Annotated in this window: 51 protein-coding genes (2 of these 51 running past the window's edge); 12 read left to right on the top strand and 39 right to left on the bottom strand. The window is 70.9% G+C overall.

What is annotated here, in order from left to right:
• The 4 genes in view from ABZT12_RS12490 to ABZT12_RS12475 are tightly spaced (at most 3 nt apart) and all read right to left on the bottom strand, a layout consistent with a single transcriptional unit that may run on beyond the window.
• A protein-coding gene (locus ABZT12_RS12490; RefSeq protein WP_356381679.1) for a LacI family DNA-binding transcriptional regulator crosses the window boundary here: on the bottom strand, positions 1-325 show its 5' end (the start). The gene continues 704 nt to the left of window position 1, outside the view; 325 of the gene's 1029 nt are visible here — the first part of the coding sequence; it begins with the start codon at positions 323-325; its stop codon lies off the left edge, out of view.
• Positions 326-328: 3 nt separating this feature from the next.
• A complete protein-coding gene (locus ABZT12_RS12485; protein WP_356381677.1) occupies positions 329-1207 on the bottom strand; it encodes a carbohydrate ABC transporter permease in 879 nt (292 codons plus the stop codon).
• Positions 1204-2208: a sugar ABC transporter permease gene (locus ABZT12_RS12480; protein WP_356381674.1), complete on the bottom strand. Its 1005-nt coding sequence runs from the start codon at positions 2206-2208 to the stop codon at positions 1204-1206. Before ABZT12_RS12480 ends, ABZT12_RS12485 begins: the two co-directional genes overlap by 4 nt.
• Positions 2205-3536, bottom strand: coding sequence for an extracellular solute-binding protein (locus ABZT12_RS12475; RefSeq protein ID WP_356381671.1), 1332 nt, complete (start codon positions 3534-3536; stop codon positions 2205-2207). The genes ABZT12_RS12480 and ABZT12_RS12475 overlap by 4 nt, the downstream gene beginning before the upstream one ends.
• Positions 3537-3806: 270 nt before the next feature.
• On the opposite strand from ABZT12_RS12475, the gene ABZT12_RS12470 reads away from it, so the two are divergent.
• The gene (locus ABZT12_RS12470; RefSeq protein WP_356381668.1) at positions 3807-5825 is read left to right on the top strand and encodes a beta-galactosidase; all 2019 of its coding nucleotides are present in this window, start codon (positions 3807-3809) and stop codon (positions 5823-5825) included.
• Between the two features lie 71 nt (positions 5826-5896).
• Positions 5897-7057 (top strand): arabinogalactan endo-1,4-beta-galactosidase, encoded by a 1161-nt coding sequence (locus ABZT12_RS12465; RefSeq protein ID WP_356381664.1) that lies wholly within the window; start codon positions 5897-5899, stop codon positions 7055-7057.
• A gap of 264 nt (positions 7058-7321) precedes the next feature.
• Here the strand turns inward: ABZT12_RS12465 and ABZT12_RS12460 are convergent, their stop codons facing one another.
• Both ABZT12_RS12460 and ABZT12_RS12455 read right to left on the bottom strand, forming a co-directional pair.
• Positions 7322-8524, bottom strand: a complete 1203-nt coding sequence (locus ABZT12_RS12460) for an FAD-dependent oxidoreductase (RefSeq protein WP_356381661.1) — start codon at positions 8522-8524, stop codon at positions 7322-7324.
• 28 nt (positions 8525-8552) lie between these two features.
• On the bottom strand, positions 8553-9797 hold the full coding sequence (locus ABZT12_RS12455) for an ATP-grasp domain-containing protein (RefSeq protein WP_356381658.1): 1245 nt from the start codon (positions 9795-9797) through the stop codon (positions 8553-8555).
• Positions 9798-10032: 235 nt separating this feature from the next.
• Between ABZT12_RS12455 and fahA the strand changes: the two genes are divergently transcribed.
• Positions 10033-11268 carry a fumarylacetoacetase gene (gene fahA / locus ABZT12_RS12450; protein WP_356381655.1) on the top strand — a complete coding sequence of 412 codons (1236 nt, stop codon included), beginning with the start codon at positions 10033-10035 and terminating at the stop codon, positions 11266-11268.
• Between the two features lie 408 nt (positions 11269-11676).
• Positions 11677-12615, top strand: a complete 939-nt coding sequence (locus ABZT12_RS12445) for a M56 family metallopeptidase (RefSeq protein WP_356381652.1) — start codon at positions 11677-11679, stop codon at positions 12613-12615.
• Between the two features lie 6 nt (positions 12616-12621).
• Here the strand turns inward: ABZT12_RS12445 and recQ are convergent, their stop codons facing one another.
• From recQ to ABZT12_RS12370, 15 genes are all read right to left on the bottom strand, one after another.
• Complete coding sequence (recQ, locus tag ABZT12_RS12440) at positions 12622-14745, bottom strand: DNA helicase RecQ (protein WP_356381649.1); 2124 nt, start codon at positions 14743-14745, stop codon at positions 12622-12624.
• Between the two features lie 199 nt (positions 14746-14944).
• Entirely contained in the window at positions 14945-16603 is a 1659-nt protein-coding gene (gene nuoN, locus ABZT12_RS12435; protein ID WP_356381646.1) for an NADH-quinone oxidoreductase subunit NuoN, read from the bottom strand.
• A complete protein-coding gene (locus tag ABZT12_RS12430) occupies positions 16600-18171 on the bottom strand; it encodes an NADH-quinone oxidoreductase subunit M (protein WP_356381643.1) in 1572 nt (523 codons plus the stop codon). The genes nuoN and ABZT12_RS12430 overlap by 4 nt, the downstream gene beginning before the upstream one ends.
• Before the next feature lie 5 nt (positions 18172-18176).
• On the bottom strand, positions 18177-20072 hold the full coding sequence (gene nuoL / locus ABZT12_RS12425) for an NADH-quinone oxidoreductase subunit L (protein WP_356381640.1): 1896 nt from the start codon (positions 20070-20072) through the stop codon (positions 18177-18179).
• A 14-nt stretch (positions 20073-20086) separates the two neighbouring features.
• Positions 20087-20386, bottom strand: a complete 300-nt coding sequence (gene nuoK / locus ABZT12_RS12420) for an NADH-quinone oxidoreductase subunit NuoK (RefSeq protein WP_018568277.1) — start codon at positions 20384-20386, stop codon at positions 20087-20089.
• A complete protein-coding gene (locus tag ABZT12_RS12415) occupies positions 20383-21225 on the bottom strand; it encodes an NADH-quinone oxidoreductase subunit J (RefSeq protein ID WP_356381636.1) in 843 nt (280 codons plus the stop codon). Before ABZT12_RS12415 ends, nuoK begins: the two co-directional genes overlap by 4 nt.
• A complete protein-coding gene (gene nuoI, locus ABZT12_RS12410; RefSeq protein WP_356381633.1) occupies positions 21222-21872 on the bottom strand; it encodes an NADH-quinone oxidoreductase subunit NuoI in 651 nt (216 codons plus the stop codon). The genes ABZT12_RS12415 and nuoI overlap by 4 nt, the downstream gene beginning before the upstream one ends.
• Complete coding sequence (nuoH, locus tag ABZT12_RS12405) at positions 21865-23235, bottom strand: NADH-quinone oxidoreductase subunit NuoH (protein ID WP_356381630.1); 1371 nt, start codon at positions 23233-23235, stop codon at positions 21865-21867. The genes nuoI and nuoH overlap by 8 nt, the downstream gene beginning before the upstream one ends.
• A complete protein-coding gene (locus ABZT12_RS12400; protein ID WP_356381627.1) occupies positions 23232-25760 on the bottom strand; it encodes an NADH-quinone oxidoreductase subunit G in 2529 nt (842 codons plus the stop codon). Before ABZT12_RS12400 ends, nuoH begins: the two co-directional genes overlap by 4 nt.
• Positions 25757-27106, bottom strand: a complete 1350-nt coding sequence (gene nuoF / locus ABZT12_RS12395) for an NADH-quinone oxidoreductase subunit NuoF (RefSeq protein ID WP_356381624.1) — start codon at positions 27104-27106, stop codon at positions 25757-25759. Before nuoF ends, ABZT12_RS12400 begins: the two co-directional genes overlap by 4 nt.
• Positions 27103-27960: an NADH-quinone oxidoreductase subunit NuoE gene (nuoE, locus tag ABZT12_RS12390; RefSeq protein ID WP_356381621.1), complete on the bottom strand. Its 858-nt coding sequence runs from the start codon at positions 27958-27960 to the stop codon at positions 27103-27105. The genes nuoF and nuoE overlap by 4 nt, the downstream gene beginning before the upstream one ends.
• Complete coding sequence (locus ABZT12_RS12385) at positions 27957-29294, bottom strand: NADH-quinone oxidoreductase subunit D (RefSeq protein ID WP_356381618.1); 1338 nt, start codon at positions 29292-29294, stop codon at positions 27957-27959. Before ABZT12_RS12385 ends, nuoE begins: the two co-directional genes overlap by 4 nt.
• Positions 29291-30034, bottom strand: coding sequence for an NADH-quinone oxidoreductase subunit C (locus ABZT12_RS12380; RefSeq protein ID WP_356381615.1), 744 nt, complete (start codon positions 30032-30034; stop codon positions 29291-29293). Before ABZT12_RS12380 ends, ABZT12_RS12385 begins: the two co-directional genes overlap by 4 nt.
• Positions 30031-30585: an NADH-quinone oxidoreductase subunit B gene (locus ABZT12_RS12375; RefSeq protein ID WP_023547484.1), complete on the bottom strand. Its 555-nt coding sequence runs from the start codon at positions 30583-30585 to the stop codon at positions 30031-30033. The genes ABZT12_RS12380 and ABZT12_RS12375 overlap by 4 nt, the downstream gene beginning before the upstream one ends.
• Positions 30586-30598: 13 nt before the next feature.
• A complete protein-coding gene (locus ABZT12_RS12370; RefSeq protein WP_007383963.1) occupies positions 30599-30958 on the bottom strand; it encodes an NADH-quinone oxidoreductase subunit A in 360 nt (119 codons plus the stop codon).
• A 742-nt stretch (positions 30959-31700) separates the two neighbouring features.
• On the opposite strand from ABZT12_RS12370, the gene ABZT12_RS12365 reads away from it, so the two are divergent.
• Positions 31701-32507 (top strand): C40 family peptidase, encoded by an 807-nt coding sequence (locus tag ABZT12_RS12365; protein WP_356381612.1) that lies wholly within the window; start codon positions 31701-31703, stop codon positions 32505-32507.
• Between the two features lie 229 nt (positions 32508-32736).
• Positions 32737-33423, top strand: coding sequence for a peptide deformylase (gene def, locus ABZT12_RS12360; RefSeq protein ID WP_356381608.1), 687 nt, complete (start codon positions 32737-32739; stop codon positions 33421-33423).
• A gap of 85 nt (positions 33424-33508) precedes the next feature.
• On the opposite strand, the gene ABZT12_RS12355 is transcribed toward def, so the two are convergent.
• Entirely contained in the window at positions 33509-34792 is a 1284-nt protein-coding gene (locus ABZT12_RS12355) for a geranylgeranyl reductase family protein (RefSeq protein ID WP_356381605.1), read from the bottom strand.
• A 98-nt stretch (positions 34793-34890) separates the two neighbouring features.
• Here ABZT12_RS12355 and ABZT12_RS12350 point away from each other — a divergent pair, with 98 nt between their 5' ends.
• Together ABZT12_RS12350 and ABZT12_RS12345 are read left to right on the top strand one after the other, a co-directional pair.
• Complete coding sequence (locus ABZT12_RS12350; protein WP_356381602.1) at positions 34891-35397, top strand: GNAT family N-acetyltransferase; 507 nt, start codon at positions 34891-34893, stop codon at positions 35395-35397.
• Positions 35398-35481: 84 nt separating this feature from the next.
• Entirely contained in the window at positions 35482-35829 is a 348-nt protein-coding gene (locus ABZT12_RS12345; RefSeq protein ID WP_356381599.1) for a PASTA domain-containing protein, read from the top strand.
• Positions 35830-35896: 67 nt separating this feature from the next.
• Here ABZT12_RS12345 and ABZT12_RS12340 read toward each other — a convergent pair whose 3' ends face one another.
• From ABZT12_RS12340 to ABZT12_RS12325, 4 genes are all read right to left on the bottom strand, one after another.
• Entirely contained in the window at positions 35897-36592 is a 696-nt protein-coding gene (locus ABZT12_RS12340) for a demethylmenaquinone methyltransferase (RefSeq protein ID WP_356381596.1), read from the bottom strand.
• Positions 36593-36653: 61 nt separating this feature from the next.
• Entirely contained in the window at positions 36654-38000 is a 1347-nt protein-coding gene (locus tag ABZT12_RS12335; RefSeq protein ID WP_356381594.1) for an acyltransferase, read from the bottom strand.
• Positions 37997-40324 (bottom strand): bifunctional polysaccharide deacetylase/glycosyltransferase family 2 protein, encoded by a 2328-nt coding sequence (locus ABZT12_RS12330; RefSeq protein WP_356381592.1) that lies wholly within the window; start codon positions 40322-40324, stop codon positions 37997-37999. The genes ABZT12_RS12335 and ABZT12_RS12330 overlap by 4 nt, the downstream gene beginning before the upstream one ends.
• Before the next feature lie 19 nt (positions 40325-40343).
• Positions 40344-40727, bottom strand: coding sequence for a hypothetical protein (locus tag ABZT12_RS12325; protein WP_356381589.1), 384 nt, complete (start codon positions 40725-40727; stop codon positions 40344-40346).
• A gap of 317 nt (positions 40728-41044) precedes the next feature.
• On the opposite strand from ABZT12_RS12325, the gene ABZT12_RS12320 reads away from it, so the two are divergent.
• Complete coding sequence (locus ABZT12_RS12320) at positions 41045-42070, top strand: chitinase (protein ID WP_356381586.1); 1026 nt, start codon at positions 41045-41047, stop codon at positions 42068-42070.
• 5 nt (positions 42071-42075) lie between these two features.
• Here ABZT12_RS12320 and ABZT12_RS12315 read toward each other — a convergent pair whose 3' ends face one another.
• From ABZT12_RS12315 to ABZT12_RS12295, 5 genes are all read right to left on the bottom strand, one after another.
• Positions 42076-42522, bottom strand: coding sequence for a hypothetical protein (locus ABZT12_RS12315; RefSeq protein ID WP_356381583.1), 447 nt, complete (start codon positions 42520-42522; stop codon positions 42076-42078).
• 17 nt (positions 42523-42539) lie between these two features.
• Positions 42540-43739: a cyclic dehypoxanthinyl futalosine synthase gene (gene mqnC, locus ABZT12_RS12310; RefSeq protein WP_356381580.1), complete on the bottom strand. Its 1200-nt coding sequence runs from the start codon at positions 43737-43739 to the stop codon at positions 42540-42542.
• 114 nt (positions 43740-43853) lie between these two features.
• The gene (locus tag ABZT12_RS12305; protein WP_356381577.1) at positions 43854-44651 is read right to left on the bottom strand and encodes an A24 family peptidase; all 798 of its coding nucleotides are present in this window, start codon (positions 44649-44651) and stop codon (positions 43854-43856) included.
• Between the two features lie 7 nt (positions 44652-44658).
• Positions 44659-46377 carry a serine/threonine-protein kinase gene (locus ABZT12_RS12300; RefSeq protein ID WP_356381574.1) on the bottom strand — a complete coding sequence of 573 codons (1719 nt, stop codon included), beginning with the start codon at positions 46375-46377 and terminating at the stop codon, positions 44659-44661.
• 58 nt (positions 46378-46435) lie between these two features.
• Positions 46436-47284, bottom strand: coding sequence for a menaquinone biosynthesis protein (locus ABZT12_RS12295; RefSeq protein WP_356381571.1), 849 nt, complete (start codon positions 47282-47284; stop codon positions 46436-46438).
• Positions 47285-47619: 335 nt separating this feature from the next.
• Here ABZT12_RS12295 and ABZT12_RS12290 point away from each other — a divergent pair, with 335 nt between their 5' ends.
• A complete protein-coding gene (locus tag ABZT12_RS12290; protein WP_046908818.1) occupies positions 47620-47823 on the top strand; it encodes a cold-shock protein in 204 nt (67 codons plus the stop codon).
• Positions 47824-47926: 103 nt separating this feature from the next.
• Here the strand turns inward: ABZT12_RS12290 and ABZT12_RS12285 are convergent, their stop codons facing one another.
• From ABZT12_RS12285 to ABZT12_RS12265, 5 genes are all read right to left on the bottom strand, one after another.
• Complete coding sequence (locus tag ABZT12_RS12285; protein ID WP_356381567.1) at positions 47927-48448, bottom strand: hypothetical protein; 522 nt, start codon at positions 48446-48448, stop codon at positions 47927-47929.
• Entirely contained in the window at positions 48426-49715 is a 1290-nt protein-coding gene (locus tag ABZT12_RS12280) for a WXG100 family type VII secretion target (RefSeq protein WP_356381564.1), read from the bottom strand. The genes ABZT12_RS12285 and ABZT12_RS12280 overlap by 23 nt, the downstream gene beginning before the upstream one ends.
• A 7-nt stretch (positions 49716-49722) precedes the next feature.
• Entirely contained in the window at positions 49723-50019 is a 297-nt protein-coding gene (locus ABZT12_RS12275; RefSeq protein ID WP_356381561.1) for a DUF6317 family protein, read from the bottom strand.
• Entirely contained in the window at positions 50019-50513 is a 495-nt protein-coding gene (locus ABZT12_RS12270; protein ID WP_356381558.1) for an SAV_915 family protein, read from the bottom strand. Before ABZT12_RS12270 ends, ABZT12_RS12275 begins: the two co-directional genes overlap by 1 nt.
• A 173-nt stretch (positions 50514-50686) precedes the next feature.
• The gene (locus tag ABZT12_RS12265; protein WP_356381555.1) at positions 50687-52696 is read right to left on the bottom strand and encodes an AMP-dependent synthetase/ligase; all 2010 of its coding nucleotides are present in this window, start codon (positions 52694-52696) and stop codon (positions 50687-50689) included.
• A gap of 375 nt (positions 52697-53071) precedes the next feature.
• Between ABZT12_RS12265 and ABZT12_RS12260 the strand changes: the two genes are divergently transcribed.
• Positions 53072-54010, top strand: coding sequence for a MaoC/PaaZ C-terminal domain-containing protein (locus ABZT12_RS12260; RefSeq protein WP_356381551.1), 939 nt, complete (start codon positions 53072-53074; stop codon positions 54008-54010).
• A gap of 207 nt (positions 54011-54217) precedes the next feature.
• Positions 54218-55510: a DUF6716 putative glycosyltransferase gene (locus tag ABZT12_RS12255; protein ID WP_356381548.1), complete on the top strand. Its 1293-nt coding sequence runs from the start codon at positions 54218-54220 to the stop codon at positions 55508-55510.
• Positions 55511-55623: 113 nt separating this feature from the next.
• On the opposite strand, the gene ABZT12_RS12250 is transcribed toward ABZT12_RS12255, so the two are convergent.
• The 3 genes from ABZT12_RS12250 to ABZT12_RS12240 form a co-directional block, all read right to left on the bottom strand.
• Positions 55624-56283, bottom strand: a complete 660-nt coding sequence (locus ABZT12_RS12250) for a TetR/AcrR family transcriptional regulator (protein WP_356381545.1) — start codon at positions 56281-56283, stop codon at positions 55624-55626.
• 65 nt (positions 56284-56348) lie between these two features.
• Complete coding sequence (locus ABZT12_RS12245; RefSeq protein WP_356381542.1) at positions 56349-56651, bottom strand: DUF4229 domain-containing protein; 303 nt, start codon at positions 56649-56651, stop codon at positions 56349-56351.
• 93 nt (positions 56652-56744) lie between these two features.
• Positions 56745-56833, bottom strand: the 3' end of a protein-coding gene (locus ABZT12_RS12240; RefSeq protein WP_356381539.1) for a GNAT family N-acetyltransferase. It continues 436 nt past the right edge of the window; the window shows 89 of its 525 coding nt (coding positions 437-525); its start codon lies off the right edge, out of view; it ends in the stop codon at positions 56745-56747.

The raw sequence follows: 56833 nt of genomic DNA, 5'->3' as shown, positions 1-56833 counted from the left end.
GCAGCAGGGGGACGTCGTGCCGGGCCAGGTGCTCGGTGCAACCCCGCAGCAGTACATTGAAGTTGGGGTCCTCGAAGAACTTCTCCTGCGGTTCGGTGAGCAGGAACGCCACCGAGTCCGACCGTCCGGTGCTCAGGCTGCGGGCGTGCCGGTTGACGACGTACCCCGTTTTCCTGATCGCGGACTCCACGGCGCCGCGGGCGGCCGGCGACACGTAGTGGCCGCCGTTGAGGAAACGGGAGACGGTGCCTCGTGAGACGCCCGCCTCCCGGGCCACGTCGTGGATGGTGGGGGGTTTGCGACGACCGTTCGGACTGGTGGCCACCGCTCAGGCCTTGACCGAGCCGCTGAGCAGGTCCAGCGACCAGAACCGCTGGATCACCAGGAAGAGCCCGATCAGCGGCAGGACGGCCAGCAGACACCCGGTGATGACCAGGGTGTAGAGCGCCGGCTGCGAGTTGCCCTGGGCCAGCAGGGTGTAAAGGCCCAGCGTGATCGGGAACTTGGTGTCGTCGGCGAGCATCACGTACGGCAGCAGGAAGTTGTTCCAGATGCCGACGAACTGGAAGAGGAAGACCGTGATGAGCCCCGGCATCATCATCGGCACCGCGATCCGGGAGAAGATCCGCCACTCGCTCGCGCCGTCCATCCGGGCCGCTTCGAGCAGTTCGACGGGGACCGAGGCCGCCGCGTAGATACGGACGAGGTAGACGCCGTACGGGGAGAGGACCGAGGGCAGCAGCATCGACCAGTACGAGTCGGCGAGGCCCGCCTTCGACAGCAGCAGGTACTGCGGTACGGCCAGCACGACGCTCGGGACCAGGACGCCCGCCAGCATCAGCTTGAAGACGAACTCCCGTCCCCGGAAGGCGAAGCGGCCCAGCGCGTAGCCGCCGGCCGCCGACACCGCGGCGGAGAGCAGGGCGCCGAGGCCCGCGTAGAACACGGAGTTGGCCATCCACCGCCAGTAGATGCCGTCGCGGTAGGCGTTCAGCTCCTTCAGGTTGTCGAGGAAGCCGGTGCCGGGCGCGAAGGTGAACGTGGAGAACAGTTCGCCGCGGCCCTTGGTCGCCGCGATGACCACCCAGGCGACGGGGATCAGGCAGTACAGCGAGCCCAGGAGCAGCACCAGGGTGGGCACCCAGGCGGTGCGCCGCGGTCCGCGGGCCGGCCGGGGGCCGGCGGCGGTGAGGGTCAGGGGGGTCATGCCCGGTCCTCCCGGGTGTAGCGGTCGGAGATGCGCAGCAGCGTGAAGGAGAGCACGAAGGTCGCCACGGCCAGGACGACCGCGGTGGCGGAGGCGCCGTAGATGTCGGACTGGCGGAAGGCCACGTCGTAGATGGCCATCAGCGGGCTCCAGGAGGTGGAGAGGCCGTTGGTCAGCGGCCTGAGCGCCATCGGCTCGGTGAACACCTGGAGAGTGGCGATCACCGAGAAGAAGAAGGTGAGCACCAGCGACGGCAGCACGATCGGGATCTTGATCTGCAGGGCGATCTTGAGGTCGGACGCCCCGTCGATGCGGGCGGCCTCGTAGATCTCGGCGGGGATGGCCCGCAGCGCCGTGTAGATCACGATCATGTTGAAGCCGGTGCCGCCCCACACGGCGATGTTCGCGAAGGAGAGGTACAGGTTGCCGCCGTCGAACAGGTCGGGCTGCGGCAGGTCGAAGGCGCGCAGAAGGTAGTAGAAGGGGCTGACCGTCGGCAGGTAGAGGAAGCCCCACATCAGGGCGGCGATGATGCCGGGCACCGCGTACGGCAGGAAGATCGCCAGCCGGGCGAACTTGGCGCTGCGCGCCAGCGGGGTGTCCAGCATCAGCGCGAAGACCAGCGCCAGCCCGAGCATCGTCGGGATGACGATCAGGCCGTAGCCGAAGGCGCGCAGGACGCTGTGGCCGAACTCGGAGTCGTGCAGCACGGCGGTGTAGTTGCCCAGGCCGTTCCAGACCTGCCGACGGGCGCCCTTGCCGAGCCCGATGCCGCTGACCTGGACCTTGTGCAGGCTGAGCCAGAGCGCGTACCCGACGGGCACGACGGTGAAGGCGGCGAGGAGCAGCACCGCCGGCAGCAGGAACCAGTACGGCGCGCTGCGGCCACGGCCGCGGGAGCGGGAGCGAGGGGGACGGTGGGGGCGGACGGACGTGGCCGGCCCGTCCGCCAAGGGCCCGGCCGTCAGCCGGCCGGAGCCCTTGAGCGGCGTGCTGGTCATGCCTCGGTCACCTTGAAGCCCTGCTTCTTCATGTCGGCGAAGGTCTTCGACTGCATGGCGGCGAGGGCGGAGTCGAACTGTGCGGACTTCCTGGCCTTGGTCGCCGCGCCGAAGCCGTCGGTGAAGGCGTCGTAGGCGATCTGGACGTTCGGCCCCCAGGCGGAGGCGGCCGTGGTGGCGGCGACCTTGGCGGCCGTGTCGTAGAAGTCGGTCTGGTTCGGGAAGAACGCGGGGGTGGTGAGCACCGAGCCGGACTGGCCCTTGGTGGCCGCCGGGTAGAGGCCGGCGTCCTTGACCAGGGCGGCCAGCGCCTCCGGGTCGGTGTTCAGCCAGTGCGCGAACCCGGCCGCGGCCTCGGCGTGCTTGGAGTCGGTGGAGACACCGGTGGAGGAGCCGCCCCAGCTGCCGGTGACGCTCTCGCCCGCGCTCCACTGCGGCAGCGGGGCCATCCGCCACTTGCCCTTGGTGTCGGGGGCCGAGCTGACCAGGACGCCGGGCGCCCACACGGCGGAGACCCAGGCGAGGTGGGTGCTCTTGTTCAGGGCGTTGTTCCACGCGGGGGTGTACATCGGCTGGTTGTCGATGACGCCCTCCTGGACCAGGCCGCCCCAGAAGTCGGCGGTCTTCTTGGTGGCCGCGTCGTCGATGCCGACGGTCCACTTGCCGCCGCCGTCGACGGTCCACCACTTGCCGCCGGCCTGCTGCGACAGACCCGCGAAGAGACCCGGGTCGTTGGAGGAGAACGTGGTCAGGTAGGCGTGCGGCAGCGCCTTCCTGGCGGCACGGGCGGTCTTGGCGAACTCGTCCCAGGTGGTCGGGACGGTCAGGCCGTGCTGCTTGAAGAGGTCCTCGCGGTAGTAGAACATCAGCGGCCCGGAGTCCTGCGGGATCGCGTACACCGCGTCGGTGCCGAGCGTGACCATGCCCCAAAGGCCCTCCGCGAACTCCGACTTGGCGGACTTGGCGTACTTGGAGATGTCGGCGAGCACGTCGTTGGAGACCAGCGTCGGCAGGGACTGGTACTCGACCTGGATGAGGTCGGGGGCGTTGCCGGCCTTCTTCGCGGTGATCAGCTTGGAGAGGATCTCGCCGCCGCTCGCCTGCTTGGACACGGTGACCGTGACGTCCGGGTTCTTCTTGTTCCAGATCGCGACGACCTTGTCCATGTTGGGTGCCCAGGACCAGTACGTCAGCTTGACCGGACCGCTGCTCTTGCCGGAGTCGTCGGAACCGCCGCAGGCGGCGAGGGTGCCCGTCAGACCGGCTGCTGCTGCCCCGGCAAGAATGCTGCGCCTGCTGATCTGGCGGCGGTGGATCGACATCTTCATCTCCCCTGACTGAGAAGGAAGCCGGCCTCGGATGTCCCGCGTGCCCGCCGATCCCCGGGGGAGTGGGGCGGCCGGCACGAGACCGAGGGGCTCTGCGCGAGGGCCGCGCGGCTCTGTGATCGTGCACAGTAGAGAATTGTTTCGCCCCCTTGTCAATGGATGAGACGTGGGGTTACCTACTTGTTGCTCGCAGATGTCAGCCGCATCTACCCCTGTGCACGATCACAGAAAAGTGCCCCTTCCACCCGTCGAACCCCGGGGAGCAAACTCATGCCGTCCGCCGCCCGACAGGCCCCTCTGCCGCTCGCCTTCGGGGGTGACTACCACCCCGAGCAGTGGCCCCGCGAGGTGTGGGAGGACGACATCCGGCTGATGCGCGAGGCCGGTGTCACCGCCGTCTCCCTCAACGTCTTCACCTGGGCACGGCTGGAACCCCGCCCCGGCGAGTACGACTGGGACTGGCTCGACACCGTCATCGGCCTGCTGCACACGGCCGGCATCGCCGTGAACCTGGGCACCCCGACCGTCGTACCGCCCGCCTGGTTCTACCGGGCGCACCCCGAGGCGCTGCCGGTGACGCGCGAGGGCGTACGCCTCGCCTTCGGCTCACGCGGCGCGATCTGCCACTCCAACCCGGACTACCGCACCGCCGCGACCACGATCACCACCGCGCTGGCCGAGCGCTACGGCGACCATCCCGCCGTCGTGCTCTGGCACGTCCACAACGAGTACGGCGCCCCCGTCCTCGCCTGCTACTGCGACATCTGCGCGGCGGCCTTCCGGGTCTGGCTGAGCGACCGCCACGGCACCGTCGACGCCCTCAACGACGCCTGGGGCACGGCCTTCTGGGGCCAGCAGTACGGGGACTGGGAGGAGATCACCCCGCCCCGGACCACCCCGTCCGTGGGCAACCCCGCCCAGCAGCTGGACTACCGGCGCTTCGCCGACGCCCAGGCCCGCGCCGCCTTCGTCGCCGAGCGGGACATCCTGCACCGCCTCTCCCCCGGCGTGCCCGTCACCACCAACTTCATGGTCGCCCCCAGCCAGGGCCACACCGTCGACTACTGGGCGTGGGCCAAGGAGGTCGACCTCGTCACCAACGACCACTACCTGATGACCGACGGCCGCCGCACCCACGTCAACCTGGCCCTCGCCGCCGACCTCACCCGCTCGGTGGCGGGCGGCGCCCCCTGGCTGCTCCTGGAACACGCCACGTCCGGGGTCAACTGGCAGCCGTACAACCCCGCGAAGCGGCCCGGCGAGATGGCCCGCAACTCGCTCGGCCACGTGGCCCGGGGTTCCGAGGGCGCGATGTTCTTCCAGTGGCGGCAGTCCCGGTCCGGCGCCGAGAAGTTCCACTCCTCGATGCTGCCGCACTCCGGCACCGACAACCGGATCTGGCGCGAGGTCACCGACCTCGGCCGCCGCCTCGCCGGCCTGGCCGACCTGCGCTCCACCCGCACCCGCGGCGACGTGGCCGTGGTCTGGTCGTGGGAGTCCTGGGGGGCGCAGAGCCTGGAGTGGCGCCCGAGCAAGGACCTCGACGCGCGCGAGCGGCTGGACGCCTTCTACGAGACGCTCTACGACCGGCATCTCACGGTGGACTTCCTGCCGCCCACGGGACTGGCCGGCCTGGACCCGGCACGGTATCCGCTGCTGGTGGTACCGCAGTTGTACGCCGCCCCGCTGTCGATCGCGGCCGACCTGGAACGGTATGTGACGGCCGGCGGCATCCTGCTCGTCTCCTTCTTCTCCGGGATCGTCGACGAGAACGACACCCTGCACCCGGGAGCCCACCCGGGCGCGCTGCGGGACGTACTCGGCCTGACCATCGAGGAGTTCGACCCGCTGCTGCCGGGCGAGACGGTACGGGTACGGGGCGCGGACGGCACCCTGTACGAGGCGGATCTCTGGTCGGAGACCGTCGTCCCGGCCGGCTGCGAGACGGTCGCCACGTTCGCGGACGGCCGTACGGCCGGAGGAGCGGCGCTCACCCGGCACGCGCTCGGGTCCGGCGCGGCCTGGTATCTGGCCACGCGTCTCACCGGCGCCGATCTGGCCGCCGTGGTCGACCTCGCCCTTGCGGATGCCGGCATCGCGCCGTCCGGACTGCCCCGCGATGTCGAACTCGTCGTACGGGAGGGCGAGTCGGGCACGTTCCGGTTCGCCGTGAACCACACCGGGAGCGAGGTGAAGGTGCCGCTGCCGGACGGGAGTTGGGCGACGGTGGGCGCGGGTGCGGTCGAGGTGTTCCACACACCGCGCCGAACCGGTCCACCACCGAGTTGAGGCCGCGGTCGACACCGTCGCGGTCGAAATCCTTGCAGTTGAAGTCGTCGCAGTTGAAAGGGAACCACGTAATGCGCAGACGCAGTGTTCTCACCGCCGCCTCGGCCGCCGCACTGGCGGTACCGGCCCTGGCCGCCGCACCCGCCGTGGCGAGTACCGGCACGGCAGGCACGGCCGGCGGCGCGCCGGACCGGCGGCGGCTGGAGATCCGCGGGATGGACATCTCCTCGCTGCCCAAGGACGAGGCGAGCGGCGCGGTGTACCGCCGGGCCGACGGCCGCCGCGACGACCCGGTCCGCATCCTCGCCGACGCGGGCGTCACCCACGCCCGCCTCAAGGTGTGGGTGAACCCGGCGGACGGTTACAACAACAAGGAGCACATCCTCCCGCTGGCCAGGCGGCTGCGGAGGGCCGGCATCGGCATCTGGGTCGACTTCCACTACTCCGACACCTGGACCGACCCGTCCCACCAGGCGAAGCCCGCCGCCTGGACGGACCTGGACGTGCCCGGTCTGACCAGGGCCGTCTACGACCACACCGCCGACGTCCTGGGTGCGCTGCGCCGCCAGGGCACCCCGGCCGGCCTGGTGCAGATCGGCAACGAGATCAACGGCGGCATGCTCTGGCCGGAGGGCGACTACAACCACTGGGCCGACCTCGCCGGCTTCCTCAAGGCCGGCCTCACCGCCGCCCGCGACACCACACCGCGCGTCCGCACGATCCTCCACCTGGCCAACGGCGGCGACAACGGCCTGTACCGCTGGTGGTTCGACAACGCGGTGTCCTACGGCGTCGACTTCGACATCATCGGGCTCTCCTACTACCCGTTCTGGCACGGCCCGTTGGCCGACGCCGCCGCCAACATGGCCGACATCACGGCCCGTTACGGCAAGCCGTGTGTGATCGCCGAGACCGCCTACCCGTTCACCCTCAAGAGCGAGGACGCCACGAACGACATCCTCTACGACCCCTCCCAGCTCACCGCGGGCTACCCCGCGACCCCCGAGGGCCAGGCCGCCTGGATCCGCGCGGTGGCCGACCTCGCGGCCGGTGTTCCCGGCGGGCAGGGTCTGGGCCACTGCTACTGGGAGGGCGTGTGGACCTACCGTGCGGGCGACGGCTGGGACCCGGCGGACCCGACCTCCGGCAACGCCTGGGAGAACCTCGCCCTGTTCGACTTCACCGACCGCGCCCTCCCCGGACTGAAGACGCTGGGCCGGTACCGGGCGTAGGGCTCAGGAGCGCCGGCCGGCCGCCCACGCCGAAACCGACGACCGCGGCGTCGACTTCGGCGCGAGCGGGCCGTGGCGGCACGGGCGGGCCGCGACGCGGGTACCGGCCGTCCGCAACACGGGCGCGGCTTTCCGCGACAAAGGACGGGCCGTACGCGACACGGGCACGGGCCATGCGCGGCACGAGCACCGGCCGTCCGTGCCGCGAACACCGGCCGTCCGCGACGCGGGCGCGGGCCGTCCTCCTGCTGGTGTGCCCGTGAACTACCCGTGTGCCGCGGCCAGATGACGGGCCAGCCGCGGTGACGCGAACTCCGTGCCGCAGACGAACCGCATCACCGGTCCGTACGACGACGCCGCCGGAAGCCCGGTGAAGTAGAGACCGGGCACGGAGGAGACGTATCCGGCGCCCAGTTTCGGCGTGCCCCGGCTCACCGCCAGCCGGGTGCGCAGCTCGGGGGCGAGGAAGTCCATCGCCGCGATGTCCACCCGGTATCCCGTCGCGGCGATCACGTGGTCGGCGGCGAGTTCCCGGGTTTCGCCACCCGAGGCGAGGACGGTGATCGCCGGCCGGCCCGCGCCGGCGTCCGCCCGGACTATCCGGTCGACCTCGCTGACCCGCACCTTCCCCTCGAAGCGGTCGCGCAGCCACCACGCGCCGAGCGGTCCGAGCACCCGGCGCACCAGGTAGTGCCGGGCGCCCTCGGGCAGACGGCGGTACGGCTGGGGGTAGTAACTCAGGGCCCAGAGCGACCACGCCCGCCCGAAGGGCGACTCGGGGCGCAGCTTCGGCTGCTGCCAGGGCGGCGCGCCGAACGCGACCCGGCCCCGGCCGCGCGAGACCACCCGGACGTCCGCGCCCGCCTCCGCCGCGAGGACCGCCGTCTCCAGCGCGGACTGCCCGGCGCCGACGACGATCAGCTCCCGGCCCTTGAACCGGCTCAGGTCGTGGTGCTGCGAACTGTGCGAGACGGGACCCGTGGGCGTGGGCCCGTCCGCCGCCGCGCCGGCCAGCTCGGGCGGGAGATGGGCGAGGCCGGACAGTCCGGTGGCCACCACGACCGCGCGGGCCGTGAACAACTCGCCCGAGTCCAGCTTGAGTTCGAAGCCGCCGCCGGGACGCCGGTCCACGGACACCACCCGCACCCGCTCCAGCCGGGGCACCAGCTTCTGCTGGAACCACTCGCCGTAGCCGATAAAGGTCTCGACCGGGATGATGTCCTCGTCCGTGACCAGGCGCGGTATGCCGGCCGCGGTGCAGTAGTCGGCGAGGGTGTGGCCGGGCTGCGGGGCGTCGAAGCTGGAGGCGGCCGGCGTCGATTTCAGGAGCATTCCGGCCGGCATGTGGTCACGCCAGCTGATCATGGGCTCGCCGAAGACGCGCACCGGGAGGCCCCGCGCCCGCAGATGGGCGGCGGTGGACAGACCGAACGGCCCGGCCCCGATGACTGCTACCGGTTGAATCACGAAGTCCCTCCCCAGGACGTACTGCTCATCACTTCGTGGTGGTGCTGCCGCCGTGGCGGTTGGCGCGCCACAGCTGGTACAGGTGTTTCGCGCCTGGCCGCACGAGGCGGGCGAGCATCGTGAAGAAGGGCCGCAGGTCGTCACCGGCGAGCCAGGCGAGCTCCGTCCCGCTCGCGCGCGCCGGTGCGTGCGGCGTCGTATAGCCGCTGCGGCGGTAGGCGAGGAGGGCGGGCAGGTCGATGTTCTCCACGACGTAGCGGTGGCCGGCGCGCTGTTCCCCCTCCGGGACGGAGCGGCCGGTCAGGTCGAGGTGCATGGCGCGGACGACGTCCACCCCGGACTCGTTCTCGAAGAGGCGGAACTGGGCGCCCATGCGGGGGTTGAAGTCGAGGAGCTTGTAGCGGCCGTCGCGGCGGTCGAAGCGCAGGTCGAGGTCGATGATCCCGGTGAAGCCGAGCTGTTTGATGAAACGTGCGGCGAGATCCGCGAGTTCCGGGTTGTCGACGACGTACGCGTTCGCCGTCATGCCCGCGTGCGGGGGCCAGGACCGCACCTTCACACCGGTGAACAGGGCGAGCGGGGCGGAGTCCCGGTCGAAGTAGGCGTGCACGATCCAGTCCTCGGCCTCCTCCCGCGGCAGGTACTCCTGGAGGATCACCCCGGGGTGCTCGCCCCAGTCACGGGCGAGCGTCAGCAGCCTCTCGCGGGTGTCGATCCGGGTCGTGCCGTTGACGGCGGGCCGGGAGCGGCGGACGAACGCCTCCCTGTTCTTCGCGACCAGCGGGAAGCGGGCCTTCTCGGCGAACTCGGCGATGTCGTCGGAGGAGTGCGGAAAGGCGGCGGAGGGAGTGGGGATGCCGTGCTCCACGCAGAGTTCGTGCAGCCCCTGCTTGCTCGCCAGCCGGCGCGGTAACCCGGCCTCCACCGGCGGGAAGAGGAAGCTTCCCGCGAGGGCGCCCTGGTGCTCCGCGATCAGCACGGCCGCCTCTTCGTCGGTGGGGACGAGCACGGTGGGACGTCCGATACGGCGACCGACGCGCAGCAGCCCCTCCACGAGCCGCTCCGGCGCCTCCGTGCCCCTCGTCGGCCACACGAACGCACGGCGCAGATAGCGGGAGGCGGCGGCCGGCGTGTAACGGTCCTCGGTGATCGCGTACATGGGCACGCCCAGCCGGCCCAGACTGCGGATCGCGCCCACGCCACCGTGGTGCAGCGGGTAGTCGCCGAACTTCACTATCAGGCCCGGCACTTCGCGATCGGCCTCGAACGGCATGGCAGCCACACCCTCGGCCACGGGTCCCCCCACGTGTCCCCCCTACGGACCGGACCCACCCCGTCCGTGTCCCCCAAAGGACGCTAAGCCGGAATTGCCCGCTCCGACAAGGCCTATTCGGACATTGCGAACTCTTTAGACACTCCCGGTCCGGGCAACTCGGCCGTAACGTGTGGCGCGGCCTTCCGCACCCGGAACGCCCGAGAGCCACGTACCCGAAAGCGAGGCAGTACCCATGCCCCCCTTCGACGTCTCCGAGGGCGACCCCTTCGGTCCGCACAACCTGCCCTACGGTGTCTTCTCCCCCGCCGACGCCCCTGCGGCCGAACGGACCGTGGGCGTCCGCCTCGGCGACCAGGTGCTCGACGTGGGCGCCGCCGCCGCCGCGCTGGGCTCGCCGTACGTGACCCTCCTGGCGCGCCCCTCGCTGAACCCGCTGCTCGCCGCGGGCCGCACCGCGTGGTCCGACGTCCGGCGCGCGCTGACGGCGTGGGTGACGGTCCCGTCCCACCGGGAGACCATCGCGCCCTTCTTCCACCCGCTCTCCTCGGTGACCCTGCACCTGCCCTTCGAGGTCGCGGACTACGTCGACTTCTACGCCTCCGAGAACCACGCCCGCAACGTCGGCCGGATCTTCCGCCCGGACGCGCCGGACTCGCTGACCCCCAACTGGAAGCACCTGCCGATCGGTTACCACGGCCGGGCCGGCACGGTCGTGGTCTCGGGCACCGACGTCGTACGGCCGTCCGGTCAGCGCAAGGGTCCGGCCGACCCCACGCCGGTCTTCGGCCCGTCGGTCCGGCTGGACATCGAGGCGGAGGTCGGCTTCGTGGTCGGGGCGCCCTCGGAGCGGGGCCGGCCCGTGGGTCTGGCCGACTTCCGCGAGCACGTCTTCGGGCTCTGCCTGCTCAACGACTGGTCGGCACGCGACATCCAGGCCTGGGAGTACGTCCCGCTCGGTCCGTTCCTCGGCAAGTCCTTCGCCACGTCGGTGTCGGCGTGGATCACCCCGCTGGACGCGCTGGAGCAGGCGCGGGTGGCGCCACCGGAGCGCACCCACGAACTCCTGCCCTATCTGGACGACTCGGCCGAGGAGCCCGGCGGCTACGACCTGCGTGTCAGCGTCGCGGTCAACGGCCATGTGGTCTCCGAGCCCCCTTTCTCCACGATGTACTGGACGGCCGCCCAGCAACTGGCCCACATGACGGTCAACGGCGCCTCCCTGCGCACCGGCGACCTCTACGGCTCGGGCACGGTGAGCGGCCCCGCCGCACACGAACGTGGCTCCCTCCTCGAACTCACCTGGAACGGCCAGGACCCCCTCCAACTCCCGGACGGCAAGCGGGCGTTCCTGGAGGACGGCGATGTGGTGACCCTGTCGGCGTGGGCACCGGGGGCGGACGGGACCCGCGTCGGACTGGGCGAGGTGACCGGCCGGATCACGGCGGGACACACCACCCCGGAAAACTGACCCGACCGCCTGCTGAGCAGGGGGGCGGGGTGAGGGCGGGTGCTGGGGGCGAAGGCGAAAGCGGGGGGCGAAAGCGGGGGCCGGGGTCGGTGTCGGTGTCGGGTTCGAGGCAGGGCCAGGGTCGCGCCCCGGGCCGGCCCGGAAGACAGGGCCGAGGTCATAGCCGGGGCCGGGGCGGGCGGGCGGAGCGGTGCGGCCGGACCGGCGGTGCTCAGTGGAACCGCCAGCACTCGCGCAACCGCCGGCACTCGCCGGACCGGTGGGCTCCGTACCCCTGACGTCCGCCGCCCGCGCCGTCATACTGGCGGCGGACGGTGTGCGCGTCACGTGTCCGCCGTCCCGTACCGCGCGTACCGCCCCAACCGCCAGCCCCGCACCCCCCGTTGACCAGGATCCGGAGCCCGTGGCATGACCGTCTGCCTGCTCCTGCTGAGCGTCGTCGCCTTCTCTGCCGCCGTGCCGACGCCGCGCGCGCTGACCCGGGCCGCGTGGCCCGAACGGGAACCCGTCGTCGCCCTGTGGGTGTGGCAGTGCCTGGTCGCCACCCTCCTGCTGTGCTGTCTGACGGCACTCGTCCTGGGCGCCGCCGCCGTCTTCCACACCGTCCGTGATCATGTCTTCGCCCCCGCTCCGCCCGCCGTCACCGCCGCGTACGACCTGTCCGCCGCCCCCTCCTGGGCGGTCGCCTTCACCCTGCTCCTGGCCTGCGGTGCCGCCTGGACGACGGCGATGCTGGCCCGTGAGGTCGCCGAGGCCCGCCGCCGTCGCGGCCAGGCCCGGGCGCATCTGCGCGAGCGCGCCCCCGACCTGCCCGCCGGCCTTCCGGCGGCCCGGGGTCCGCTGCTCGTCCTGGAGGACGAGTACCCGGACGCCTGGTGGCTGCCGGGCCACCCGCCCCAACTGGTCGTCACCACCGGCGCCCTGCACCGGCTCACCGGCCACCAGCTCGACGCGGTCCTCGCCCACGAGCGCGGTCACGCCCGCGCCCACCACGACTGGCTGCTGCATCTGTCGACCGCGCTGGCGACCGGCTTCCCGCGCGTCCCGCTCTTCGCCCACTTCTGCGACCAGACCCACCGCCTGGTCGAACTGGCCGCCGACGACACCGCCTCCCGCCGCTGCGGCCACCTCACGACCGCGCTGGCCCTGATCGAGCTCAACCAGCACCGCGGTGTGCTGTCCTGCGCCTCCAGCCACCGGCTCCTCGGCGAACGCGTGGACCGCCTGCTGGCACCCCCGCCCCGCCTCGACCGCGGCCACCGGGCCCTGACCACCGGGGTGGCGGCCCTGGTCCCGCTGCTGCCGCTGCTGATCGCCTTCGCACCGGGGCTGACGGCTCTGGCGTAGCCCGCCCTACATCCAGTCCTCCGGCTCCGGCTCCTCGTCCATCTCGGGCCAGTACTCCGCACCGGGATCGGAGGCGGTGGCTCCGCGCGCCGCCGACCCCTGTGCCGGAGCGGGGGTTCTGGAGGGGGTCGCGGAGGGGGTCGCGGAGGGGGTCGCGGTGCGCTGCCGAGCGGGAGCCGGGGTGGCTGTCGTGGCAGGGGCCGGCGCCGCGCCCGATGTCCCGTCCGCGGCTTCTGCGGGCGGGCCGCCCAGCGAGTCCAGCACGCCGAGGACGCCCTCCCCGTAGGTCACCAGTTTCTTCTCGCCGACCCCGCCGATCTCGCCGAGCCGGGCCACCGACGTCGGCCACGCCAGGGCGATCTCCCGGAGCGTGGCGTCGTGGAAGATGACGTACGCCGGGACGCCCTGCTCGCGGGCCTGTTCCGCCCGCCAGGCGCGCAGGGCCTCGAAGGCGGGCTGGAGCGACTCGGGCAGGTCGGCCGCGACGGTCTTCGTCCTGCTCCGCCCGGAGGACGAGGTGGTCGACCGTGCGGCCGTCGGCTTCTTCGGCTCCTTGCGCAGCGCCACCTCCCGCTCGCGCCGCAGCACCTCCCCGCTCTCCTCGGTGAGCACCAGCGTGCCGTACTCCCCCTCGACCGCCAGCAGCCCCTGGGCCAGCAACTGCCTTACCACGCCCCGCCATTCGCCCTCGGTGAGGTCCTCGCCGATGCCGAACACCGAGAGCTGGTCGTGGTCGAACTGGATCACCTTGGCCGTCCGGCGCCCCAGCAGGATGTCGACGATCTGCACGGCGCCGAACTTCTGGCCGCGCTCCCGCTGCAGCCGCACGATCGTCGACAGCGCCTTCTGGGCCGCGACCGTGCCGTCCCAGGTCTCGGGCGGGGTGAGGCAGGTGTCGCAGTTGCCGCAGCCCTTGGCGTCGGGGTCCTGGCCGAAGTAGGCGAGGAGCTGGGCCCGCCGGCACTGCGCGGTCTCGCACAGGGCGAGCATCGAGTCCAGGTGGGCAGCGGCACGGCGGCGGAACGCCTCGTCGCCCTCCGAGGACTGGATCATCTTCCGTTGCTGGATAACGTCGTTGAGGCCGTACGCCATCCAGGCCGTGGAGGGGAGTCCGTCGCGGCCGGCGCGGCCCGTCTCCTGGTAGTAGCCCTCCACCGACTTGGGCAGGTCGAGGTGGGCGACGAACCGTACGTCCGGCTTGTCGATGCCCATTCCGAAGGCGATGGTCGCGACGACGATCAGGCCGTCCTCGCGCAGGAACCGGGACTGGTGGGCCGCGCGGGTGCCCGCGTCCAGGCCGGCGTGGTACGGCACCGCCGCGATGCCGTTGCGCGAGAGGAACTCGGCCGTCGTGTCCACCGATCTGCGCGACAGGCAGTAGACGATGCCCGCGTCACCGGCGTGCTCCTCGCGCAGGAAGTTCAGGAGCTGCTTCTTGGGGTCGGCCTTGGGCACGATCCGGTACTGGATGTTGGGCCGGTCGAAGCTCGCCACGAAGTGCCGGGCGTCCGGCATGTGCAGCCGCTGGGTGATCTCCTGGTGCGTCGCGTGCGTGGCCGTCGCCGTGAGCGCGATCCGCGGGACGTCCGGCCAGCGCTCGCCCAGGAGGGAGAGGGACAGGTAGTCGGGGCGGAAGTCGTGGCCCCACGAGGAGACACAGTGCGCCTCGTCGATCGCGAAGACCGAGATCTTGCCGCGCGAGAGGAGGTCCAGGGTGGAGTCGAGGCGCAGCCGCTCCGGCGCGAGGTAGATGAGGTCCAGCTCGCCTGCGAGGAACTCCGCCTCGACCACGCGCCGCTCGTCGAAGTCCTGCGTGGAGTTCATGAAGCCGGCGCGCACGCCGAGGGCGCGCAGCGCGTCCACCTGGTCCTGCATCAGCGCGATCAGCGGTGAGACGACGACGCCCGTACCGGGTCTCACCAGGGCGGGGATCTGGTAGCAGAGCGACTTGCCGCCGCCGGTGGGCATAAGGACGACGGCGTCGCCGCCGGCCACCACATGCTCGATGACCTCTTCCTGTGCGCCGCGGAAGCTGTCGTAGCCGAAGACACGGTGGAGTGTGGCCAGCGCCTCGCTCTCGCCGTGTACCGCCGACGTCTGTGCTGCGGTCGTCACAACCGTCCCGCCCATTCCGTACCTCGCTCGTCCCCCGTGCGTCGTCCTTCGACCACTGCGTCCACGATAGGGGTCCGCGCCGACAGCGCCCGAGTTATCCACAGGCGGGGGATCATTTCGTATGACGTTGGGGCCCGGAGTGCATGCCGTCGGGCCCTGCCGGCATGAGTGGGCCCCGGCTCCTGGGTCAGGAACCGGGGCCCGAGGCAGCCGCTCAGCGGACGAAGACGCCCGCCTGGCTCGCCAGGTCGAGGAAGTACTGCGGGGCCACGCCGAGGACCAGCGTCACCGCCACCCCCACGCCGATCGTCGCCATCGTCAGCGGTGACGGGACCGCGACGGTGGGACCGTCCGGTTGCGGCTCGCTGAAGAACATCAGCACGATCACGCGGATGTAGAAGAACGCGGCGATCGCCGAGGAGATCACACCGACCACGACCAGCGGGGCCGCCCCGCCCTCAGCCGCCGCCTTGAACACGGCGAACTTCCCGGCGAAACCGGAGGTCAGCGGGATGCCGGCGAAGGCCAGCAGGAACACCGCGAAGACCGCCGCGACCAGCGGGGACCGCCGCCCGAGCCCGGCCCACTTGGAGAGGTGGGTGGCCTCGCCCCCGGCGTCCCGTACGAGGGTGACCACCGCGAAGGCGCCGATCGTCACGAACGAGTACGCGCCCAGATAGAAGAGGACCGACGAGACGCCGTCCCGGGTCGTCGCGATGACACCCGCGAGGATGAATCCCGCGTGCGCGATCGACGAGTACGCCAGCAGCCGCTTGATGTCGGTCTGGGTGATCGCGACGATCGCGCCGCCCAGCATGGTGATGATCGCGACGGCCCACATGACCGGCCGCCAGTCCCAGCGCAGGCCCGGCAGCACGACGTAAAGCAGCCGGAGCAGCGCTCCGAAGGCGGCCACCTTGGTCGCCGACGCCATGAAGCCGGTCACCGGGGTCGGCGCGCCCTGGTACACGTCGGGCGTCCACATGTGGAACGGCACCGCGCCCACCTTGAACAGCAGCCCCATGACGATCATCGCGGCCCCGATGAGCAGCAGCGCGTCGTTGCCCATGGTGCCGGCGAGCGCCGGGTCGACGGAGGTGAGCGAGCCGTCGACGACCTGCGAGATCGTGGCGTACGACACCGAGCCCGCGTAGCCGTAGAGCAGGGCGATGCCGAACAGGGTGAACGCGGAGGCGAAGGCGCCGAGGAGGAAGTACTTGACCGCGGCCTCCTGTGACATGAGCCGCTTGCGGCGGGCCAGGGCGCACAGCAGGTAGAGCGGGAGGGAGAAGACCTCCAGGGCGACGAACAGCGTCAGCAGGTCGTTGGCCGAGGGGAAGACCAGCATGCCGGCGACCGCGAAGAGCAACAGCGGGAAGACCTCGGTGGTGGTGAACCCGGCCTTGACGGCGGCCTTCTCGCTGTCGCTGCCCGGTACGGAGGCGGCCTGCGCGGCGAAGGAGTCGACGCGGTTGCCGTGCGCCTCCGGGTCGAGGCGGCGTTCGGCGAAGGTGAAGAGGCCGACGAGGCCGCTCAGCAGGATCGTGCCCTGGAGGAACAGGGACGGTCCGTCGACCGCGATGGCGCCCATGGCCGCGATGTGGGCCTTGGTGGTGCCGTATCCGTCCGCGGCGAGCGCGACGACCGCCGCGAAGGCGGCGCAGAGCGCGACGGCGGAGACGAACACCTGGGCGTAGTAACGGGACTTGCGCGGGACGAACGCCTCGACCAGCACCCCGACGAGCGCCGCGGCCAGAATGATCAAGGTGGGCGACAACTGCCCGTACTCGATCTTCGGCGCGTCGATCTTCGAGAGCGGGTCGGCCGCTGTCGCCGCCGTTGTCCACAGGCTGTGGACGGCTGTTGCGCTCACTTGGCCGCCTCCACCGAGGGCTTGGGATCCTTCTTGTGTACGTCGGACAGGGTCTGCTTGACCGACGGGTTCACGATGTCCGTGAGGGGCTTCGGGTAGACGCCCAGGAAGACCAGCAGCACGATCAGCGGGGCGACGACCACGAGTTCACGCGCGCGCAGGTCCGGCATCGCGGCGACCGCGGGTTTCACCGGGCCCGTCATCGTCCGCTGGTAGAGGACGAGGGTGTAGAGCGCGGCGAGGACGATGCCGAAGGTGGCGATGATCCCGATCACCGGGTAACGCGTGAACGTGCCGACCAGGACGAGGAACTCACTCACGAAGGGCGCGAGTCCCGGCAGCGAGAGCGTGGCCAGACTGCCGATCAGGAAGGTGCCGGCGAGCACCGGGGCCACCTTCTGCACCCCGCCGTAGTCGGCGATCAGACGCGAGCCGCGGCGCGAGATCAGGAAGCCGGCGACCAGCATCAACGCGGCTGTCGAAATACCGTGGTTGACCATGTAGAGCGTCGCCCCGGACTGGCCCTGGCTGGTCATCGCGAAGATGCCCAGGACGATGAACCCGAAGTGCGAGATCGACGCGTACGCCACCAGCCGCTTGATGTCCCGCTGCCCGACCGCGAGCAGCGCCCCGTAGACGATGCTGATCACGGCGAGGACGAGGATCACGGGCGTGGCCCACTTGCTCGCCTCGGGGAACAGTTGCAGACAGAAGCGGAGCATCGCGAAGGTGCCCACCTTGTCGACGACCGCCGTGATGAGCACGGCGACCGGCGCGGTGGCCTCGCCCATCGCGTTGGGCAGCCAGGTGTGCAGGGGCCACAGCGGCGCCTTCACCGCGAAGGCGAAGAAAAAGCCCAGGAACAGCCAGCGTTCGGTGTTCGTCGCCATGTGCAGCGAACCACTGGCCCGCGCCTGCACGATCTCCTGGAGCGAGAAGTTCCCGGCGACCACGTAGAGGCCGATCACGGCCGCCAGCATGATGAGACCGCCGACCAGGTTGTAGAGGAGGAACTTGACGGCCGCGTACGACCGTTGGGTGGCCGCCGCCTCGTCGCCGTGCTGGTGTGCCCGGTCCCCGAAGCCGCCGATGAGGAAGTACATCGGGATCAGCATGGCTTCGAAGAAGATGTAGAAGAGGAAGACGTCGGTCGCCTCGAAGGAGATGATCACCATCGCCTCGACGGCCAGGATCAGCGCGAAGAAGCCCTGGGTGGGCCGCCACCGCTTGTTCCCGGTCTCCAGGGGGTCGGCGTCGTGCCAGCCGGCCAGGATCACGAACGGGATCAGCAGGGCGGTGAGCGCGATGAGCGCCACCGCGATGCCGTCCACGCCGAGTTCGTAGCGGACCCCGAAGTCGGCGATCCAGGCGTGGGATTCGGTGAGCTGGTAGCGGTCGCCCCCGGGGTCGAACCGCACCAGGATCGTGATGCCCAGCGCGAGCGTCGCCAGGGAGACGCCGAGCGCCAGCCATTTCGCGGCGGTGCGGCGCGCGGCCGGGACGGCGGCCGTGGCGACCGCCCCGAGGGCCGGGAGCGCCGCCGTCGCTGTCAGCAGAGGAAAGGACATCGGTATCAGACCGCCCTCATCAGCAGGGTCGCGGCGACGAGGAGTGCCGCACCGCCGAACATCGAGACCGCGTAACTGCGCGCATAGCCGTTCTGCAGCTTGCGCAGCCTTCCGGAGAGGCCGCCCATCGAGGCCGCCGTGCCGTTGACGACACCGTCGACCAGGGTGTGGTCGACGTAGACCAGGGAGCGGGTGAGGTGCTCTCCGCCGCGTACCAGGACGACGTGGTTGAAGTCGTCCTGGAGGAGGTCGCGCCGGGCGGCCCGGGTGAGCAGCGATCCGCGCGGGGCGACGGCCGGGACCGGACGCCGGCCGTACTGCCCGTAGGCGATCGCGGCGCCGATGACGAGCACCACCATCGTGGAGAGGGTCACCGTCAGGGCGCTGACCGGGGAGTTGCCCTCGGCATGGCCGGTGACGGGCTCCAGCCAGTGCAGGAAGCGGTCGCCGACGCTGAAGAAGGCGCCCGCGCCCACCGAGCCGACGGCCAGCACCATCATGGGGATGGTCATGGTCTTCGGGGCCTCGTGCGGGTGCGGCTCGACGCCGTTCTCGTCGGGCTGCCAGCGCTTCTCGCCGAAGAACGTCATCAGCATCACGCGCGTCATGTAGTACGCCGTGATGGCCGCGCCGAGCAGGGCCGTGCCGCCGAGGATCCAGCCCTCGGTGCCGCCCTTGGCGAAGGCCGCCTCGATGATCTTGTCCTTGGAGAAGAAGCCGGACAGACCGGGGAAGCCGATGATGGCGAGGTAGCCGAGGCCGAAGGTGACGAAGGTGATCGGCATGTACGAGCGGAGGCCGCCGTACTTGCGCATGTCGACCTCGTCGTTCATGCCGTGCATGACGGAGCCTGCGCCGAGGAACAGGCCGGCCTTGAAGAAGCCGTGCGTCACCAGGTGCATGATCGCGAAGACGTAGCCGATGGGGCCGAGGCCCGCGGCGAGCACCATGTAGCCGATCTGCGACATGGTCGAGCCGGCCAGTGCCTTCTTGATGTCGTCCTTCGCGCAACCGACGATCGCACCGAAGAGCAGCGTGACGGCGCCGACCACGGTGACGACCAGCTGGGCGTCGGGCGCCGCGTTGAAGATCGCTCCGGAGCGGACGATCAGGTAGACGCCCGCGGTCACCATGGTCGCCGCGTGGATCAGGGCCGAGACCGGGGTCGGGCCCTCCATGGCGTCCCCGAGCCAGGACTGGAGCGGCACCTGCGCGGACTTGCCGCAGGCGGCGAGCAGCAGCATCAGGGCGATGCCGGTGAGCCTGCCCTCGGAGGTGTCACCTACGTGGCTGAGCACCGGCCCGAAGGCGAAGGTCCCGAACGTCGTGAACATCAGCATGATGGCGATCGACAGGCCCATGTCGCCGACCCGGTTGACCAGGAAGGCCTTCTTGGCGGCGGTCGCCGCGCTGGGCTTGTGCTGCCAGAAGCCGATCAGCAGGTAGGAGGCGAGCCCGACGCCCTCCCAACCGACGTACAGCAGAAGGTAGTTGTCGGCGAGGACGAGCAGCAGCATCGCCGCGAGGAACAGGTTCAGATAGCCGAAGAAGCGGCGGCGGCGCTCGTCGTGCTCCATGTACCCGATCGAGTACAGGTGGATCAGCGAGCCGACACCGGTGATCAGCAGAACGAAGGTCATCGACAGCTGGTCGAGGCGGAAGGTGACGTCCGCCTGGAAGCCCTCGACCGGAACCCAGGTCCACAGGTGCTGCGTCAGGGTCCGGTGCTCGGCGCTCCTTCCCAGCAGGTCGGTGAAGAGCACGGCACCGATCACGAAGGAGGTGGCCGCGAGGGCCGTGCCGACCCACTGGCCGACGGCGTCGAGCCGCCGGCCGCCGCACAGCAGTACGGCCGCTCCGAGCAGAGGCGCCGCTACCAGCAGCGCAATCAGGTTCTCCACGATTCAGCGACCCCTCAGAGCTTCATCAGGCTGGCGTCGTCGACCGAGGCCGAGTGGCGGGAACGGAACAGCGACACGATGATCGCGAGCCCGACCACGACCTCCGCGGCGGCGACGACCATCGTGAAGAACGCGATGATCTGGCCGTCGAGGTTGCCGTGCATCCGGGAGAAGACGACGAACGCGAGGTTGCAGGCGTTGAGCATCAGCTCGACGCACATGAAGACGACGATCGCGTTGCGCCGGATCAGCACACCGGTGGCGCCGATCGTGAACAACAGGGCGGCGAGATAGAGGTAGTTGACGGGATTCACTGCGACGCCTCCTCGGTCCGCCGGAGGTCCGTCGGCTCGGTCCCGGTCCGCTCCAGTCGCTCCTCCGCGCGGCGCTCCAGCGCGCGCAGGTCGTTGAGCGCCTCCGCCGACACGTCACGCACCTGGCCGCGATCGCGGAGCGTCTTGCTGACCGTCAGCTCGGACGGGGTGCCGTCCGGCAGCAGGCCCGCGACGTCCACCGCGTTGTGCCGGGCGTAGACACCGGGTGCCGGCAGCGGCGGTACGTGCCTGCCCTCGCGGACACGCTGCTCCGACAGCTCGCGCTGGGTTCTGGGCCGCTCGGTGCGCTCGCGGTGGGTGAGCACCATGGCGCCGACGGCGGCCGTGATCAGCAGGGCGCCGGTGATCTCGAAGGCGAAGACGTACTTGGTGAAGATGAGGGACGCCAGACCCTGCACGTTGCCGTTGGCGTTGGCCGTGGCCAGGCCGTCGAACTGCTGGAGGGAGGCGTTGCCGATACCTGCCAGGAGCAGTACGCCGAAGCCGGTCCCGCAGAGAAGGGCGAGCCAGCGCTGGCCCTTGATGGTCTCCTTCAGGGAGTCCGCCGCCGTGACGCCGACCAGCATCACCACGAACAGGAACAGCATCATGATCGCGCCGGTGTAGACGACGATCTGCACGATGCCCAGGAAGTAGGCGCCGTTGGCGAGGTAGAACACCGCGAGGACGACCATGGTCCCGGCGAGCGAGAGCGCACTGTGCACGGCCCGCTTCGAGAAGACGGTGGACAGGGCGCCGAGCACGGCGACCGTGCCGAGGACCCAGAACTGGAAGGCCTCTCCGGTGGAGGTGGAGTAGGCGGCGAGCTGCGCGGTCATCGACGGATCACCTTCTCCGACGCCGGCTCGCTCTCCCCGGAGGTGGAGTCGGCCTCCTGCGGGGCCTCGCCCTTGGAGAGCGCCGTCTGACGCTCCGTGCCGGGCGCGGCCTCCGTCACGAGTCCCCGGTAGTAGTCCTGCTCGTCCATCCCCGGGTAGATGGCGTGCGGGCTGTCGACCATGCCCTCGTCGAGGCCGGCCAGCAGCTGTTCCTTGGTGTAGATGAGGTTGGCGCGGCTGGTGTCCGCCAGCTCGAACTCGTTCGTCATCGTCAACGCGCGCGTGGGGCACGCCTCGATGCAGAGACCGCACAGGATGCAGCGGGCGTAGTTGATCTGGTAGACGCGGCCGTACCGCTCACCCGGCGAGTAGCGCTCCTCGTCGGTGTTGTCGGCGCCCTCCACGTAGATGGCGTCGGCGGGGCAGGCCCAGGCGCACAGCTCGCAGCCGACGCACTTCTCCAGGCCGTCCGGATGGCGGTTGAGCTGGTGCCGTCCGTGGAACCGGGGTGCGGTGGTCTTCCGCTCCTCCGGGTACTGCTCGGTCAGCCGCTTCTTGAACATGGCCTTGAAGGTCACACCGAAGCCGGCCACGGGGTTCTGGAAGCCGGGCTCGTTCTGCCCGGTCTCCTTCGGCTCCTCAGCCATCGGACGCCTCCTTTCCATCCAGAGATCCGTCACTGGCAGTATCGGACCCACCACTGACAATCAACTCCCGCTCGCGACGCGGGCTGCGCCGGGGCACCGGCGGCAGCTCCTGGCCGGGCAGCGGGGGTACGGGGAATCCGCCCGCCATCGGGTCGAAGCCGGCGGGTTCCCCGGCGGCCGAGGCGTCCTCCTTCGCCTTCTCGCGGAACATGTCGACGAGGAAGGAGAGCAGCAGCAGGACGAGCACGCCGCCGACGACGTAGAGGGCGATGTCGGCGAAGTCGTAGTTCTCGTTCCGCAGGGTCCGCACGGTGGCGACGAGCATCAGCCAGACCACGGAGACCGGGATGAGGACCTTCCAGCCCAGCTTCATCAACTGGTCGTAGCGCACGCGCGGGAGGGTGCCGCGCAGCCAGATGAAGAAGAACAGCAGCAGCTGGACCTTGATGACGAACCAGAGGAGGGGCCACCAGCCGTGGTTGGCGCCCTCCCAAAAGCCGCTGATCGGCCACGGTGCCCGCCAGCCGCCCAGGAAGAGGGTGGTGGAGACCGCCGAGACCGTCACCATGTTCACGTATTCGGCGAGCATGAACATCGCGAACTTGATGGAGGAGTACTCCGTGTTGAAGCCGCCGACCAGGTCGCCCTCGGACTCCGGCATGTCGAAGGGGGCGCGGTTGGTCTCGCCGACCATCGTGACGACGTAGATCAGGAAGGAGACCGGCAGCAGGATGATGTACCAGCGGTCGTGCTGCTGCTCGACGATGGCCGAGGTGGACATCGACCCGGAGTAGAGGAACACCGAGGCGAACGCGGCGCCCATGGCGATCTCGTAGGAGATCATCTGCGCGCAGGAGCGGAGTCCGCCGAGCAGCGGGTAGGTCGATCCGGAGCTCCAGCCCGCGAGGACGATGCCGTAGATGCCGACCGAGGCGACCGCGAGGATGTAGAGCATCGCGATCGGCAGGTCGGTGAGCTGCATCGTGGTGCGGTGCCCGAAGACGGAGACCTCGTTGTCGGCCGGCCCGAAGGGGATCACCGCGATCGCCATGAAGGCCGGCACGGCCGCGACGATCGGCGCGAGGATGTAGACCACCTTGTCCGCGCGCTTGACGACGAGGTCTTCCTTGAGCATCAGTTTGATGCCGTCGGCCAGCGACTGGAGCATGCCCCAGGGGCCGTGCCGGTTGGGCCCGATGCGCAGCTGCATCCAGGCGACGACCTTGCGTTCCCAGACGATCGAGAACAGCACGGTGATCATCAGGAAGGCGAAGCAGAACACCGCCTTGACGACGACGAGCCACCAGGGGTCGCGGCCGAACATCGAGAGGTCTTCCGCAGCGAGGTACGGGTATGGGCTCATGCCTCCACCTCCTTGGGGGCCTCGCCGGCGAGGGTCGCCGGACCGATGCGGACGAGTGCGCCGGGCCGCGCCCCGGTGTCGGAGGCGACACCCCCGCCGGTGGAGTTCAGCGGGAGCCAGACCACGCGGTCGGGCATCTCGCTGATCCGCAGCGGAAGTCGCACGGTCCCGGCGGTACCGGTGACGGCGAGGACGTCGCCGTCCTTGACGCCGGCCTCGGCGGCGGTGGCGGCCGACACGCGCGCGTGGGCGGCGTGCCGGGTGCCGGCGAGCGCCTCGTCGCCCTCCTGGAGGGCGCCCTGGTCGAGCAGCAGCCGGTGCCCGGCGAGCACGGCCTCTCCGGCGGCCGGTCGCGGCAGCACACCCGCGGTCTCCCGGGGATCGGCGGCCACGGACCCGCCCCACGCCCCGAGCCGGTCCAACTCCGCCCGGACGGTGCGCAGATCGGGCAGTCCCAGATGTACGTCCATGGCGTCGGCCAGCATCTGGAGCACGCGCGCGTCGGTCGGCGCGGGACTCCGGGTCATCTGGTCGGGCTTGAGCGCGGCCTCGAAGAGGCGGACCCTGCCTTCCCAGTTGAGGAAGGTACCGGCCTTCTCGGCGACCGCGGCGACCGGCAGGACGACGTCCGCGTGCTCGGTCACCTCACCGGGCCGCAGTTCCAGGGAGACCACGAAGCCGGCTTCCTGAAGTGCCGCACGCGCGCGTGCCGGGTCGGGCAGGTCGGCGACCTCCACGCCCGCCACGAGCAGCGCCTGCAACTCACCGCTGACGGCGGCCTCGACGATCTGACCGGTGTCCCGGCCGTAACGGTGCGGGAGTTCGGCGACACCCCACACCGCGGCGACCTCCTCACGCGCGCGCGGGTCGGTGGCCGGACGCCCGCCCGGCAGCAGCGACGGCAGCGCGCCCGCCTCGATCGCGCCGCGCTCCCCGGCCCGGCGCGGAATCCACACCAGCCGGGCCCCGGTGGCGGACGCGGCTCCCACGGCGGCGGTGAGGCCCCCGGCGACCGCGGCGAGGCGCTCGCCCACGGCGATCACCGCGCCCTCGGTGCGCAGCGCCTCGGCCGCCTCGGCCCCGCCGCCCTCCAGACCGGTGCCGCTCGCGAGCGCGTCCAGCCACTCGGTCTCGGTACCGGGAGCCGCCGGCAGCAGCGTGCCGCCGGCCTTCTCCAGACCGCGCGTCGCGTGCGTGGCCAGCGCGAACACCCGTTGCCCGTGGCCCCGCCATGCCTTGCGCAGCCGCAGGAAGACCCCGGGTGCCTCCTCCTCGGCCTCGAAGCCGACCAGCAGGACGGCCGGCGCCTTCTCCAAGGAGGTGTACGTGAGACCCGTACCGTCGAGATCACGGCCGCGGCCGGCGACCCGTGCCGCCAGGAAGTCGGCCTCCTCGCCGCTGTGCACGCGGGCGCGGAAGTCGATGTCGTTGCTGTCGAGGGCCACGCGCGCGAACTTGCTGTAGGCGTACGCGTCCTCGACCGTGAGCCGGCCGCCGGTCAGGACGCCGGTCCGGCCGCGCGAGGCGAGCAGTCCCTGCGCCGCGATCTGGAGTGCCTCCGGCCAGGAGGCCGACACCAGCTCACCCTCCGGGTTACGGATCAGCGGGGTGTCCAGCCGGTCCCGCTGCTGCGCGTACCGGAACGCGAAGCGCCCCTTGTCGCACAGCCACTCCTCGTTGACCTCCGGGTCCTGGGCCGCCAGGCGGCGCATCACCTTGCCGCGCCGGTGGTCGGTGCGGGTCGCGCAGCCGCCGGCGCAGTGCTCGCACACGGAGGGCGAGGAGACCAGGTCGAAGGGGCGGGAGCGGAAGCGGTACGCCGCCGAGGTGAGCGCGCCCACCGGGCAGATCTGGATGGTGTTCCCGGAGAAGTACGACTCGAAGGGGTCGCCCTCGCCGGTGCCGACCTGTTGCAGCGCGCCCCGCTCCAGCAGCTCGATCATCGGGTCGCCCGCGATCTGCTGGGAGAAGCGGGTGCAGCGGGCGCACAGCACGCACCGCTCACGGTCGAGCAGCACCTGGGTGGAGATCGGTACCGGCTTCTCGTAGGTCCGCTTCTTGCCCTCGAAGCGCGACTCGGCGTTGCCGTGCGACATCGCCTGGTTCTGCAGCGGGCACTCGCCGCCCTTGTCGCAGACCGGGCAGTCCAGCGGGTGGTTGATGAGGAGCAGTTCCATCACACCGTGCTGGGCCTTCTCGGCCACGGGCGAGCTGAGCTGGGTCTTGACGACCATGCCGTCCGTGCAGGTGATCGTGCAGGACGCCATCGGCTTGCGCTGGCCCTCGACCTCGACGATGCACTGGCGGCAGGCGCCGGCCGGGTCGAGGAGGGGGTGGTCGCAGAAGCGGGGGATCTCGATGCCGAGCTGTTCGGCGGCCCGGATGACCAGAGTGCCCTTGGGCACGCTGATCGCGGCTCCGTCGATGGTCAGCGAGACGAGATCCTCCGGCGGGACCGCCGCCTCTCCCCCGTCGGAGGTGCGCGAGCCCGCGGCGGAGCCGCGATCGGACTGCTGTACCGTCATGCGTTCACCTCCGTGCGGTCGGCCCACGCCGTGGACTTGGCAGGGTCGAAGGGGCAGCCCCGGCCCGTGATGTGCTGCTCGTACTCCTCGCGGAAGTACTTGAGCGAGGAGAAGATCGGCGAGGCGGCGCCGTCGCCGAGGGCGCAGAAGGACTTGCCGTTGATGTTGTCGGCGATGTCGTTCAGCTTGTCGAGGTCGGACATGACGCCCTTGCCGGCCTCGATGTCGCGCAGCAACTGCACGAGCCAGTACGTCCCTTCACGGCACGGTGTGCACTTGCCGCAGGACTCGTGGGCGTAGAACTCGGTCCAGCGGGTGACGGCTCGGACCACGCAGGTCGTCTCGTCGAAGCACTGGAGGGCCTTGGTGCCGAGCATCGAACCGGCGGCGCCCACTCCCTCGTAGTCGAGGGGGACGTCGAGGTGCTCCTCGGTGAACATCGGCGTGGAGGAGCCGCCCGGCGTCCAGAACTTGAGGCGGTGTCCGGCCCGGATGCCGCCGCTCATCTCCAGAAGTTGGCGGAGCGTGATGCCGAGCGGGGCCTCGTACTGGCCGGGGGCGGCGACATGGCCGCTGAGCGAGTAGAGCGTGAAGCCCGGGGACTTCTCGCTGCCCATCGACCTGAACCATTCCTTGCCTTTTTGCAGAATGGCGGGAACTGACGCGATCGACTCGACGTTATTCACCACAGTCGGACACGCATAGAGGCCCGCGACAGCGGGGAAAGGGGGACGCAGCCGCGGTTGACCGCGGCGGCCTTCGAGCGAGTCGAGCAGCGCGGTCTCCTCACCGCAGATGTACGCGCCCGCGCCGGCGTGCACGGTGAGTTCGAGGTCGAGACCGCTGCCCAGGATGTTCTCGCCGAGGTAGCCCGCCGCGCGGGCCTCGCGCACGGCCTCGTGCAACCGCCTCAGAACGGGGACGACTTCACCACGCAGATAGATGAAGGCATGCGACGACCTGATGGCGTAACACGCGATGACAATGCCCTCGATGAGGCTGTGCGGGTTCGCGAAGAGGAGCGGGATGTCCTTACAGGTTCCCGGCTCCGACTCGTCGGCGTTGACAACTAGATAGTGCGGTTTTCCATCTCCCTGGGGAATGAACTGCCATTTCATTCCCGTGGGGAAGCCGGCGCCACCGCGGCCCCGCAGACCGGATTCCTTGACGTACGCGATGAGGTCGTCCGGGGACATGGCGAGCGCCTTGCGGAGCCCCTCGTACCCCTCGTGCCTTCGGTAGACGTCCAGCGTCCAGGATTTGTCCTCGTCCCAGAAGGCCGACAGCACGGGTGCGAGCAGCTTCTCCGGGCTGTGGTCTTTCAGTTCGGGTGCCAAGGTCATCACTCCCCCTCCTCGGCGACGGGCCCGGCCGGGTGGGCCGGGTCGGAGGCCGACGTGTCCTGCGGCGCGTCGTGCGAGCTGAGGTGTTCGGCGGGCGAACGGTCCGCTCGGTCCTTCGGGGCGGTCGAGCGCCGCGGATGGACCACGCGCGCGGGTGCGGTCTCTCCCTTGGCCAGGCGGAGGCCCGCCAGCGACGCCGGTCCCGCGCTGCCGCCCGCCTCGACGGCCCCTGGCCGCTCGTCGGGGAAGCCGGCCAGGATCCGCGCGGTCTCCTTGAAGGTGCACATCGGGGCCCCGCGCGTGGGCTCGACCTGCGCTCCGGAGCGCAGGTCGTCGACGAGACGCCGGGCGCTGCCCGGGGTCTGGTTGTCGAAGAACTCCCAGTTGACCATCACGACGGGCGCGAAGTCGCAGGCCGCGTTGCACTCGATGTGCTCCAGGGTGACCTTGCCGTCGTCGGTGGTCTCGCCGTTGCCGATGCCCAGGTGTTCCTGGAGGGACTCGAAGATCGCGTCGCCGCCCATCACCGCGCACAGGGTGTTGGTGCAGACGCCCACCTGGTAGTCACCGCTCGGCCGGCGCCGGTACATGGTGTAGAAGGTCGCGACGGCGGCGACCTCGGCCGTGGTCAGCCCCAGCAGGTCCGCGCAGAACCGCTGGCCCGTGCGCGTGACGTACCCCTCCTCCGCCTGCACCAGGTGCAGCAACGGCAGGAGGGCCGAGCGGGAGTCCGGGTAGCGGGCGATGATCTCCCGCCCGTCGGCCTCCAGTCGGGCTCGGACGTCGTCCGGGTAGTCGGGCGCGGGCAGTTGGGGCATGCCCAGACTGACGCCCTGCTCCGAAGAACTGGTGGTCACCGGTCGACGCCTCCCATCACGGGGTCGATGGACGCGACGGCGACGATGACGTCGGCGACCTGGCCGCCCTCGCACATCGCCGCCATGGCCTGAAGGTTGGTGAAGGACGGGTCGCGGAAGTGGACCCGGTAGGGGCGGGTGCCTCCGTCGGAGACGGCGTGCACCCCGAGTTCGCCCTTGGGCGACTCGACCGCCACGTACGCCTGGCCCGGCGGGACGCGGAAGCCCTCGGTCACCAGCTTGAAGTGGTGGATCAGGGCCTCCATGGAGGTGCCCATGATCTTCTTGATGTGGTCGAGGGAGTTGCCGAGCCCGTCGGGCCCCAGCGCGAGCTGGGCGGGCCAGGCGATCTTCTTGTCGGCGACCATGACGGGGCCGGGCTGCAGCCGGTCCAGGCACTGTTCGACGATCGCGAGGGACTGGCGCATCTCCTCCAGCCGGATGAGGAAGCGGCCGTAGGAGTCGCAGCTGTCGGCGGTCGGGACCTCGAAGTCGTAGGTCTCGTAGTCGCAGTAGGGCTGGGTCTTGCGCAGGTCGTGCGGGAGGCCGGTGGAGCGCAGGATCGGGCCGGTGGCGCCGAGGGCCATGCAGCCGGCCAGGTCGAGGTAGCCGACGTCCTGCATGCGGGCCTTGAAGATGGGGTTCCCGGTGGCGAGCTTGTCGTACTCCGGGAGGTTCTTCCTCATCTTCTTCACGAACTCGCGGATCCGGTCCACCGCGCCGGGCGGGAGATCCTGGGCGAGTCCGCCGGGGCGGATGTACGCGTGGTTCATCCGCAGGCCCGTGACGAGCTCGTAGATGTCGAGAATCATTTCACGATCACGGAATCCGTAGATCATGATCGTGGTGGCGCCGAGTTCCATCCCGCCGGTGGCGATGCACACCAGGTGGGAGGAGATCCGGTTCAGCTCCATCAGGAGCACCCGGACGATCTTCGCGCGTTCGGTGATCTGGTCCTCGATGCCGAGGAGTTTCTCGACGGCGAGACAGTAGGCGGTCTCGTTGAAGAAGGACGTCAGGTAGTCCATGCGCGTCACGAACGTGGTGCCCTGCGTCCACGTGCGGTATTCGAGGTTCTTCTCGATACCGGTGTGCAGGTAGCCGATGCCGCAGCGGGCCTCGGTGACCGTCTCGCCGTCGATCTCCAGGATGAGGCGGAGCACCCCGTGGGTGGAGGGGTGCTGGGGCCCCATGTTGACGACGATGCGTTCGTCGTCGGCGCGGGCCGCGGACTGGACGACCTCGTCCCAGTCGCCGCCGGTGACCGTGTACACGGTGCCCTCGGTCGTCTCGCGCGCCGAAGCCGCGGACGCGGATGTCTGGGATGTGCTCACGAGTACGACCTCCGCTGGTCCGGAGCCGGGATCTGGGCGCCCTTGTACTCGACGGCGATGCCGCCGAGGGGGTAGTCCTTGCGCTGCGGGTGACCCGGCCAGTCGTCCGGCATCATGATCCGCGTCAGGGCCGGGTGGCCCTCGAAGACGATGCCGAAGAAGTCGTACGTCTCGCGCTCGTGCCAGTCGTTGGTCGGATAGACGGAGACCAGCGACGGAACGCGCGGGTCGCTGTCCGGAGCGCTGACTTCGAGGCGGATCAGCCGGTTGTGGGTGATCGACCGCAGGTGGTAGACGGCGTGCAGCTCGCGGCCCTTGTCGTGCGGGTAGTGGACTCCGCTGACGCCGGTGCAGAGTTCGAAGCGCAGGGCGGGGTCGTCGCGCAGGGTCCGGGCGACGCGCGGCAGGTGCTCGCGTTCGATGTGGAAGGTGAGTTCGCCACGGTCGACGACCGTGCGCTCGATCGCGTTGTCGGGCAGCAGGCCCTGTTCCTCCAGGGCGCCCTCCAGTTCGTCCGCGACCTCGTCGAACCAGCCGCCGTAGGGCCGGGTGGCCGGTCCCGGGAGGCGGATCGAGCGGACCAGGCCGCCGTAGCCGGAGGTGTCGCCGCCGTTCTCGGCGCCGAACATGCCGCGCTGGACGCGGATCTCCTCACCGCCCTCGCCGCGCTGACCGGGGAGGTTGGAGCCGCCGAGGTCCTTCTCGGGGTCGGCTCCGTGGGTGCCGTTCGCATCACTCACCGCAGCAGGCCCTTCATCTCGATGGTGGGCAGGGCCTTGAGCGCCGCCTCCTCCGCCTCCCGGGCCGCCTCCTCGGCGTTCACGCCGAGCTTGGAGGTCTGGATCTTGTGGTGGAGCTTGAGGATCGCGTCCATCAGCATCTCGGGCCGTGGCGGGCAGCCCGGCAGATAGATGTCGACCGGGACGATGTGGTCGACGCCCTGCACGATCGCGTAGTTGTTGAACATGCCGCCCGACGAGGCGCAGACCCCCATGGAGATCACCCACTTGGGATTCGGCATCTGGTCGTAGACCTGCCGGAGGACCGGCGCCATCTTCTGGCTGACGCGGCCCGCGACGATCATCAGGTCCGCCTGGCGGGGCGATCCGCGGAAGACCTCCATGCCGAAGCGCGCGAGGTCGTAACGACCGGCGCCGGTCGTCATCATCTCGATGGCGCAGCACGCGAGGCCGAATGTGGCGGGGAAGACGGACGCCTTGCGCACCCAGCCCGCGGCCTGCTCGACGGTGGTCAGCAGGAAGCCGCTCGGCAGCTTTTCTTCGAGTCCCATGTCCTATGGCCCCTCAGTCCCATTCCAGGCCGCCGCGCCGCCATACGTACGCGTAGGCGACGAAGACGGTGAGCACGAAGAGCAGCATCTCCACGAGCCCGAAAACACCCAGGGCGTCGAAGGTGACGGCCCAGGGGTAGAGGAAGACGATCTCGATGTCGAAGACGATGAAGAGCATCGCCGTCAGGTAGTACTTGATGGGGAAGCGGCCGCCGCCCGCCGGCGTGGGGGTCGGCTCGATACCGCACTCGTAGGCTTCGAGCTTGGCCCGGTTGTACCGCTTCGGACCGATCAGCGTGGCCATGACCACGGAGAAGATCGCAAAGCCTGCCCCGAGGGCTCCCAGTACGAGGATGGGCGCATACGCGTTCACCGCTCCTCGCTCCTCTCAGTCGGCACTGACTGCTGGCGATGGCGCCGGGCCCGTTCGCGCCCCGCCTGTCACACGAACCCCGTTCGTCCCAACGAAGATCGCGGACATGTGAAGCAGGTCACAAGCCCAACTGCCTCGCATCCTATGCCCGGCACTCTGTGATCTGCGACACGGGGTATTGCACAAGCTTTGTGATCTCTACCACCTGACGAAGGATCATGAAGCCGGATGAGCGGTGATCTTCGTACGCGAAGCGTCCGAGCGGTCACCAGAGGTGACATTTCCGCTCGTCGCCGCAGGCGGCAGGGGGCGTCTCAATATCAAGAGACTTCTTCCGCATGCAAATTGGTGCTGGACGGGACCGCTTGGTAAAGGAGTCCGTTCACACATCAGGGGTAGGCGCGGGGCACGATGTGGACACGTGCGCGCGTTCACGAACCCCGACGACCTCGGACGCGCACGGGACGCCGCGGCAGCGGTGACCGTTCCGTGACCTGCGCCACATTGTGAGAGGCGTCTGAGAACCGGGCTTGGCCACTCTTCCCAACCAGTGGTAGGCGCAGGGCAATTCGGGCGTAACGACGAAACACCGTGATCACCGGCTTGATCGCCCACGTCCGCAATGTCCGTTACGGCGTCAATAAAGAACAGGACACCCAGGTTTCACGGCCGCCATTGAGCAACTGTGGCGCACCACACGTTTCTTGAAGGTATGGAGGAGCCCCTGATACCGCTAGTACCCATGTCCCACACCGCTCTCATACGCAGCCACCGGAAGCCCCGCCGCAGCGCGTCGACAATCGCGATGCGGGCCGGAGTTGCCGGTGGCGTTCTCAGCACCCTGGCCGTGGCCGGGGCGTCCGGCGCGGCGAACGCAGCCGAGCCCGTGACGCAGACGCTCGAACTGCCCACGCTCACCGCCGACCTGGCCACCCAGGTCGCCCAGTCCGCGGACGCCACGCAGCAGGCAGCCGCGAACTACGAGTTGCAGGCCGAGCGTGACGCGGCCGCCGCGAAGGCCGCACATCAGGCCAAGACGGACCTGGCCGACGCCAAGAAGAAGGCGGAGGCCAAGAAGAAGGCCGAGGCCGCCCGCAAGGCCGCCGCCGAGCGCGCTACGTCGCGCAGCGTGGAGCGGACCACCCTGGCCGCCACGGCGAGCACCAGCACGCCGGCGACGTCGTCCACGGCCACCGGTTCGGCCGCGGCGGTGGTCGCGTTCGTGAAGGCCCAGATCGGAAAGTCCTACGTGATGGGCGCCTCCGGCCCCAGCGCCTACGACTGCTCGGGTCTTGTGCAGGCCGCCTTCAAGCAGATCGGCGTCAGCCTGCCGCGGGTCTCGCAGGACCAGTCGACCGCCGGCACTCAGGTCTCCCTGAGCAATCTGCAGCCCGGCGACATCCTGTACTGGGGCGGTGCGGGCAGCGCGTACCACGTGGCGGTGTACGTGGGCGACGGCATGTTCGTCGGCGCGCAGAACCCCTCGACCGGCATCGTCGAGAGGCCGCTGTCGTACGACCCGCCGACCGGCGCCGTGCGGGTGCTCTGAGCCCCGCCCACTCCGCCGTACGGTTCGGGGCCGCTGCCGCTCGGGGGCAGCGGCCCGTCGGCGTACCCGCGCACGTACGCCCTGCCCGCCGCAGACCCCGCCCGCCTGCCCGGCCCGCGCCAGCCGGCCCCGCGTACGCCTCTGCCGGCGCCCACCGGCTTCCTGAAAGACTCGCTCTCCCCGTCCGGTTCACCGGAGAACCGGGCAGGGAACCCGAGGAGAGCCCGCCATGCCACGTGTCTTCGTCCAGGGACAGCCCGTCGACTCCTACCCCCGGCCCGCACCCGAGGCCCGGCGCGGGTCCGTGCGGCGCGTCACCGAGTCCGGTGAGGAGATCCTGCGCAAGTCGTGCCGGGACGTGACCGAGTTCGGGCCCGACCTGGCCGCGCTCATCGACGACATGTTCCTCACCATGCACATCGCCGACGGCGCCGGACTGGCGGCCAGTCAAGTGGGCGCGGATCTGCGCCTGTTCGTGTACGACTGCCCCGACGACGACGGTGTCCGACATGTCGGGCACCTCGTCAATCCGGTGCTGGAGCCGCTCGATCCGGCCGGGCGGCGGCTGCTCGACGAGGGCGAGGGCTGTCTGTCGGTGCCGGGCGCGGTGATGGACGTACCGCGTCCCGACCGTGCCGTGGTGCACGGGCTCGACAAGGACGGCCGGCCGCTGGTGATCGAGGGGACGGGGTACTTCGCCCGCTGCCTCGCCCACGAGACCGACCACGTCAACGGCCGGGTGTACCTGGACCGTCTCTCCGGGCGGGACCGCAAGGAGGCGCTGCGGCAGGTGGCGGCCCGGCGCGACGAGGTCCTCGCCCGCCGGGCCGCCAAGGCGGAGACCCTGACGGCCGAGAGGCCGCCCGCCCCGGCTCACGAGGGTCTTTCTGCCGGTGGCGTTGATCGGCCGGTGTGAGCGGCCGGAAGCCCCGCGAGGTCGCGACGGCAGGCGGAACGGCCGGTCCGCGCGGCCTCGTGTCGCGGGGACCTCGCGGGGGCGGTCAGGCCTTCGGCGCCACCTTGCTGAGGCCGTTGATGATGCGGTCCATCGCGTCGCCGCCCGTGGGGTCGGTGAGGTTGGCGAGCATCTTCAGGGTGAACTTCATCAGCAGGGGGTGCGTCAGGCCGCGCTGGGCGGCGATCTGCATGACCTTCGGGTTGCCGATGAGCTTCACGAAGGCGCGGCCCAGCGTGTAGTAGCCGCCGTAGGTGTCCTTGAGGACGCGCGGGTAGCGCTGGAGGGCCAGTTCGCGCTGGGCCGGGGTGGCGCGCGCGTGGGCCTGGACGATGACGTCGGCGGCGATCTGGCCGGACTCCATGGCGTAGGCGATGCCCTCGCCGTTGAAGGGGTTCACCAGGCCGCCGGCGTCGCCGACCAGGAGGAGGCCCTTGGTGTAGTGGGGCTGGCGGTTGAAGGCCATGGGGAGGGCCGCGCCGCGGATCGGGCCGGTCATGTTCTCGGGGGTGTAGCCCCAGTCCTCGGGCATCGACGCGCACCAGGCCTTCAGCACCTCGCGCCAGTCGAGTTCCTTGAAGGCGGCGGAGGTGTTGAGGACGCCCAGGCCGACGTTGGAGGTGCCGTCGCCCATGCCGAAGACCCAGCCGTAACCGGGCAGGAGACGGTCCTCGGCGCCCCGGCGGTCCCACAGTTCCAGCCAGGACTCCAGGTAGTCGTCCTCGTGGCGGGGCGAGGTGAAGTACGTGCGGACGGCGACGCCCATCGGGCGGTCCTCGCGGCGGTGCAGGCCCATCGCGAGGGAGAGGCGGGTGGAGTTGCCGTCGGCGGCGACGACGAGCGGCGCGTGGAAGGTGACCTCGCGCTTCTCGTCGCCGAGCTTGGCGTGCACGCCGGTGATGCGGCCGGTGCGGTCGTCGATGACCGGGGCGCCGACGTTGCACCGCTCGAAGAGGCGGGCGCCGGCCTTCTGGGCCTGGCGGGCGAGCTGTTCGTCGAAGTCGTCGCGCTTGCGGACGAGGCCGTAGTCGGGGAAGGAGGCGAGTTCCGGCCAGTCCAGCTGGAGGCGCACCCCGCCGCCGATGATGCGCAGGCCCTTGTTGCGCAGCCAGCCGGCTTCCTCGGAGATGTCGATGCCCATGGCCACGAGCTGCTTGGTGGCGCGGGGGGTGAGTCCGTCGCCGCAGACCTTCTCGCGCGGGAACTCGGTCTTCTCCAGGAGGAGTACGTCGAGTCCGGACTTGGCGAGGTGGTAGGCGGTCGCGGAGCCGGCTGGCCCCGCGCCGACGACGATGACGTCGGCGGTGTTTTCGGAGAGGGGCTCGGTCACGGCGGGATCTCCCCAAGTTCGCGATCTGCGTGCCGACCGGCACTGGACATGGGCAGTCTATTCAGCGCTACCGATCACCTGGCTGAAGGGCTGCCCCCGTGAACCGAGCTCTCCCCGCAGTACGGCTCCGTGTGCCCACCGACGAGGACGCCGTCGCCTGGCACCGGGTCTTCGACGACCCGGCAGTCATGGAGTTCCACGGCGGCCGCTCCGCCGAGCTGTCGTTCTACGAGGAGCTCACCGCCCGTCAGCGCCGGCACGACGCGGAGCTCGGTTTCTGTCTGTGGACCATGCTCGACGCCTCGGACCGGGTCATCGGCTTCACGGGCGCCCAGCCGTGGCCGCGCGAGTGGGGGCCCGTCGGCGAGATCGAGATCGGCTGGCGGCTCGGGCGCGAGTTCTGGGGGCAGGGGTACGCCACGGCCGCCGCCGGAGTGACGCTGGAGCGGGTGCGGAGCGCGGGGGTGCCGAGCGTGGTGGCGATGGTGATGGCAGGCAACAGCCGCTCCGTCGCGGTGACCCGGCGGCTGGGGATGCGGCTCACGGACGTCTACACGACTCCGTCCCGGAACGAGGAGGGCCACTGCTACCGACTCGACCTGTGACAGCGGGTGGTCGACTGCTACGGAACGACACCTGACGCTTCCGGTGGGCCGCGGCGCGGAGTTACTCTGCCGGTACCGCTGGGGGTGACGTCTGTGCACACAACGCCCAAGACACCCGAGACACGCGTACCGCGGCTCGTCGGCCTGATGGCCGTGGACGCGCGCGAGACGGCCCAGTCGCGTGGCCTGTTCATCGACGCGCCGGACCGGCCCGACTTCCGACTCGCCGTCGTGGACTACGTCGTACGCCAGTATCCGCGGCCCGGTGCCGAGGTGCCGCGGGAGTCGATGGTCTACGTGTGGTTCGACTTCGGCGAGGGTGACGGCGGCGGGGGGACGCGCGAGCCGCGCATGCCCCGGCCGCCCCGGGGCGGTCTGCGGCGTGAACTGGACGAGCCCGGGGACGCGTTCGAGGTGGTCGGATCCGGCTGACCGGCTGACGTGCCGGTGCGCTGACCGAGCGGCCCGCGCCGGCCCGCCGCCCCGGTCGCGGGGCCGGTCAGTCCTGCTTGAAGCCGCGGTGCAGGGTGACGATCCCGCCGGAGAGGTTGCGCCAGGCCACCCTCGACCAGCCGGCCTGCTGGAGCTTCCCGGCCAGCGCGGCCTGGTCGGGCCAGGCGCGGATGGACTCGGCGAGGTAGACGTAGGCGTCGGGGTTGGAGGAGACGGCGCGGGCCACCGGCGGCAGGGCGCGCATCAGGTACTCGGTGTAGACCGTGCGGAAGGGCGCCCAGGTCGGGTGCGAGAACTCGCAGATGACCACCCGGCCGCCCGGCTTGGTCACCCGGTACAGCTCGCGCAGCGCGGTCTCCGTGTGCTGCACGTTGCGCAGCCCGAAGGAGATGGTGACGGCGTCGAAGGTGTCGTCCTTGAAGGGCAGCTTCGTGGCGTCGCCGGCCGTCCCCGGCAGCCAGGGGTGGCGCTGCTTGCCGACCCGGAGCATGCCGAGGGAGAAGTCGCAGGGGACGACGTAGGCGCCGGTGCGGGCGAAGGGGAGCGAGGAGGTGGCCGTGCCGGCGGCCAGGTCGAGGATCTTCTGCGCGGGCCGGGCGTCGACCGCCCTGGTGACCTCCTTGCGCCATCTGCGGTCCTGGCCGAGGGAGAGCACGTCGTTGGTGAGGTCGTACCGTTCCGCCACGCCGTCGAACATCGAGGCGACTTCGTGCGGCTGCTTGTCCAGGGATGCGCGGGTCACCGGCCCATTGTGGCAGGAAGGGCCGGGCGCGCCGCAGCCGCCCGGCCCGTTCCGCCCCCGTTCAGGGCAGCAGTCTCGGCTTCTTCTTCGCCGCCACGTCCTCCACCCAGCCGCACGCCAGCACGAAGACGGCGATCAGGACCCAGCCGATGCCGAACATGAACCACTGGCTCTCCAGGGGCAGCCACTTCTCGAACGCGGGGACGTTCCAGAACTGGTCGATCAGCGGCACGGCCAGGATGAGCGCGATCTCGTGCCAGAGATAGATCGTCACGGCCCGCGCGTTGAAGATCGTGACGGTCCGGTCGAGCCGCTTGAAGCGGGTGAGCCGGGCGAAGTCGATCCCGAAGTACGCCTTCGCCCACATCAGCAGCGTCACGAAACCGGCCGACCAGAAGGCCTGCGCGAGCGGGTTCTCGTCCAGGTCGTAGCTGCCGAACTCGACCTGGTGGGAGAAGGCGTACCAGCCGCCGTAGCCGATCGCGGCGAGGGAGAGGAGGACGACGGCGAAGGGCTTCAGCCGCTGGAGGACGCCGTCGCGGTGGGCGAAGCCGAGGATCCAGCAGAAGAGGTACGTCGACAGGTCCCACAGCGCGCTGCCGAACCGGTTGTCCGGCCCGGCCCAGAAGAAGTTGAGGACCAGGATCGGCGCCAGGGAGAGCGCGAGGACCGGCACCGGGGCCTTGCGGAAGAGCCACAGCAGGCCCGGTGAGAGCAGCACGAACCAGAGGTAGGTGCGCAGGTACCAGAGGATCTCCCAGGCCTGCGTGCCCCAGGCGTTGCCGGGCGGGTCGCCGAGCGGCACCACCCAGTAGACGATCTGCCAGCCCGGCATCCAGTCGTGCAGCAGCATCGCCAGGACCACGAAGAAGCCCCAGAACCAGAACGGCGGCAGCAGCCGACGCAGCCGGCTCCTGACCACCTTCGCCGCGGGCCGTTCGAGGGACTTCGCCATCAGCGTGCCGGCCAGCCCGAACATGATCCCCATGGAGGGGAACACCATGCCGCACCAGGCCCACCCGAAGGTGTGGTACGTGACCACCCTGATGAGCGCGAGGGCCCGCAGGGTGTCGAAGTACCGGTCGCGCCCGGCCGGTTGGGACTTCGGCGGGGACGCGGGCTCTTCGCGTACCGCACCCTCCTCGCGCACCTCGTCGGCGGGTGCCGGTGCCACGAGGGGCTCCGGTTCCACGACGGGCAGGGGCGCCGTCGCGTACGGCTGCCCGTCGTCAACGAACTGCTGCGGCTCGTACGGCGGCTGGGGGTAAGGCTGTTGGACGTACGGCGGTACCGGGTACGGCTGTTGAGCGTACGGCGGTTGCGGGTACGGCTGGGGCTGCTGGCCGTACTCCTCGTAGCCGTACGGCTGTTGGCGGCCGTGGCCGTGGTTCTGCTGCTCCCAGCTCATCCGTTCGCTCCCGCCGGGGTGCCGACCTCACCGGTGCGCTTGAGTTTCTGCCAGCGCAGCCGGCCGCCGGTCAGGGCGGTGATGCAGGAGTGGATGAGGACGAGGTACATCATCTGACGGTAGGCGAGTTGCTGGAGCGGCAGCATCAGCAGGTAACGGTACTTCTCCCGGTCGAGCCGGAACGCGTAGGCCGCGCAGACGAGTTGGATGCCGAGCACCGCCAGCCAGGCGAGCAGGGACGCCCAGAAGTCGACGAAGATCATCGAGTAGACGGTGAACACGTCGATCAGGGGGGCGAAGACCGGGGTGACGACCTGGAAGATCACCACCAGGGGCATGCCGACCCGGCCGAAGCGGCCCGAAGGACCTTTGTCCGTAAGGGACTTGCGGTGCTTCCACAGGGCCTGCATGGTGCCGTAGGACCAGCGGTAGCGCTGGGACCACAGCTGCTTGAGCGAGGCCGGGGCCTCGGTCCACGCCCTGGCGTGCTCCTGGTAGACGACACGCCAGCCCTCGCGGTGCAGGGCGATGGTGATGTCGGTGTCCTCGGCGAGGGTGTCCTCGCTCATCCCGCCGACGGCGAGCACGGCCTCGCGGCGGAACGCGCCGATGGCGCCCGGGATGGTGGGCATGCAGCGCAGCAGGTCGTACATGCGGCGGTCGAGGTTGAAGCCCATCACGTACTCGATGTGCTGCCAGGCGCCGATGATGGTCGAGCGGTTGCCGACCTTGGCGTTGCCCGCGACCGCGCCGACCCCGGGGTCGGCGAAGGGCTGCACCAACTGCCGTACGGTGTCGGGTTCGAAGACGGTGTCGCCGTCCATCATCACGACGATGTCGTACCGGGCGTTGCGGACACCGTTGTTGAGGGCGGCCGGCTTGCCCGCGTTCTCCTGGCGGATGACGCGGACGTTGGGCAGGCCGAGCGCCTCGGCTATCTCCTTGGTGCCGTCCGTGGAACCGTCGTCGACGACGATGATCTCGATCGGATGGGTGCTCAGCGCCAGCGAGTTGAGGGTGTTGGCGATGCACTCCTTCTCGTTGTACGCCGGGACGATCACGCTCACCGGGCGGGTGACCTCGGGTCCCCAGCTGAACCGGCGTTTGTTGCGCTGTCTGTAGTGGCGGCGGGCGAGGATCAGCATCATCCCGAAGCGGCCCATCACGGCGAAGCCGACGACGGCGAGGCCGGCGGCGAGGCCCGGCACGATCCACTCGGCGACCGTGACCGCATAGATCAGGGACTTGCCCTCGTAGAGGGTCATCCCGGTGGCGGTGTGCTGGGCGCCCTGGAGGACGGAGACCCGCCCGGTGCCGCCCGTCCCGCCGCCGGCACCGCCGGGAACGGCGCCCGCCGGCTGGGTGCCGGCTCCGGGCGTGGCCGTGCTCGAACCGGCCGCGCCCGCACTCGTGGCGGTGGTGCCGGCCGCCCGGCGGGCCGCCGCGTTCTTGGCGAGGGCGCCGCTGACGGTGGTGAAGGTGTAGCCCTTGGCCTTCATCTTCGCGATGTAGAGGGGCAGCGCCTTCATGGTCTGCGAGCGCACCCCGCCCGCGTCGTGGAAGAGCACCGAGGCGCCCGAAGTCCCGGACGGCGTAGCCCACTTGACGATGTTGGAGACGCCGGGCTGCTTCCAGTCGTCGCTGTCGGTGTCGACGAAGACGCTGGTGTAGCCGGACGCGCCGAGCTTCTTGTAGACGGGGTAGCTGTAGTTGTCGATGGCGTCCGTCTCGGAGGAGTACGGCGCGCGGAACAGGGTCGTGGTGATGCCGGCCGCGCCCGCGAGCGCGAGCTGGGTCTGCTCCATCTCGCGCTTGACACGGGCGTCGCTCTGGTAGGAGAGGTCGACGTGGGTGAAGGTGTGGACGCCCACCTCGTTGCCCTGCGCGACCATCTGCTTCACGATGTCCGGGTAGCGCGTGACCATCGAGCCCACCAGGAAGAACGTGCCGGGAACGTCGTACTTCTGCAGGGTCTTCAGGACCGTCGGCGTGTAGGTGGGGTTCGGTCCGTCGTCGAAGGTGAGGACGATGGTCTTCTTCGGGACGGTCTCGACGACCGGCTTGCCGTTCCGGAAGGAGAGGATCGGACCGCCGTTGAGGACCTTGTCCGGCACGTCGCTCGCGCTGGCGCCGTCCCGGACGCGCTCGTCGCCGCCGACCTCCGCGCGCAGGTAGCCGTCGAGCAGCATCACACAGGTGAGCCCGAGCAGAAGCAGCAGAGCCAGGATCACTCGCGGCTTCTGGAGTGCGGCGGCCCGGCCGGCCGCTCGCTCGATCCGGGTCGGGGCGCGACGGCGGCCGCGCGGGGAAGTCGTCGTAGTCATGAGTGGGTGTGCGCTCCGGTCAGTCTGCGGTGGCGGAGGGAGACGGGGTCACGCCCCTGGGGGCGTCCGAGGGCACGGCGGTCGGGGCGCTGGGCGGCCGGATGCCCCCGCGGCCGCCGAGCGGCTGGTCGCCGTTGGGGACGGCCTGGCCGTTGCCGAACGGCAGCAGGGACGAGGGGTTGAGGGACAGGCCCCAGCCCATGAAGGCCATGCCGAGTACGAACGCGTACCCGAGGCAGACGGCGCCCATGAGGAGGCCGAGCCGGCGCAGGAACTTGGACCTGCGGCCGGAGTTGTCGACGAACACGGGACCGGCCACGGACCCGCCGGACCCGTTGCCACCGCGTTTGCGACGGCGACCACCCGACGGGGCGTGGTTCTCGATGGCGGACTCGGTTTGCATTCCCCCGACATTAGGACGTCTTTATGTGATCGAAACTCTGCTTCTCTTGTGAGTCGCCCCAGAGAAACGCCGGAAGCTGTCTCTTTCCTGAGAGAAACCAGGAAACGACGTGTGAAGGGCGGGTGAGAGGAGTGTCCCCGAATACCCGCTTTGCCACCCGAATTGCCCGGTTCACTCCGCCCTTACCATGAATACGCTGTGTTTTCTGGGCCTTCGCACAGCACAGTCGGATGTGCTTCATTTGCACTTCCGAAACCGACTCTGTTTCCATCCTGAGACAGAGATCACCGTCCCGCGACGTAAAGGGTGCATACGCAATGAGGAGTTTCCTGAAGCCGGCGGCCGGGCTCACCTGCGTGTTTGCCCTCGCGCTCGCCGGGTGCTCGGCGGGCTCCGGCGACTCGTCCGGCAAGGACTCCACGCCGTCGCGGCAGACCAGCTCGACGCCCTCGGGGGGCGGGTCGTCGAGCACCTCCTACGCCCCCTACGTCAGCGTCGAGACCGCCTCCGGCAACGACTCGGCGGGCTCACCGACGACGTACAACCTGGCCTTCGCGATCGCCGGCGGCAGCGCCTGCACACCGGAGTGGAACGGCACCACCGCGATCGGCGACTCGGCGGTGACGGCCAGGATCGCCAAGCTCAGGTCCTCGGGTGCGAGCGTGCGGGTCTCCTTCGGCGGGGCCTCCGGCAAGGAGCTGGCCGAGACCTGCTCCGACGCGTCGACGCTCGCGAAGGCGTACGGGGCGGCGCTGGACGCGGCCGGCTCCACCCAGGCCGACTTCGACATCGAGGGCGCCGCGCTGACCGACTCCGCCTCGGTGACCCTGCGCTCCGAGGCGATCGCCCTGCTGCAGAAGGAACGCACCGGCCTGAAGGTCTCCTTCACGCTCCCGGTGATGCCGTCCGGGCTCGACTCGGACAGCCTGGCGCTGCTGGAGTCCGCCAACGACAAGGGAGTCAGGGTCTCCACCGTCAACCTCATGACGATGAACTACGGCGCGTCGTACTCCGGTGACATGGGCGACTACGCGATCACCGCGGCCACCGCCGCACACACCCAGCTGAAGAAGGTCTTCGGACTCTCCGACGCGGGCGCGTGGCGGGGGATGGCGCTCACCTCGATGATCGGCGTCAACGACGTGGCGGGCGAGACGTTCTCCCTCTCCGACGCCGCCCAGGTGCGGACGTTCGCCGAGGAGAAGGAGATCGCCTGGGTGTCGATCTGGTCCTCGTTCCGGGACCAGCAGTGCGGGACCGGCTCCACCGACGACGACGCGGCGACCGACTGCAGCGGGGTGGCCCAGAGCGCGGGGGCGTTCGGGGAGGCGTTCGCGGGCTGAACCGGCTATCTGCGCCGGTGCACCAGGCGCCCCGCGCACACCGTGGCGACGCACGCGCCGCTCTCGTCGAACACGGCCAGGTCGGCGCGGCCGGACCGGGTGATCGACGCGGGCCGCGGGTGCGGGAGGACGGCCACGTCGTTGCGCTCGGCGGCGGCCCGCAGGCCGGGCTGGTCGACGTAGCGCTCCAGGACCGCCACCGCGCCGAGCTTCAGGACGGCGTGGACGCGTTCACGCGGGCTGGGCGCGTCCGGGAGCGGGCCCTCGTGCACCCGGGCCGGCCCGAGCACCCCCGGCCATCTGCGCACGCGCGCGCCCGGGAACCGCTCGCGCAGCTCCTCGAAGGTCCCGACGGCGGCGATCCGGTCCCGGCCCACCACGACGGCGCCGTTCGCGATCGGCTCCGCGTCCCAGGCGCACCGCACCTGGTCAGCGGCGTGAATGGTCTCCAACTCGGCCTCTGATCAGCTCAGTTGGAGGCGAGCAGCTTCAACTCCGGGTGCGCCGTGCCGCCCTCGATCGCCGTGGACGAGATGTGCGACATGACCCGCTCGTCGACCGGGTCGTCGGCCGGGTCGTCGTGCACGACGATGTGCTCGTACGTCGTGGTCCGCTGCGCGGGGACGCGGCCCGCCTTGCGGATCAGGTCGATGATCTCCATGCGGTTGGAGCGGTGCCGGGCGCCGGCGGCGGAGACGACGTTCTCCTCCAGCATGATCGAGCCGAGGTCGTCCGCGCCGTAGTGCAGGGAGAGCTGGCCCGCCTCCTTGCCGGTGGTGAGCCAGGAGCCCTGGATGTGCGCCACGTTGTCCATGAAGAGCCGGGCGATCGCGATCATTCGCAGGTACTCGAAGACCGTGGCGTGGGTGCGGCCCTTCAGGTGGTTGTTCTCGGGCTGGTAGGTGTACGGGATGAAGGCCCGGAAGCCACCGGTCCGGTCCTGCACGTCACGGATCATCCGCAGGTGCTCGATGCGCTCGGCGTTGGTCTCGCCGGTGCCCATGAGCATCGTCGAGGTGGACTCGACGCCGAGGTTGTGCGCGGTCTCCATGATCTCCAGCCAGCGCTCGCCGGACTCCTTGAGCGGGGCGATCGCCTTGCGGGGGCGGGCCGGCAGCAGCTCCGCGCCGGCACCGGCGAAGGAGTCGAGGCCGGCCGCGTGGATCCGCTGGACGGCCTCCTCCACGCTCACGCCGGAGATCCGGGCCATGTGCTCGACCTCGGACGCGCCGAGGGAGTGGATGACCAGCTGGGGGAAGGCGCCCTTGATCGCGGCGAAGTGCTTCTCGTAGTACTCGACGCCGTAGTCGGGGTGGTGTCCGCCCTGGAACATGATCTGCGTGCCGCCGAGCTCCACGGTCTCCGCGCACCGGCGCAGGATGTCGTCGAGGTCGCGGGTCCAGCCCTTGGCGGTGTCCTTGGGCGCGGCGTAGAAGGCGCAGAACTTGCACGCCGTGACGCACACGTTCGTGTAGTTGATGTTGCGCTCGATGATGTACGTCGCGATGTGCTCGGTCCCCGCGTACCGGCGCCGGCGTACGGCGTCGGCGGCGCTGCCGAGGGCGTGCAGCGGGGCGTCGCGGTAGAGGTCGAGGGCCTCTTCGGGGGTGATGCGCCCGCCCTCGGCGGCACGGTCGAGGACGGACTGAAGGTCGGCCTTCTCGGTCACCGGGAGGTCCCTTTCGTCAAGGGTTGCGGACGGACCGGACCAGCCTACGCCAGCCGTTTCCGCCGCCCGACGTCAGGCGGAGGTGAGGCGCGGGAGGCACGGGCGCGGCGGACGTCACGCCGAGTACGCGCCGGCGAGCACTCCGAGGAAGGCGCCCGCGAGCAGGAACGGCCCGAAGGGAAGGGCCCCTTCGCGTCCGGCCCGGCCCGCCACGGCGAGGACACCGGCGTACAGGGCCCCGCAGACGAACCCCGCGCAGCTCCCCAGCAGCACGGTCGGCCAGCCGTACCAGCCGAGCACGGCGCCCGCGCCCAGCGCGAGTTTCACCTCGCCGAAGCCCATGCCGCCGGGGTCGAGCAGGAGGAGGAGGGCGTGGCCGGCGCCGAGCGCGAGGGCGCCGTACAGCGCGGCCGGCCACCGTCCGGCGTGCTCGGGCAGGAGCGCGGCCACCCCGAGCAGCGCCAGGGCGGCGCCCGCGAACGGCAGCGTCAGCACGTCCGGCAGCCGCCGCACCCGCAGATCGACGGCCGCGAGCAGCACCCCGACCGGGGTGAGCGGCAGCCAGACCGCGAGTTCGGGCCGCGGTCCGGTGGCGGCGGCGAGCACCCCGCACAGCAGCACGGTGACCGTCACGACGGTCCCGGTGCCCGGCCCGTACGAGGCCGTTCGCCCGGCCTGCGCCGAGCGGTCACCGTGCGCGCACTCCCCGCACCGCGCCCGGCCGACCCACGCGGACCGGCCGGGCCGCCCCGCCCACCCGTCGAGGGGGTGTCCCGCCGGGCACGTCCCGCGCCAGGGTTCCCCCGCCGGCACGGAGAGCCGGTGGGCCGCCCTCGGCACCAGCGCCCCCGCCACCGCTCCCCACAGCACGGCGACGACGGTGAGCAGGCGGCCGTAGTCGGCGTACTCCACGCGCCGCCTACCGGACCTTCGCCATCCGCGCGGTCGGCTTTCCCTCGGCCGAGCTGTCCGACGCGTAGGCGAGGTCGTCGCCGACTCGGGTGAGGCGGACGGTGTGGGCGGCCTGGTTGCAGGTACCGCGGTTGCCCGGGGCCCCGGCCGCCGCCGCCACGAGCCGGTCCGCCGTGACCTGCTTCAGGGTCAGTACGTCGTCGCAGACCCCGCCGAGCTGGTCGGTCTGCCGCAGGACGCCCAACCGCCCGCCGATACCCACCTGTTGGACGGTGAGACGGAAGGTCCCGTCGGGCAGGGAACCGTCGAGGGCGGTGCCCGGCCCCTCCCAGGTGCCGAGGTAGGCCGCCGGGACGGCCTTCCCGGACGGGACGGCGGAGGGCGAGGCGCCCGCCGTGGCACTGCCCGCGCCGGACGGGGCGCTCGGCGTGGCGTCGGGCGCGGACGACTGCTTCTCGCCCGCGGAACCGCTCGCCGTGTCGTGGTGGCCGCCGGGCAGCAGCCGGAACACGAACACCGACCCGACGGTCACCGCCGCCAGCGCCCCCGCGACGGCGATCGCGACCGAACAACTCATGCGCCGCCCACGCCCGTTCGTCCCGGGCGTCGCGTCGGCGGCCACGGTGACGGAGACCTTCCCGGGCCGGCGGGCGGACGTCGGCGCCGGGGCGCGGTCCGGCGGCGGCGCGTCCCGGGGCTCCGGCACGCCCGGCGGCCCGTATCCGGCGGGCATGACCGGCGGCGGCCCGAACCCGGCGATCCCCGCGCCCGCCCCCGAAGTCCCGCCGAACCCCACCGGTCCGGAGGCGGGCACCGCGTCCGCCACCCCGGCCGCCTCAAGGTTCAGCAGCTGTACGGCACTTCGGCTCACCTGCTCGACCAGCGCGCCCGGCAGCCAGCCGCCCGCCACGAGCCGCGCGGCCCCGTCGGGAGCGAGCCGTCGGGCCACCTCGCCCGGAGTCGGCCGCGCGGCGGGGTCCTTGGCGAGACAGGCCGCCACGAGTTCCCGCAACTCGCCGCCGATCGAGCCCAGTTCGGGCTCCTCGTGGACGACCTTGTAGAGCAGGGCGGCCGAGGAGTCACCGGGGAAGGGCGGCTCACCCGTCGCCGCGTGCACCAGGACCGCGCCCAGCGAGAAGACGTCGGCCGCGCCCGTGGCGCCCTTGCCGAGGATCTGCTCGGGGGACATGTAGCCGGGCGAGCCGACCGAGACGCCGGTGGAGGTGAGGGAGGCGGTGCCGTCGGTGGCGCGGGCGATGCCGAAGTCGATGAGGAGGGGGCCGTCGAGGGTGAGCAGCACGTTGGACGGCTTCACGTCCCGGTGCACGAGCCCCAGTGCGTGCACGGCTTCGAGCGCCTCGGCGAGCCCCGCGCCGAGCGCCCGTACCGAGGACGGGGGCAGCGGGCCGCCGTCCGCGACGGCCGCCGTGAGGGAGGGACCGGCCACGTACGCCGTCGCGACCCAGGGCACCGCGGCCTCCGGGTCGGCGTCCAGGACGGGGGCCGTCCAGGCGCCGCCGACCCGGCGGGCGGCGTCGACCTCACGGCGGAAGCGGGCGCGGAACTCCTCGTCGAGCGCGAAGTGCGGATGCACGATCTTGACGGCGACCGTGCGTCCGCCGGCGTTGCGCCCCAGATAGACGCGGCCCATCCCGCCCGAGCCGAGCCGGCCGAGCAGCCGGTAGGGCCCCACCACCGTGGGTTCGTCGACTCCGAGCGGCTGCATGCCGTCCACCCCTCCCCCGTACGACTTCCAGCAGGGTAGTGCCGAAGCGGTCGCGGGCTTACGGCTGGAGCAGATCCACCCTGACGTCGGCGGGGAAACCGGTCGTCGGGCCCACCCGGCGGGCGAACTCGGCGACGGCCGCCAACTGGGCCGCGCCGAAACGGAAGTCGAGGGTGGTGAAGTAGCGCTCCAGGACGGTCTCGTCGAAGGCCTCCCAGCGGGCGGCCTGCTCGGCGACCTTGCCGACCTCCTCCAGGGAGAGGTTGCGGGAGGCGAGGAAGGCCTCGTGCACCTTGCGGGTGATCACCGGCTCGCGCTCCAGGTAGTCGCGGCGGGCGGCCCACACGGCGAAGACGAACGGCAGGCCGGTCCACTCCTTCCAGAGCGCGCCCAGGTCGTGCACTTCGAGCCCGAAGCGGGGGCCGTCGAGCAGGTTGGCGCGGAGCGCGGCGTCGCCGATGAGGACGGCCGCGTCGGCCTCCTGCATCATCAGGCTGAGATCGGGCGGGCAGGTGTAGTAGTCGGGCTGGACTCCGTAGCGCTCGGCGAGCAGCAGCTGGGCGAGGCGGACGGAGGTGCGCGAGGTCGAGCCGAGGGCGACGCGGGCGCCGTCGAGGCGGTCCAGCGGGACCTGCGAGACGATCACGCAGGACATCACCGGGCCGTCGCAGCCGACGGCGATGTCGGGGAAGGCGACCAGGTCGTCCGCGTTGCGGAGGAACTCGACGAGCGTGATGGGCCCGATGTCGAGGTCCCCGCGCACCAGTTGCTCGCTGAGCTTCTCCGGGGTGTCCTTGGTGAGCTCGAAGTCGAGGAGCGTGCCCGTTCTCGCGAGCCCCCAGTACAGAGGCAGGCAGTTCAGGAACTGGATGTGCCCGACGCGCGGCCGGGTGCGAGAATTGTCCACATCGCGAGGCTAGACCCATGAGGTACGGTGCAGGCTTCAGGGGTGTCCGGACCGCTTCCCGCGACCGCCTCTTTTAGCCCCGCCGAAGAGGCGGCGTCAACCCCGATACGGGGTTCTCTTACGTCCGAGTGACGTGATCTTGGTCTCTATTGCTTTCGGCTGCCTGCGTGCTAGGCTCGCCCGCAAGTTGCAGTTTGGTTTCCCTTGCAGTACAGAGCCTGCGGAGCATGTGACCGCGGGCTCTAGTCGTTTTCAGACATATGCAGATGTGCGGCGTCAGTTTTCACACTTGCAGGTTCTGGAGCAGGGCAACCCTTTGGGCCCAAGGAGGGCTTATGGCTACCGGAACCGTGAAGTGGTTCAACGCCGAAAAGGGCTTTGGATTCATCGCCCAAGAAGGCGGCGGCCCCGACGTCTTCGTCCACTACTCCGCGATCAACGCGAGCGGTTTCCGTTCGCTCGAAGAGAACCAGCAGGTGAACTTCGACGTGACCCAGGGTCCGAAGGGCCCGCAGGCGGAGAACGTCACTCCCGTCTGAGTCCCGTTTCCCTGATCAGGAACCGATAGCAGCACCCAAGGAGCCCCGCCCCTCACCGGGACGGGGCTCCTGCCTCTGCATCTGCCTCCGGCGGCGGCCCGGGTCAGCCCTCCATGGCCCGGCGGGCACCGACTTCGCTGGGGTATTCGCGGACGGTGAAGGCGGCGGCGACCCAGCCCACGCAGCCGGCTACGAAAACCGGCATGACGGGTGCCGCGACCAGGCAGAGAACCCGGCCCGCCACGGCGAGTCCGACGGAACGGCGGGTTCCGTCGCGCTTCGCACTGCGGGCCTGTGCGGGAGTGGGCGGATCGAGGAGCTTCGCTCGGTGGTCCCGGCGCTGCACCCGCCATCCCCAACCCAGGGCCACACAGGACGCGGCCACCTGCGTCCAGTCCCACACCGTGCGCACGGTCGGCGGCAGTGCCTGGCGGAAGCCGCCGTAGAGGCTCAGTGCGATGAAGCAGAAGAAGGCCAGCACCATGAACCAGAGGGCAGCACCGCAAGCGCGGCGCAGCCAGTAGCGCGGGCCGCGCTCGTACCAGGTGGTGCCGAGGCCTGGCAGGGCGGGAATCCCGGCGGGGGTGCCGGCCGCCCGGGCGTCAGAAGAGGCTTTTGATGCCATGCCAGACGTCATCCTTCAGTCGTACGAAGTCGTCCCCGGTCTCGGAGAAAACATGTCCCGAGCCGGTCAGCAGCCCGCCGACCACGCCGTGGTCGTGGATGTCCTCGCTCCAGTGCTCGTGGAAGCTGTGGTCGATGACGCCGGTCGCGCCGATCACCACCGCGCCGCCCACTCCGGCCACCACGGCGATGGGCACGTCGAAGGGCGCGGCGGCCACCAGGCCCGCCGTGATGGCGGTACCGGCCACCAGCCCCGCCACGTTGGCACCCCCGTCAACCGTCACCGAACGCTGCCATGACCATCCCTTGTCATGGTCGTCCGACGCCTCCAGCAGTCCGCAGGCGCCCGCCGCCGCGACGTCCAGGACCGGGATCTCCTTGAGGAAGTCCGGCAGCTTGTCCAGGCTCTCGCCGGTACGCAGGGCGTCCGCCGCGTCGGCCAGTTTGACGTTGAGAACACGGTCGTAGGGGAGCTTGGTACTGCCGTTGTCGGCGGCGGCTATCGAGTCCTCCAGGGAGCGCACCTTGGCGACGGCGTCGCGGTAGGCGCCCTTCGCCGGGAGGTCCTTGGGCAGGGAGCGCCCCGCCTTCTGGAAGGCCTTGCGTTCGGTACGGAGCTGCTTCTTGGCCGCCTGCTCCTCGGCCTTGGCATCGGCGATCTCGGTGCGGGCCTTGGCGCCGGTGGCCCGGGTGTCCTCGGCGTCGTAGGCGTACAGCCCCCGCAGGTAGTCCGCGAGGGTGACCTTGTCGCCCGTCGAGACCGGTGCGGTCGCCTGCGCGTAGAGGGCCCGCAGCTGATCGCCGGCCGTCAGTCTCGCCTGCTGCGCGGTGTGCAGCACCTCCTTGCGTACCGTGTCGTACTCGTTCATCGCCGCGATCGTCTTCTGGTCCGCCGCGCTCGGCGGGCTCGCCGTGGCGATGGGGGCGACGACGCCCATGGGGCCCATCGGGACGCCCTTGCCGATGGCGACGTGCTCGGCGTTCTGGAGGGCGGTCTCGCAGGTCGACAGCGCGTCGGCGAGGGTGTCGATGATCTGCCCCGCGGAGTGGACGAGGTCGGCGAAGGCGCCCGCGGTCAGCGCGTCCGTGGTCCAGGTGGCACGGAAGGTCTCGGCGGCCTCGCCCTTCCAGCCCGCGTCGTCGACGAGGGAGTCGACCGCGCGGGTGAGCGGCCGGACCACGTCGTCGAGCCGGTCCTTGGCGTTCTTGTACGTCGTGGCCATGGTGCGCAGCCCGCCGATGTCACCGCCGACCCAGCTGTCGGTCATCGCTCCCTCACTCCACCATCAGGTCTTCGAAGACGCCGTGGACGTCGACGTCGTGCCGCTGGAACGAGTCCCGCGCGTAGGTCACCTTGTCGCCGCGGTCGTCCATGCGGTCGGCGAGCCCGGTGTGCAGCGCGACGATGAGGTGGGCGACCTCCTTGAGGGCGTGGTCCAGGCCGGAGTCGCCGCCGCTGACGACGGGCGGGGCCACCTGGGGGTGGAGTCTGCGGTAGTCGGTCGCCTGGTCGTGGAAGGTCGTGGACATCGTGGTGAGGTCGCTCAGGACCGCCTTGAAGTCGGCCGGCATCAGCGCATCTCCCTTGCGTAGGCGGCCAGTTCGGCCGGGTGCCAGTTGCGGTGGCCGGGCTCGACCCGCGGGTCGAGGAGCACTTCGACCCCCTGTCCGGCGATGCCTTCCGCGAGCGGGCCCAGCGAGGTGAGGACCCACGGCTGCGCGTCGCCCAGCGCGGCCACGAGTCGCTCCACCGTGGTGAAGGCGAGGGCCGCCCGGCCGCCCGGCACGGGCTCGAATATCTCGTACACGACGAAGGGGACCCGGACGGGCCGGCCGGCCGCGTCCGTGGACTCGACGTAGCGCGGATGGGCGGGGACCACGACCGGGGTGTGGTAGGGCGGGACGCCGGGCCTCGGTCCGGGGAGGTCACCGGAGGCCGCAGGAGCCGCCGGGGCCGCCTCGGCGTACTCCCGCAGGCGCGAACGGCCGGGGTCCGGCGGGCGCGGCCCGGCAGCGGGCTCCCCCTGGACGTAATCCAGCAGGCGCGAACGGTTCGGCTCCCCCACCGCCGTCTCCTCTTCACCCTGGTCACCGTGGACTGCTACGCCTCCTCACAGTAGCCAGCGGGCCCACGGCCAAATCCGGCCAAGTCGGGGCGGGCGGTCCGGCGCATGCGCAATGTATACGGCCGCTTGGGGCGGCGCTGGCCATTCCTTGACCGGGTGATGACCGAGGCGGGTCAGCGTCTGTCGGCCAGGTAGAGCCCCTCGATCTCCTCGGCGAAGTCCCGCATGATGTCCTCGCGCCGCAGCTTCATGGTGGGGGTCAGATGGCCCGCCGCCTCGGTGAAGTGGACGGGCAGGACGGCGAAGCGGCGGATGGACTCGGGGCGGGAGACGAGCTTGTTGGCCTCGTCCACGGCACGTTGCAGGACCGCCGTCAACTCGTCGTCGTCCAGGAGCAGTTCGGCCGGGACGGGATGCTTGCCGCGCATCTGGCGCCAGTGCGTGATGCCTTCGGAGTCGAGGGTGATGAGCGCGGCGACGTAGGGGCGGTTCTCGCCCACGACCATGCACTGGGCGATCAGCGGGTGGGAGCGGAGCCAGTTCTCCAGCGGGGCGGGGGCGACGTTCTTGCCGCCGGCCGTGATCAGGATCTCCTTCTTGCGGCCGGTGATCGTCAGATAGCCCTCGTCGTCGAGGCGCCCGATGTCGCCCGTGGGGAACCAGCCGTCCGGGGCCGCGGGCACCACTCCGCCGCCGTGCGGATCCCAGTAGCCGCGGAACACCTGGCCGCCCGCGAGCAGGATCTCGCCGTCCGCCGCGATCCGTACCCGGGTGCCGGGCAGCGGCCAGCCGACCGTCCCCAGGCGGGGCCTGAGCGGCGGGGTGACCGTCGCGGCGGCGGTCGTCTCGGTCAGGCCGTAGCCCTCGTAGACCTCGACGCCCGCGCCGGCGTAGAACGCGGCGAGCCGGCGGCCCAGCGGGGAGCCGCCGCAGATGATGTGGCGGAGCCGGCCGCCGAGCGCGTTGCGGAGCTTGCGGTAGACCAGCGGGTCGTAGCAGGCGCGGGCGGTCCTGAGGGCGCGGCCGGGGCCGGGGCCGGTGCCGCTCTGCTGGGCCTCCAGGGCCTCGCCGTAGCGGCGGGCCACCTGCGTCGCACGGTCGAAGACGGCGGCCCGGCCGCCGCGTTCGGCCTTGGCGCGGGCGTTGTTGAAGACCTTCTCCAGCATGTACGGGATGGCCAGCAGGAAGGTCGGCCGGAAGCCGGCGAGGTCGGCCAGCAGGGCGTCCGCCTTCAGGCTCGGCGCGTGGCCCAGCCGGACCCGGGCGCGGACGCAGGCGATCGCCACCATCCGGCCGAAGACATGGGAGAGGGGGAGGAAGAGGAGCGTGGACGGCTCGTCGCCGGGCTTGCCGCCCTTGAAGACGGGGGCGAGGAGTTCGATCGCGTTGTCGACCTCGGCGAGGAAGTTGCCGTGGGTGAGCGCGCAGCCCTTGGGACGGCCGGTGGTGCCGGAGGTGTAGACGATGGTGGCGAGCGTGTCGGGGCCGAGCACGCCCCGCCGTACGTCGACCTCCTGGTCCGGTACCTGCCGGCCGAGTTCGGCCAGGCGGTCCAGGTGGCCCTTGTCGATGACCCACATGTGCCGCAGGTCGGGCAGCCGGTCGCGCTCCGGGCCGAGGGCCGCCGCCTGGGCGGCCTCCTCCGTGGCGAGCGCCACCGCGCCCGAGTCCTGGAGGATCCAGCGGACCTGGAAGACGGAGGAGGTGGGGTAGACGGGGACGGTGACCAGGCCGGCCGCCCAGGCGGCGAAGTCGAGGAGCGTCCACTCATACGTCGTCCGCGCCATGACCGCGATCCGGTCGCCCGGGGCGAGCCCCTCGGCGATCAGCCCCTTGGCCAGCGCCAGGACCTCCGCGGCGAACTCGGCGGCCGTCAGGTCCCGCCAGCCGCCGTCGCCGGTGGGGCGGCTCAGGACGCGGTGCTCGGGTGCCGCCGCCGCGTTCTCGAACGGCACGTCCGCCAGCGAGCCGTGGGTCACCTGCGCGACCAGCGGCGGTACGGCCGCCTCGCGGACCTCGCCGTCCAGCCGCCGCACCTCGGGCCGCACCAGCGCAGGGGCGCCGTCGAGCTCGTACGCGAACCCGGCCGAGGTCGACGAGGGCGGTACCGGCGAGGGGTTCGACGGGGACGTGGAGTGCGAGGGCGACGAGGAGTGCGACGGGGACGAGTACGAGATCGGCATGGCGGCTCCTGGGGCGTGCAGCTCGTTTCCGCTCTGCTGCATGAGGTACGCACGGCGCGTACCCAGGTGTTCATCCGCGGTCCGCGACGGGTGTGTTGTCGCTGTTACCGCGAGTAGTTCAGCGATGGTACGGGGTGCTCGTGGGGAGTTCGTGCGGGTTCGGGGATGGTCCGGGAGTGGTCCGGAGCCGGGCCTGTGCGCCCGCGGCCGGCTCGGGTCCGGGTGGGGCCCGGATCGGCGTCCAGGTCGGGGTCCACGTCGGGGTCCGGGTCCGCCGGGCGTTCGGCCCGGCCGTTCCACCTAGACTTACCTCCGGTAACCTTACTTCCAGGTAAGCGAATCCGAACCGCCCCGGACGCAGCGGGAGTTGCACACATGGCCGACCGCCATCCGAACCTCGCCGGCCGCGACGGGGAACCGGTGAACGCCGCGAGCACCACCCTGACCGGCGCCCCCGCCCTCGCCCCGTCCCTGCTCCGCGGCGCCCTGCTCTCGCCCTTCAAACGCCCGCGCCCCGAGGCCGCGTTGACGCCGGTGCGGCTCGTGCTGCCCGGTGTGCGCGTCGACCTCGCGCGGCTGGCCGCCTACGAGCGGGTGTGCGGCTTCGCGACCGGGGACGACGCCCTGCCGATCACCTACCCGCACGTCCTCGGCTTCCCGCTCGCCATGCGGCTGATGAGCGACCGGGCCTTCCCGCTGCCGCTGCTCGGACTGGTGCACACCTCCCTCACCCTCACCCGGCACACCGCCCTCACGGCCACCGGGACCTACGAACTCGCCGTCCAGGTCGAGGGGCTGGCGCCGCACCGGCGCGGCACCCAGGCCACGGTGGCCACCGAACTGCGGGCCGCCGACGGGGTCGTGTGGGAGTCGCGCAGCACCTACCTGGCCCGGCACCGCACCGCCGGTCCGCGTCCCGAGGCGCCCCCGGGTCAACGGGAGCAACGGGAGCAACGGAAGCCCGGGGAGAAGCCTGAAGGGAAGCCGCTGCCGGTCGTCGCCGAGTGGCGGCTCGCCGGGGACGTCGGGCGCCGTTACGCCGCCGCGTCCGGTGACCGCAACCCCATCCACCTCCACCCCCTCACCGCCCGCGCCTTCGGCTTCCCCCGCGCCATCGCCCACGGCATGTGGACGGTGGCGCGCTGTCTCGCCGCACACGGCACCCCGCGATCCGCCCGGGTGGACGTCCGGTTCGGGGCGCCGGTGCTGCTGCCGGGGACCGTGGAGTACGCGGCGGAGGGCGGCAGGTTCGCGCTGCGGGAGGGGTCCGGGCGGGTCCATGTGGACGGAGTCGTGTACCCGGCGGACCGCTGAGCACACCTGAACAGTGCGCGAACAGCGCGTGTCCGCGGGTGCGCCGGGCGCCGCGAACTCCCAGCTGGGCGCCGGGAGTCGGCGGTTCCGCACAGGTGAACCCCAGCCGGCCCAAGGTGCTCTCAAGGGTTCGCTCAGACGGCACTCAGAGACCCTTCCTAGCCTCGGCCCACTTCGCCGGACCCGCCAGGAAGGGCCACCTCAGCCATGCCCCCCAGACGCATCGCCGTACTCGCCGACTCGGACACCCGCTGGAAGTGGGGTGCTTCCGTGGCACGGCAGCTCGCTCCCGGGCACGCGCTCGACGCGTACTTCCTGCGCGGCCGGTCGACGCCCACCGAGCGGCAGCTCGCCGAGATCGGCGTGGTCCCGGACCGCCGGCGTGAACTCCCCGCCGCCGCACTGGTCGACGACCCGGAGCTGGCCGAGGCGGACATCGTCGTCCTGGCCGTCGTCGGTGGCACGGTCCTCGCCCTCACCCACAGCCTCGGCCTCGCCTGGGCGGGCCGCGAAAACCGGCCGGTGACCGTCACCGGATACGTCGGTGTCGTCTACGAGAAGATGGTCGACGGGCTGCTGACGCGCGCCGGGAGCGATCTCGTCCTCGCCAACTCAGCCTACGACGCACGCCGGTTCCGCGCCGCGTTCGAGAGCGTCGGCGTCGACCCGGAGTCGGTGGTGGAGTGCGCGCTGCCGTTCCTCGGCGGCGAGCCCCACCGGCCGTCCCCGGACCGGCCGTTCACCCTCACCTTCGCCGTCCAGCCCTCGGTGCCCAGGAGCAGGCAGGACCGGCTGCGGCTGCTGGAGAGGGCCGCCGCGCACGCCCGCCGCCACCCCGACCGGCTGGTCCAGATCAAACTGCGCAGCCTGCCCGGCGAACACACCACCCATGTGGAGGCCGAGCCGTACCAGCACCTCGTCGGAGCCCTGGCCGAGCCCGCGCCCGCCAACCTCCGACTCGTCTACGGCAACATGAGCGAGGTCCTCGACCGCACCGACCTGCTGGTCACCGTCAGCTCCACGGCCGCCCTGGAGTCGATGCACCGGAACATCCCCACCGCGATCCTCACCGACTTCGGCGTCCGCGAGGCCCACGGCAACCACTACTTCCTCCACTCGGGCTGCCTCGCCTCCTGGGACGACCTCGACTCCGGCGCCCGTCCGCTGCCCGACCCCGCCTGGACCGCCGCACAGGGCATCGGCAAGAGCGACCCGTACGCGGCCGGCCGCGCCCGTGTCGCCGCGCTGCGCGCCGCCGGACCGCTGCCGACGCTGCGCCCCTACTACACACCGCGGCGGGCCGGCGTCTATCTCGACGATGTCCTCGCCCGCAACGGCTTCGACGAGAAGGGCCGCCCGCTGGCCGCCGCGCCGGGCGCCGACGGCTCGGGCCGCGTGCGGAAGGCCGTACGCCAGGCGACGCGGCGCGGCGCCAAGGCCGTCTACCGGATGGGGTACCAGCGGGTCGCGCCGACGCTGCGCAAGTGGGGGGCCGGGTGAGGGGGGGGCCGTGTGAGCGGTGCGCGGGCGCCAGGACCCGGGAGCCGGTCCGGCCGGTGGGGGCGGCGGGGGCGGTGCGGTCAGCCTGGCCAATGAGGTCAGGTGAGGGCAGGTCAGGTCCGGTCGGTGTGGTCCGTGGGCGGAGTCCAGGGGCGCCCCTCCATCAGGTTGCCCAGGCCGGCCCAGGCGAAGTTCATCAGAATCGTCGCCGGCTGTCCGGGGGTGGAGCCCGGGGTGGTGTTGGCCCAGGCGGCGAGGGACTCGGCGGCGCCCACCAGGGCCTCCGCGAGACCGGCCACCTCCCGCTCGGGGAGATCCGGGTCGCGGTGCGCCTCGCGGGCCGCGACGACGATCAACTGCGTGACCAACGCGACGAGTTCGGCCCGCATCGCGGCCACCTCGGCGGCGAAGGGTTCCCCGTGGGTGCGGGCCTGGAGATGCAGGACGGCCCAGCCGTCGGGATGCCGTGCGGTGTGCGTGAAGAACGCCCGCAGCCCGTCCCAGAGTTGGCGGTCGGCGGCCGATCCGGTGCGCACCCCGGCCCGTACCGCCTCGGTGAGCGCCTGCCCCTCGCGCCGGATGCACGCGGTGAACAGGTCTTCCTTCGAGTTGAGGTACAGATACACCAACGGCTTGGACACACCGGCCAGTTCGGCGATCTCGTCCATCGACGCGGCCATGTAGCCGCGCTGCCCGAAGGTCCGTACGGCGGCGTCGAGCATCTGCTGCTCACGGACCGCGCGCGGCATCCGCTTGGTCTTCACGGCACCCATGGGGCCAGGGTAGTCGGGCTCGGTCGCCGGGCCGCCGACGGAGTCTCCGGTGAGCGGGGCACCGGTTACTGGGAGGCCTGCTCCTGCGCGTGGCCCGCGTCCAGCGCCGCGTCCTCCTGGTTGCGGTTGGCGTCCAGGTTGGCCTTCATCCGGTCGACCCGCTCCACGATCTGCACGGAGGCCCGGTCCCGCACCCCGCGCAGCACCACGAAGCTGATCGGCGCCGAGATCACCAGGGCCAGCAGCACGATCCACAGACCGTTGGAGTCGCCGAAGCCGCGGGGGGCGACGCCGACGTGGACGAGGCCCCAGACGACAAGGAGGCAGCCCGCGAAGACCCCGAGGCGCATCAGTGTGTAGCGGAACATCTCAATCCACTCTTCCGTCTCGAAACAGTCCGATCCAGCGGTCCCGTCCAGTGAAGCACGCGCCGCACCCGCTCCCACGGCGGGGTGCGCGGCTCAGGTCAGGGGCAGCAGCATGATGATGTCGTCCCGGTCGTCCCCGGGTGCGACCCGGATCGCGCCGGGCACCCGACCGACCTCCTTGT

Source organism: Streptomyces sp. NPDC005423 (assembly GCF_040606415.1).
Lineage (GTDB): Bacteria > Actinomycetota > Actinomycetes > Streptomycetales > Streptomycetaceae > Streptomyces.
The sequence above is the reverse complement of the archived record's forward strand: the minus strand, read 5'-3'. Positions and strand labels throughout refer to the sequence as shown.

Coding starts and splice junctions, on each gene's coding strand:
- ABZT12_RS12485 (WP_356381677.1), bottom strand. CDS start 1,207: ATGACCCCCCTGACCCTCACCGCCGCCGGCCCCCGGCCGGCCCGCGGA.
- ABZT12_RS12480 (WP_356381674.1), bottom strand. CDS start 2,208: ATGACCAGCACGCCGCTCAAGGGCTCCGGCCGGCTGACGGCCGGGCCC.
- ABZT12_RS12475 (WP_356381671.1), bottom strand. CDS start 3,536: ATGAAGATGTCGATCCACCGCCGCCAGATCAGCAGGCGCAGCATTCTT.
- ABZT12_RS12470 (WP_356381668.1), top strand. CDS start 3,807: ATGCCGTCCGCCGCCCGACAGGCCCCTCTGCCGCTCGCCTTCGGGGGT.
- ABZT12_RS12465 (WP_356381664.1), top strand. CDS start 5,897: ATGCGCAGACGCAGTGTTCTCACCGCCGCCTCGGCCGCCGCACTGGCG.
- ABZT12_RS12455 (WP_356381658.1), bottom strand. CDS start 9,797: ATGCCGTTCGAGGCCGATCGCGAAGTGCCGGGCCTGATAGTGAAGTTC.
- fahA (WP_356381655.1), top strand. CDS start 10,033: ATGCCCCCCTTCGACGTCTCCGAGGGCGACCCCTTCGGTCCGCACAAC.
- ABZT12_RS12445 (WP_356381652.1), top strand. CDS start 11,677: ATGACCGTCTGCCTGCTCCTGCTGAGCGTCGTCGCCTTCTCTGCCGCC.
- recQ (WP_356381649.1), bottom strand. CDS start 14,745: ATGGGCGGGACGGTTGTGACGACCGCAGCACAGACGTCGGCGGTACAC.
- ABZT12_RS12430 (WP_356381643.1), bottom strand. CDS start 18,171: ATGTCCTTTCCTCTGCTGACAGCGACGGCGGCGCTCCCGGCCCTCGGG.
- ABZT12_RS12415 (WP_356381636.1), bottom strand. CDS start 21,225: ATGACCGCGCAGCTCGCCGCCTACTCCACCTCCACCGGAGAGGCCTTC.
- nuoI (WP_356381633.1), bottom strand. CDS start 21,872: ATGGCTGAGGAGCCGAAGGAGACCGGGCAGAACGAGCCCGGCTTCCAG.
- nuoH (WP_356381630.1), bottom strand. CDS start 23,235: ATGAGCCCATACCCGTACCTCGCTGCGGAAGACCTCTCGATGTTCGGC.
- ABZT12_RS12400 (WP_356381627.1), bottom strand. CDS start 25,760: ATGACGGTACAGCAGTCCGATCGCGGCTCCGCCGCGGGCTCGCGCACC.
- ABZT12_RS12375 (WP_023547484.1), bottom strand. CDS start 30,585: ATGGGACTCGAAGAAAAGCTGCCGAGCGGCTTCCTGCTGACCACCGTC.
- ABZT12_RS12365 (WP_356381612.1), top strand. CDS start 31,701: ATGTCCCACACCGCTCTCATACGCAGCCACCGGAAGCCCCGCCGCAGC.
- def (WP_356381608.1), top strand. CDS start 32,737: ATGCCACGTGTCTTCGTCCAGGGACAGCCCGTCGACTCCTACCCCCGG.
- ABZT12_RS12335 (WP_356381594.1), bottom strand. CDS start 38,000: ATGAGCTGGGAGCAGCAGAACCACGGCCACGGCCGCCAACAGCCGTAC.
- ABZT12_RS12330 (WP_356381592.1), bottom strand. CDS start 40,324: ATGACTACGACGACTTCCCCGCGCGGCCGCCGTCGCGCCCCGACCCGG.
- ABZT12_RS12325 (WP_356381589.1), bottom strand. CDS start 40,727: ATGCAAACCGAGTCCGCCATCGAGAACCACGCCCCGTCGGGTGGTCGC.
- ABZT12_RS12320 (WP_356381586.1), top strand. CDS start 41,045: ATGAGGAGTTTCCTGAAGCCGGCGGCCGGGCTCACCTGCGTGTTTGCC.
- ABZT12_RS12300 (WP_356381574.1), bottom strand. CDS start 46,377: ATGCAGCCGCTCGGAGTCGACGAACCCACGGTGGTGGGGCCCTACCGG.
- ABZT12_RS12290 (WP_046908818.1), top strand. CDS start 47,620: ATGGCTACCGGAACCGTGAAGTGGTTCAACGCCGAAAAGGGCTTTGGA.
- ABZT12_RS12285 (WP_356381567.1), bottom strand. CDS start 48,448: ATGGCATCAAAAGCCTCTTCTGACGCCCGGGCGGCCGGCACCCCCGCC.
- ABZT12_RS12280 (WP_356381564.1), bottom strand. CDS start 49,715: ATGACCGACAGCTGGGTCGGCGGTGACATCGGCGGGCTGCGCACCATG.
- ABZT12_RS12275 (WP_356381561.1), bottom strand. CDS start 50,019: ATGCCGGCCGACTTCAAGGCGGTCCTGAGCGACCTCACCACGATGTCC.
- ABZT12_RS12265 (WP_356381555.1), bottom strand. CDS start 52,696: ATGCCGATCTCGTACTCGTCCCCGTCGCACTCCTCGTCGCCCTCGCAC.
- ABZT12_RS12260 (WP_356381551.1), top strand. CDS start 53,072: ATGGCCGACCGCCATCCGAACCTCGCCGGCCGCGACGGGGAACCGGTG.
- ABZT12_RS12255 (WP_356381548.1), top strand. CDS start 54,218: ATGCCCCCCAGACGCATCGCCGTACTCGCCGACTCGGACACCCGCTGG.
- ABZT12_RS12250 (WP_356381545.1), bottom strand. CDS start 56,283: ATGGGTGCCGTGAAGACCAAGCGGATGCCGCGCGCGGTCCGTGAGCAG.
- ABZT12_RS12245 (WP_356381542.1), bottom strand. CDS start 56,651: ATGTTCCGCTACACACTGATGCGCCTCGGGGTCTTCGCGGGCTGCCTC.